The organism is Actinomycetospora rhizophila (assembly GCF_042657905.1).
In the GTDB taxonomy this organism is placed as follows: domain Bacteria; phylum Actinomycetota; class Actinomycetes; order Mycobacteriales; family Pseudonocardiaceae; genus Actinomycetospora; species Actinomycetospora rhizophila.
In genome coordinates this window covers 165,862-218,782 of record NZ_JBHSKG010000007.1, presented here as the reverse complement: position 1 = coordinate 218,782, position 52,921 = coordinate 165,862, and the positions used below count along the sequence as shown (strand labels likewise).

The following is a 52,921-nucleotide window of genomic DNA, read 5'->3' as shown; positions in this document are numbered from 1 at the left end:
CACCCACCACGACGCGGTGGCGCGGGCCAGGGCGGGGTCGTCGGCGACCGCGGCGGGGACGGCGGGACACACGACGGGGACGTCGCGCCCGGCGTGCGCCGCGCCCTCCCGCAGCCCCTCGCACAGGCGCCCGAGGCCGGAGACGGGCACGAAGAACGGGTCCCACCCGTCGGCGAGCTCGCCCGCGCGCCGGATCGAGCGGGGGCCGAGGGCGGCGAGGTGGAGGGCCACACCGGGGCTCGGTGGCACGCCCAGCCGCAGGCCTTTCGCGCCGGTCGTGGGCTCGAGGCGCTCGCCCCGCAGCAGCCGCCGGACCTGGACGGTGACGGCCGCGAGGTGCTCCACGGGCCGGTCGAACGGGACGTCGTGCAGGCCCTCGGCGAGTGCCGGGCTGCCCGCGCCCAGACCGAGCCGGAACCGCCCGCCCGACACCGCGTTCACGCTCGCCGCCAGCATCGCGATCGTCGCCGCGCTGCGCCCCCACGTGTTCATGACGCCGATGCCGAGGCCGATCCGCTCGGTCGCGCCGGCCACCTCCGCGAGCAGCACGCCCGCGTCCCACCCCCACGCCTCGGCGACGGAGAACCTGTCGTAGCCCAGCTCCTCGGCGCGCCGCGCCACGTGCAGGACGACGTCGCGGCGGGTCTCCATCGGCGTCAGGCCGACCCCGAGCCCGCTCACGACGCCGCCAGGAACGCCGCCGCCAGGAACGCCGCGACGACCGGGTTGACGAGGTCCGGGCGCACGAGCGGCGCCATGTGCCCGCCGCCGTCGAGGGTGTGCACCCGCCACCCGGGGCGGGCCGCGGCGAGCAGTTCGGCGAGCTCGCGGATCGGGCGGCGCGTGGCCGGGTCGTGGACGAGGAGCGTCGGGGCCCCGGTCGGCGCGACGTCGTCCAGGATCAGGTCGGGGTCGGTGACCGCGTCCCACTCGTGGCGGTTCGGCGGCAGCGCGGCCACGAACGCCGCCCGCCGCGTCTCCGGCATCGCGTCCCACGCGCCGTCGCCGAGCCAGTAGTCGGCGAAGCGCGGGGCGGCGTCGGCCCAGGTCCCGGACGCGCCGTGACCCTGGACGTGGTCGCGCAGCGCGCAGGCCTCGACGAAGGCGTCGTCGCGTCCGGCACGTCGCAGCAGCGCCACCGGGTTGGGCTCCAGCAGCACCAGTGCCCCGACCCGGTCGCCCAGCTCGACCGCCGCGCGCATCGCGACCGCGCCGCCGAAGGAGTGGCCGACGAGCGCGACCGGACCGTCGATCCCGTCGAGCACCGCGTGCACGAGCGCGGCCTGGTCGGTGAGGCGCTGCGGGCGGTCGCCGGGCCAGGGCGGCGTCGACCCGTAACCGAGAAGGTTGATCGCGAGCACGCGGTGGCGGTCCCGCAGCTCGGCGATCAGGGCCTTCCACTGCCGGTTGCCGCTGACCGAGCTGTGCAGGAGCACGACGGGCGGCCCCGCGCCCGCATCGAGGACATCCACCTCCGTGCCCATCCCGACGACGTTAACGTGACCCAGGTCACCACGGAACGACCAGCGAGTACTGCCCCGCTCACGCTCCGGAGGACCCCGGCCGCACGACCGACGACCGTGGCGCGACCTGGCGGTCCCCGTCCCGCAGGTGATCCGTTCCCACCCCGACGACGCTAGCGTGACCCGGGTCACCGAGGAGCATCCGGAGGAGCCGTGGCCGCACCCGACACACCGGAGCCCGACGCGCCGGCGATCTCGCTGCACGACTTCACCGACATCGACCACTCCGCCGAGTCGACCTACGAGGCGGCGCTGGTGGCGTTCGACGCCCTCCCGCTGCTCCAGGAGCTCAAGGTCCTCGCCCGCGACCGCACCCACACCGGCCCGGGCCGCCGGGTCCTCGACGTCGGCTGCGGCTTCGGCCTCGAGACCCTCCGCCTGGCCCGGCTCGTGGCCCCCGACGGCGCGGTGACGGGCATCGACCTGTCGACCGACTTCATCGCCGAGGCCCGCCGCCGCGCCGCCGAGGCCGGCCTCGACGTGGACTTCGTCCCCGGCGACGCGCAGCAACTGCCGTTCCCCGACGACACCTTCGACGTCACCCGCGCCGAGCGGGTGCTCATCTACCTCGACGCCCCGGCCCGCGCGCTCGCCGAGCTCGTCCGCGTGACCCGCCCCGGCGGACGGATCGCGATCATCGAGCCCGACTTCGACACCAACACCGTCAACGTCGGGGACGCCGCGCTGGTCCGCGCCGTGCTCGCCCACGAGGCCGACACCGCCGTGGTCAACCCGCGCCTGGTGCGCGACCTGCGCGGCGAGCTGCTCGATCGCGGGCTCACCGACGTCGAGGTCGACAGCCGGATGGTCGTCTTCTCCGCCGACCTCGCCGCCCAGTACTTCGGCGGCATCGGGGAGGCCGCCGCCACGGCGGGCGCGATCGACGCGGCCGACGGCCACCGCTGGACGGCGACCGTCGACGCGCTGCACCGCGACGACCGGCTCTTCGGCGCGATCGGCTACTACCTGTTCACCGCGACGGTCCCGCCAGCCACGTCTCCAGCGTCGTGATGTCGTAGGTCCCGTCGACCATGGCCGGCTCGTCGAGCAGGCGGCGGTGCAGGCCGATGGTGGTCGGGAGGCCGTCGACGCGGTACTCGGCGAGCGCCCGGCGCCCGCGGGCCAGGGCCTGCTCGCGCGTCGGCGCCCACACCGCGAGCTTGGCGACGAGCGAGTCGTAGAACGGCGGCACGGCGTCGCCGGCCATCAGCGCCGTGTCGACGCGCACGCCCGGCCCGCCCGGCAGCTCGAGGCCGGTGACCTCGCCCGGGGAGGGCAGGAAGTCCTGGTCGGGGTCCTCGGCGTTCACCCTGAACTCGATCGACGCGCCGCGGCACACGATCTCGTCCTGGGTCACCGACAGCGGTGCGCCGCCGGCGATGCGCAGCTGCTCGGCGACGAGGTCGAGGCCGGTGACCCACTCGGTGATCGGGTGCTCGACCTGGATGCGGGTGTTCATCTCGATGAAGAAGAACTCGGCCGCGTCCCCGGAGCCCTCGACGAGGAACTCCACCGTGCCGGCGCCGACGTAGCCGACCTCGCGGGAGAGCCGCACGGCGGCGTCGCAGACCGCCTCGCGCACCGCCGGCGCGAGGCCCGGCGCCGGCGCCTCCTCCAGGATCTTCTGGCGCCGCCGTTGCAGCGAGCACTCGCGCTCGTAGCAGTGCACGACGTTGCCGTGGGTGTCCGCGAGGACCTGCACCTCCACGTGCTTGGGCCCCTGCAGCGCGCGCTCGACGTAGACCGCGTCCGACCCGAACGCCGACGCGGCCTCGCGCTGCGCCTCCACCACCACGGTGCGCAGCTCGTCGGCGGTGGCGGCCGGGCGGATGCCCCGCCCGCCCCCGCCCGCCGACGCCTTGACCAGCACCGGGTAGCCGACCTCCTCGGCCGCGGCGACGGCGTCGTCGACCGACGCGACCTCGTCGCTGCCCGGCACCACCGGCACGTCCGCCGAGCGCGCGAGCGCCCGGGCGGCGGCCTTGTCCCCCATCGTCGCGATCACCGACGACGGGGGGCCCACGAAGGTCAGCCCCGCCTCCTCGACGGCCGCGGCGAACGCGGGGCGCTCGGAGAGGAAGCCGTAGCCGGGGTGCACCGCGTCGACACCCGCGGACTTCGCGGCCTCCAGCACCGCGTCGGCGTTGAGGTAGCTCTTCGACGCCGCCGACTTGCCGAGGTGCACCGCGTCGTCGGCCATCCGCACGTGGGCCGCCTGCGCGTCCGCGTCGGAGTAGACGGCGACCGCGCGGATCCCCAGCTCCCGGCACGCCCGCACCACGCGCAGGGCGATCTCGCCGCGGTTGGCGACGAGGACACTCCGCAGGCTGCTCCGACGCGGCAGCTCCGCTCCGCTCCGTGCCGTCACGTCTCCAGCTCGACCAGGTCCTGGCCGATCGTCACCTCGTCCTCGTTCTCGACCAGGAAGCGGCTGACGGTGCCCGCCGCGTCCGCCTTCACCTCGTGGAACGTCTTCATGACCTCGACGAGGCCGACGGTGTCGCCCTCGGACACCGAGGCCCCCTCGGTCACGTACGGATCGGCGTCCGGCGAGGGCCGGTGGTAGAAGACACCGGGCGTGCGGGACGTGATCGTGTGGCTGGCCACGAGACCCCCTCCTGATCGAACTAGGTGAGCGCGGAACGGATGCGGTCGAGCGCGGCGTGGCGGTCGCGGCGGACCTGCAGGGCGCCGTCGAGGTCGACGGGCACGAAGCGCGTCCTGTCGCCGGTCTTGGTCTGGGCGAGCCGGTCGCGGTCGACGGACACGACGGTGCCGAGCGTCGCGTAGCCCCCGCCGGTGACGGCGTCCTGGAGCAGCACGATCGGCTCGACGCCGCCGGGCACCTGCACCGACCCGACGGGGTAGCCGCAGTCGGTGACGTTGGCGGGATCGCTGCCGGCGCCGAAGGGCTGCTCCCGGGGCACGAACTCCAGCTCGGCGCCGCGGAAGCGGTAGCCGACCCGGTTGGCGTCCGGGGTCACCTTCCACTCGGTGTCGGTGAACCGCGCGAGGCTGTCCTCGGTGAGCCGGTAGCTGTGCAGGCCGACCAGCAGGTGCACCTCGGCGGTCGACGGGTGCACCGGCACGTCGTCGGCGCCGATCCGCCGGCCGGCGCGGGGGTCGCGGGCGTCCGAGCCGATCGCGAGCTCGTCGCCCGCCCGCAGCGCGCGGCCCTGGAACCCGCCGATGCCCACCAGCGTGTAGGTCGAGCGGCTGCCGTAGTACAGCGGCACGTCGATGCCGCCGGCGACGGCCACGTAGGGGCGCGCCCCCGCGCGCAGCTGCCCGAACGACAGCACCGAGCCCGACGACACGGCCACCGACTCCCAGAGCGGGATCTCCTCGCCGTCGACGAACGCCGGGATGTCGGCGCCGGTCACGGCGATCACCGTGTCCTGCGTGAACTCCAGCGTCGGCCCGAGGTAGACCGCCTCCAGCGCCGCGGCGCCCGGCTCGTTGCCGACCAGCGCGTTGCCGACGTGGTAGGCGAACGAGTCGAGCGCGCCCGAGGGCGGGAAGCCGATGCTGTAGTAGCCGAGCCGCCCGGTGTCCTGGACCGTCGTCTCGAGCCCGGGATCCCGCACGAGGATGCTCACCCGTACAGCACCTCCTTCATCGCCGCGTTGGTGCCGTCCGGGTCGGCGAGGAACCGGCTCGGCGAGAACTCGAGCTCCTTGTACGAGTAGCGCCACGTGCCGGCGTCGACCTGCGCGCGCACGTCGTCGTACTCGGCCTGGTCGACGCGCCGATAGTTGATCACGTCGCCGTGCTTGAAGAACACCACCGAGTCGTTCTCGGCGAAGTCCGGCAGCCGCTGCTCGCCGTCGAAGATCGGCGCGGGCGCGGAGCCGAAGAGCTGGTAGCCGCCGGCGCCCTTGACCGGGTAGATGACGGCGAACGCGCCGCCGAACCCGAAGGCGCGCTCCGGGGTCTCGGTGCGCGGGCGGATGTACTTGGGCACCTCGACCTGCCGCTCGCGGGGCACCAGCTGGAAGCACCACGGCAGGCCGGGCACGAAGCCCATCATCGTCACCAGGTACGGCGACGCGGCGAGCGCGTCGATGAAGTCCTCGGTGGACGAGTAGCCGTTGATCCGGGCGCCGTAGTCGAGGTCGGTGCCCGTCGGGTCCTGGTGGCGGTCGCGGAACTTCATGAGGACCTCGTGGGTCCACGGGTCGTTCAGCATGATCGGCACGTCGATGATGCGCGACGCGATGGTGAGGTCGTCGGAGAGCCCGCCGACCTCGGACTCGATGCGCTGCAGCTCGCGGACGAGGTCGCGCGGGTCGAGGCGGTCGGGGTCGACGCGGACCATGTACGACGCGTTCGACGGCGCGATCTCCTCGACGCCCGGGATGGCCTCCTCGGCCAGGCGCCGCGTGATCGCCAGCGACGTGAAGTGGACCGGCAGGCTCATCGCCGCCGAGAGCTCCACGTAGACGAACTCGTCGCCCCCGAAGTCGTACCGCGTCTCGGTGTCGGTGGTGGCGCCGGTCATGCGATCACCTTGGCCGCATCCACGACGGCACGCCAGACCCGCTGCGGCGTGAGCGGCATGTCGAGGTGGGTGACCCCGCGGGCGGCGAGCGCGTCGATCGCCGCGTTCACCACGGCGGGCGACGAGCCGATCGCGCCGGACTCCCCGATGCCCTTGGCCCCGAGCGGGTTGGTCGGCGAGAGCGTGACCGTCTGGTCGAGCTCGAAGCCCGGCAGGTCGCTCGCGGCGGGCACGGCGTAGTCGGCGAGCGTGGCGGCCGTCGGCTGGCCCGCCTCGTCGAACGTGGCGTGCTCGTAGAGCGCCTGGGAGATGCCCTGGGCGATGCCGCCGTGGAGCTGCCCGTCGACGATCTGCGGGTTGACGATGCGCCCGCAGTCGTCGACCGCGACGAAGCGCCGCACCGTGGTCATCCCGGTCTCGGTGTCGACCTCGACGACCGCGATGTGCGTGCCGAACGGCCAGGTGAAGTTCGGCGGGTCGAAGTGGTGGTCGGCGGTGAGGTTGGGCTCCATGCCCTCGGGCAGGTCGGCGGCCAGGGACGCCGCGCCCGCGACCTCCTGGATGGTGACCGACGGGCCCGAGGTGCCCGCCACCGAGAAGACGCCACCGGTGAACTGCAGGTCGTCCTCGGACGCCTCGAGGATGTGCGCGGCGATCTTGCGGGCCTTGTCGACGACCTTCTCCGCGGCCCCGTACACCGCCGACCCGCCGACCGCGAGGCTGCGCGAGCCGTAGGTGTCGCGGCCGAACGGGGCGATCATGGTGTCGGAGTGGAACACCTCCACGTCCGCGGGGTCGATGCCGAGCGAGTCGGCCACGATCTGCGCCCACGCCGTCTCGTGGCCCTGCCCGTGCGGGCTCGTGCCCGTGACGACCTCGGCGCGCCCGGCGGTCGTCATCCGGACCGTCGCGGCCTCCCAGCCCCCGCTCTGCAGCCGGACCCCGGCCGCGACCTTGGACGGGGAGAGCCCACCGGACTCGGTGAAGTTGCCGATGCCGATGCCGATCTCCACGGCCTCCCCCGCGGCCCGGCGGCGCCGCTGTTCCTCCCGCAGCCCGTCGTAGTCGACGAGCTCCATCGCCCGGCGCATGCAGGGCTCGTAGTCGCCGGAGTCGTACTGCACGCCCGAGGGCACCGTGCGCGGCTCGGAGAACGGCGGGTGCAGGTTGCGCAGCCGCAGCTCGGCGGGGTCCATCTCCAGCGCGCGGGCCAGGTCGTCGAGCACCCGCTCGTGGGCGTAGGCGGCCTCCGAGCGCCCGGCGCCGCGGTAGGCGTCGGTGGGCGTGAGGTTGGTGAACACGCCCTGGCAGGAGAAGTCGTAGGCGCCGAAGTCGTAGAGCCCGCAGTAGGTGAACGCCCCGAACACCGCGATGCCCGGTGTCAGCAGCTGCAGGTAGGCGCCCATGTCCGCGACGAGGCGGACCTTCATGCCGAGGATCTTGCCGTCGCGCGTCGCGCCGACCGTCATGTACTGGACCTGCCCGCGACCATGGGTGGTCGCGATGTGGTGCTCCGAGCGGGTCTCGGTCCACTTCACCGGCCGCCGCAGGCGCTTGGCGAGCACCAGCGCGAGCGCCTCCTCGGCGTACACGTTGAGCTTGGCCCCGAAGCCGCCGCCGACGTCGGGGGCGACGACGCGCAGCTTGGTGTCGGAGATACCGGTCATCAGCGCGAGGAGGTCGCGCACGAAGTGCGGCACCTGGGTGGACGTGTGGATGGTGAACCCGCCGCCCACGGCGTCCGGGGTGACCACGACGGCCCGCGGCTCCATCGGCGAGGCCATCACGCGCTGCTGGATGTAGCGGCCCTCGACGACGACGTCCGCCTCGGCCAGGGCCGCGTCGACGTCGCCGACCGCGAGCGGCCAGGTGTAGCAGTGGTTGGTGCCGAACTCCTCGTGCACCAGCGGCGCGTCCGGCGCCAGGGCGGCCTCGATGTCGACGACGGCGGGGAGCTCGTCGTAGTCGACGACCACGAGCTCCGCGGCGTCCCGCGCCGCCGCCGCGCCGGTGGCCACGACGACCGCGACGGCGTCGCCCACGTGGTTGACCTCGGTGAGGGCGAGCGGCTGGTGGTCCGGGACGAGGATGTCCTCGGTGACCGGCCAGCCGCACGGGATGCCGATGGCGAACTCGCCGGCGAGGTCGGCCCCGGTGAGGACGGCGACGACCCCCGCGTGCTCGCGCGCGGCCGCCGTGTCGATCGCCGTGATCCGGGCGTGCGCCACGGGGCTGCGCACCAGCGCGAGGTGCACGGTGCCGAGCGGGGCGATGTCGTCGGTCCAGGTGCCCCGGCCGGTGAGGAGGGCCTCGTCCTCCCGGCGCGGCAGGCTCCGTCCGACGTGGGTGATGGGCTTCTGGACGGTGTCGGTCACCGTGGGCGCTCCCGTCGACGGCGGTGGTGGTGTGGGTCACCGTGGACCGTTTGATCCGTTCTGGGAAGTCCCCGTGATCACGAGCCCGGGTGAGGACAGGGGAACCTTGGTCCGACAGGCCCGGATGGGTGCCAGCGACTGTGACGGTGGTCACACTAGGTCTTGTTTGGCGCGGGTGTCGCTGTCATCGTTCCTGGTCGCCGTCGGCCCCGGGGTGCATCCGGCCTGGTCAGGGCAGCCTTCACTGCGTGGCGGGAGGCCCGATCGACCGGCCACGATCTGGGCCATGACCTCGACCCAGAGCCTGCCCACGGTCCAGAACTGTTCGGCGACCTCGTGTGCCTACAACGAGGACTCCGCCTGCCACGCGGCCGCCATCACGATCGCCGGCGACAACGCCGCCTGCGGCACCTTCGTGGAGATCTCCTTCCGGGGCGGCGTGGACGCCAACGGCGTCGTCGGCGCCTGCCACCGGTCGGAGTGCAAGTTCAACGACAAGCTCGAGTGCACCGCGTCGTCGGTGCAGATCGGCTCGGGCAAGGACGTCGCCGACTGCCTGACCTACGAGGCGCGGTAGAGCTCCTCGAGCGGCGCGACCGACCTCTCTGCGGCTTCCACCACGAGCCCGCGGACGGGGTCGGCGCGCAGGGTCTCGTCGGCGACGGCGAGGGCGGCCACGCTGTCGTCGTCGTCGACCAGGACCGCCGCACCGCGGGCGGCCAGCCCGGCGAGCGCGCCCAGCACGGCACGTCGCCCGGTGGCGTCGAGCCCCTCGGTGACCCGGTCCACTAGCACGATCGCGGCGTCACCGGCCTCCTCGAGGCAGCGGCGCCGTTCGGTCACCCCCGTCGACGGGTCGACCGTGACCCGCCGGATGGTGGGCGACGAGTCGTCGAACATCGCCATCAGGCGCCGACGCACGATCGGCTCACCGAGCAGCACGGTCACCTCGGCCGTGGGCAGTCGCAGCGTCATTCTTCGCCGACCTCCTCGTTCAGTGAGGGGAGGCTAACCTCGCCTGCCCGCCGACGTCGAGGCCGAGTGAGCATCTCGTCCGGATGTCCGATCCCGGAGGATCCGTCCGGGGATCAGTCCCGGAACGCCCGCCAGACCGCCGTCGCGAACGGCACCCGCACCGGATCGGTGCCGACCCGCCGCGCGACCACCTCCCGCGCCCGCCGGTGCACCTCCGCCCGCTCCTCGGGTGTCAGCGTCAGCACGGTCGAGTAGGTCCCCAGCATCGCCGCGACGTCGTCGGCGGCCATCCAGGTGCGGCGCCGGAAGACCTCCGAGGCGCCGGGACCGAACGGGGCGCCCGCCGGCAGCTCGATCGTGAAGCCCGCGCGCACGCCCGACGTCGAGTCCTCGTCGTCGGCGTCGTCGGCGCGCTGGATGTGCCGCAGCTCCGCGACCCAGTCGGTCGTCGGGTCGGCGAAGCTCCACAGCAGGCCGAGCGCCCCGCCGGGGCGCAGCACGCGGGCGATCTCGGGGGTCGCACGGTCCGGGTCGAACCAGTGCCACGCCGACGACGCCAGCACGGCGTCGACGGACCCGTCGGGCAGCGGGATGTCCTCGGCCGTCCCGGCGAGCACCCGCGCGCCGGGACTGCGGGCGGCGAGCACCGCGCGCATCGCCTCGTCCGGCTCGACGGCCACCACGTCGGCGACGCCCCGCGCGGCCAGCGCGCGGGACACCAGGCCCGTGCCGGCGCCGAGGTCCAGCACCGTGACCTCGGCCGCGGGCAGCAGCCAGCGCAGCGCGGCGGGGACGGGAGCCGGACGCAGGCGGTCGTAGTCGTCGGCGGCGGCGCCGAACGAGCGCGCCCGCTCCGGGCGGGTCATGCGCGGGTCACAGCCAGCCGCGCTTGCGGAAGACGAGGTAGAGCGTCAGCGAGACCAGCACCATCAGCCCCAGGGCGAAGGGGTAGCCGAGCGTCCAGGCGAGCTCGGGCATGTGCTCGAAGTTCATGCCGTAGATCGCCCCGATGAGCGACGGGGTGAACAGGATCGCGGCCCAGGACGAGATCTTCTTGACCTCCTCGCCCTGGGCGAGGCTGGTCTCGGAGAGCCGGCGCATCTCCTCGTTCTGCCGCTGGCCGACCAGCGCCGCGTTGACCTGCAGGATGTTGCCGAGCAGCTGGCGGAAGTTGTCCGCGGACTCGCTGGTCTGCGCGACGTGGTCGGCGACGTCGCGCAGCCCGCGGTGCAGGGCGACCCCGTCCGGGTCGTCGGTGGTCTCGGCGAGCAGGCCCTCGAGGACGTCGTGCAGCGGGTCGACGGCGCGCTGGAGCTCGATGACCTCGCGGGAGAGCTGGTAGATGCGCCGCGAGACGCTCGGGTCGCCGCCGAAGACCTGGGTCTCGATCTGGTCGATGTCGTTGCGCAGCCCGCGGACGACGGGCCGGTAGTCGTCGACGACGCGGTCGAGCACGGCGTAGAGCACCGCGCGCGGCCCCTGGGCGAGCAGGGCGGGGTCGGCCTCCAGGCGCGAGCGCACCGACGACAGCTCGGGCGTCTCGGCGTGCCGGACGGTGACGACGAAGTCCCGGCCCAGGAAGAGGTGGATCTCGCCGACCTGGACGTCCTCGTCCTCGTCCACGTACCAGGCGGGGCGCAGCACGACGAACTCCACGTCGTCGTAGCGCTCGAGCTTGGGCCGCTGGTGGGCGTTCACCGCGTCCTCGACGGCGAGCGCGGGCAGCGACAGCTCGCGGGCCAGCCGGTCGAGCTCGTCGGCGTCGGGACGCAGCAGGCCGATCCAGGCGAAACCCTCGTCGTCGGAGGGGGCGCCCTCCCGGTTGCGGAGCAGCTCGAGCGTGCAGTCGAGGGAGTCGGGCTCGCTCTCCCGCTCGCCGTGCACGTACACCGCGTTGTCGACGACGGTCATCCGCGCATTGTCGCGTGTGTTCCGCGTCAGTGCGCGAGCGCAACCCCCGCCGCGACGAGACCGACCGCGTTCGTGCCCAGGTGCAACCCGATCGGGGCGAGCACCGAGCCCGTGCGGTGGCGCAGCCAGCCCAGGGCCAGTCCGCCGACGACCGTGACGGCGATGACGGCCAGGGCCGAGGTCCACTGCAGCGTCGGCGGCAGCGGCACCGCGGACGGCCCCATCGCGACGGTCAGGTGCCAGAGGCCGAACGCGACCGCGGTGACGCTGAGCGCGACGCGGGCGGAGAGCGAGCGCACCGTGTGCCCCTGCAGCACGCCGCGGAAGGCGAGCTCCTCGGCGAGCACCGTGCCCAGCGGGATGAGGACCAGGCCGCGCAGCAGCAGCGCGCCCGGCGAGGCGCCGGCCAGCTGCGGGTTCTCGAGCAGGTGGGGGGCGACGACGAGCACGGCGCCGTAGCCGAGCACCGCGACGGCGATCGCCGCGCCGCCCCAGCGCAGCCCGGCCCCCCAGGTGCCGCGGCCGATACCCAGGTCGTGCCAGGTCAGGCCGAGCAGGCGCGCCACGGTGACCATGGCCGCGACCCCGCCGACGTTGAAGACGGCCTTGAGCACCGGGTCGGCGGGCAGGGCCGGGAGCGCGAGGTTGCCCCAGGTGAGCAGGAGCAGCGCGAGGGCCGCCGGCGGGGCGAGCCGTCGCCAGTGGACGGGCTTCGCGGCGGGCTCGCTCTCGGCGTCCCCGGCCGGTGGGCAGGCGGGCGTGGCCGTGTGCTGGGGAGCGGTCACCAGCCCAGCATGCCTGCCACCCTCTGCGTGTCCGCATCGGTCCACCCCGGCGGCGTACCCACGGAGAGCCACCCGCCCACCATCACGTCGCGGTACTGGTGGCCGTGCCCGTCGGGCACCGACAGCGAGTTGGTCAGGTCGATCGTGACCTGCCAGAACGTCACCACGGGGTACCAGTCGACGGCCTCGGACACGTCCCGACCTCGGGGTTCGGCGAGCCAGTCGGGGCGGTGCCACAGCAGCGTCGGGGTCCACCAGACGATGGGGTCGGAGGCGTGCTGCAGGTAGACCACATGTGGTGGAGACCACACCCCCGGTGGGCGTGTCAGGTCCTCGGCGGTCGACCCGAACCGGACATCACGCCCTCCGTCGACCACCGGGAGGACGGCGGGTGACCCGGGGTCGCGGCGCGCGGTGAGCGCCGCGTGGAGCCGGTTGGAGTTCGGCGGCCCCACCCACAGCACCCCGTCGGCCTGCGCCCGGGCGTCGTCCACGCTCGAGAACGCGGCTTCCGAGCCCTGCGAGCCGAGGCTCTCGCCGAACACGAGCAGCCGCGGGCGCCGGTCGGGCGGCAGCGCCTCGACGCGGGCGTGGACGGCGTCGAAGAGCGCCCGCCCCTCGGCCTCGGCGCGCGAGCGGTCGACCACGAACGACAGCCAGCTCGGGAGGTAGGAGTACTGGGTGGCGACGATCGCGGTGTTCCCGCCCCAGATCATCTCCAGCGAGTCGGCGACCGGGTCGTCGATCCAGCCGGTGCCGGTGGTGGTCACCACGGCGAGCACGTCCCGACCGAAGGCGCCGGTGCGTTCCAGCTCGGCGACGGCGAGGGCGGCCCGCTCCTCGGGGCGGGGCGCGGACATCAGCCCGACGTAGGCGCGGATCGGCGGGACGGGCCGCCGCCCGGAGGCCTCGCCGAGCTCGGCGAGCGGGCGCCCGCCGGCGACGAAGTCCTGTCCCTCGCGGCCCAGGGTCTGCCACCGCACGGCCGAGGCCGGCGAGCCCGAGCGCAGCGGGGAGATCGGCGCGACCACCCCGGGGTAGGTCTGGGCGTTGGTGGCGCTGAACGCGGCGTCGGCGAGCCGCAGGCCGGTGCGCAGGACCAGGGCGTCGATGATCGTCGCGACGAGCACGACCACGAGCGCCGTCCCGACGACGGTCGCGACCTGGGCGGGCAGGTGGGCGCGGCGCCGGAGCAGGTCGGCGGCCCGGCCGGCGAGCCAGCGCACGCCGCGCCCGAACCCGACGATCAGCCCCGCGACCACGACCGCCACCGGCCCGGCGCGCAGCCACCCGTCGGTGGTCGGCTGCGCGATGCCCATGAGCGCGGCGACCTGGCGCTGCCACGCGGCCCCGGCGAGGAGCATCCAGAGCAGCGCCACCGCCGCGGTGACCACGAGGACGAGCCACGTGCCCGGCGTGAACCATTGCGGCGCCGCGCGCTGCAGCCGGTCGGTGAGGCGGGTCCAGCGCGCGGTGCGCCCGAGCAGCCAGGCGAACGCCACGCCCAGCCCGTAGCCCAGCCCGCCCGAGATCCCGGTGGCGAGCCCCTGGAACAGGTAGTCCCGGGGGATCAGCGACGGGGTGAGCGAGATGAGCGCGAACGCGGTGCCGAGCACGAAGCCCGCCGGGTGCGCGCGCGGTACGTAGCGCACCAGCGACGCGAGGCGCGGCGGGAGCAGCGGGGAGTCGCCGCCGAACTGGTGGCGCGCGCCGTCGCGGTGCCACAGGTGGTGGTGATCGAGCTCCTCCTCGAACTCCCGCTGGAACGCGGTGTCGAGGCCCTCGTCGGCGTCGGGGTGGCGCGAGGTCCCGGCCGTCGTCCGGCTCTCGTGGTCCGCCACGGCTCCCAGCCTCCCGCGCCGTGCAAGCCGGTCCGCGCGGCGGGGGTGATCTCCCGCCGGGACGCCGTCCCCGCCGGCGCTGGCCCCTCGCAGCGGGGCGTGGCACCGTCGGGGACGTGCCCGCGCTGAGCCTGCGACTGGTGGCCCGTCGCCACGTCGACCTCGCGCGCGTCGCCAGCGCGATCTGCCGCCGGGGTCGCTAGGCGCGCGCGTCGGCCCCGCCCGACGCCGCCCCGCGGCCCGCCCGGACGCCAGCCCGCGCGACGCACCCCCGGTGGTGCGCGCTCCTCCCCTCGCCCGAGGAGAACCCCGTGTCCGCACCCCCGACGCGCCCGCCGCAGGCCGGGCCGGAGCCGCCGGACGTCCGCTGGCTGCTGGCGGCCGAGCGCACCCTGCTCGCGTGGTTCCGCCTGTCGCTGGCGCTGTTCCTCGTGGGGCTCGTGCCCCTCGCGCTGGTGCCGCCGGGCACAGCGACCGTGCTGGTGACCGTGGTGTCGGGCGCGCTGATGATCGGATGCGCCGCGGCGGCCGTCGAAGGCGTCCGGCGGTGGCGGCGGGGCTCGCGATAGCCACGACGGACACGCTCCGTCCCGTCAGGTCGCAGCAGCGTGGCCGATGCCCCTGTCCGGCCCACGTCGCCCCCGGTCGGTTGGTCCCGCTGCGTGATGGACGTCGGGACCGGAGGGGCTCACCGTGGTGACCTCGTCGGGGTCGAGCGCTCCGGGCAGCACGGGCCCGCACTCGGACACGACAGCGCCGGTGGGCAGCGGCCGGACCTCGCGACGGGCGTCCAGGACCACGCCCGCCCTGCACGGCCCCGGGGAGCCAGGCGAGGGAAGGAACCGTGATGTACGCACGCCACACGTTCGCCACCGGGGATCCGGCCATGCTCGACGACGCGGTGACCGCCACCCGGGTCCAGGGCCACGACCTGCTGAGCGGGCAGCCCGGCTTCGCCGGGATGTCCGTCTTCGTCGACGCCGAGCTGGGCAAGTTGCTGATCGGCTCGTTCTGGGACTCCGAGGAGTCCTGCCGGGCCAGTGACGAGACGGTCCGTGAGCAGCGGGCCAAGCTGCTGCTCCCGTTCGCCGCCACGCTCGGCGCAGAGATCTTCGAGGTGGCGCTGGCGCACCAGGTCCGCGAGCCCGGCCCCGGATCGGCGATGCGCCGCCTGGTCGTCGAGTTCGATCCCTCCGAGAGCGACGTCCGGATCGAGGCCTTCCGCGCCGTCACGCCGTCGCTCGACGCCATCCCGGGGTTCTGTCGCAGCACCCTGTTCATCGACCGGGCCCGCGGCCGCGCGGTCGTCGGCTCGATCTACGCCGATCGCGCGGCGCTGGTGGCGGCCCGCAGCGCCACCGCCGGGGTGCGCGAGCGGGCCGGGCAGCACGCCGGAGCGCCCCTGGCCGTGCGCAGCCTCGAGGAGTTCGACACCGTGTTCTACGGGGCCCCGTCGGCCTGAAGCAGGCCCTCCAGCCACCGACCCGCGGCGAGCAGCGCGTCCTCGCGGTCGGGGTGGCCGATCATCGCGAGGCCCAGCGGCAGGCCGGCGTCGTCGCGCACGCCGGGCACGGCGAGCGCGGGCAGCCCGAGCAGGTGCCAGGGGCGGGAGAGCACCGGGTCGCCGGTGCCCTCGGTGGCGAGCGGCGCGACACCGAGCGCGCCGGGCACGAGCACGGCGTCGGCGTCCGCGAGATGCGCCAGGGCCGTGGCGCGCGTGGCGGCGGCGCGCTCGCGGGCGCCGGCGAGCACGTCGTCCGGCACGGTGCGCCCCTCCGCCAGCATCGCCGTCAGGCGCTCGCCCAGCCCTGGCACCGAGGGCACCACGCCCGCCGCCTCGGCGGCCATCACCGTGTGGTGGTCGGCGACCGCCGCGGCGAGGGCGAGGTCCCACGCGGTGACCTGCGCCCCGCGGTCGCGCGCCCGGTCGACGGCGTGGGCGTGCGCCGCCCGCATCGCCGGCGACACGTCGGCGACGTCGGTGCCGTCCCAGGCGAGCAGCCGGGGCGCGCGGGCGGGTGCGGCGGCGGGATCGCGGCCGGAGAGCACCGCGCGGGCCAGGGCGACGTCCTCGACGGTGGCCGCGAGCAGGCCGATGGTGTCGAGGCTCGGCGCGAGCGGGTGGACGCCGTCGACCGGGAGGGTCCCGCGCGTCACGGCGAGCCCGGCGACCCCGCAGAACGAGGCCGGGCGGACCACCGAGCCGGCGGTCTGCGACCCGAGCGCGAGCGGCACCATGCCGGCCGCGACGGCCGCCGCCGACCCGCTCGACGAGCCGCCGGGCGTGCGCGCGAGATCGTGCGGGTTGCGGGTCGGGCCCGGGTCGAAGCAGGCGAACTCGGTGGTCACGGTCTTGCCGACCACCACCGCGCCGGCGTCGCGCAGCATCCGGACGACGGCGGCGTCGGCCGCGGCCGGCGGGGCGTCGGCACGGGTCGGCGAACCGCACACGGTCGGTACCCCGGCGACGTCGATGATGTCCTTCACACCGACCGGCACGCCCGCCAGCGGGCCGGGGCCGCCGTCGGCGGGCGGGAGCAGCCCGACCCAGGCGCGCACCCGGTCGTCGATCCGCTCGATGCGCCGGCGGGCCGCCTCACCCGCGTCGTGCGCGTCGACCAGCCGCCAGGGGGTGACGAGTTCCGCGGTGTCCACGGCCCGCAGTCTGACCGCTACGAGCTCGGGATGGGCAGGACCGAGGTCTCACCGAGCTCCGGCGGCTCGTCCGCCGGGTCGGCCTGCGGGGTCCGCTGCACGGTGCTCGAGGAGCTCGCCTGCTGGGTGCTGCCCCCGGAGCCGTCGGAGTCCCCGGAGCCGTCGGCGCCGTCGGAGCTGTCGGAGTCGGACGAGCTGCTCGTCGAGGAGCTGCTCGAGTCCTGGCCGTCGCACGCGGTCCGGCTGCTGCCGCCCTCGAGACCGAGGTCGCCGAGCAGGCCGCCGACCAGTCCGTCGCCGGTGTCGCACTCGGTGGCGGACCGCTGCCCGTGCCCGTGTCCGGAGGAGTGGCCGGCCGCGTGCCCCGGGGCGTTCTCGGAGTTGCCGGGGGCGTCGTCGCCGTGGCCGTGGCCCGGCGTGGCGAGCGCGAGCCCGGCGCCCGAGCCGGCGAGCGCGAGCGCCGCGGACGTGGCGACGGCGCCGCGCCCGAGCAGCCGGGCGACGCCGGGCCGCCGGCCGACGGGGCGGGCAGCGTCGATCGTCATCGCGTGGTCGATGCGGTGGGCACCCATGCGAGTTCCTCCTCCGGCGGGACCACCATCCTCCGGACGGGGGAATGGCGTCTCGGTCTCGCACCCTGTAGGTCTCGTTCCGGTCACGACGTGGTCCGGAGTGCCCCGCTCCGGGCTCCCTCAACCCACTCGACCCGGCACCCGATGCCCGTCGTGGCCGGGAACGGGGAGTTCCGCGCCGCGTGCCGTGCTCCTACGCTGCGCCGATGGCGGCGACGACGACGGCGCGCTGGGTCGAGGTGCACCCGCGCAACCCCCAGCGCCGCGCGATCCGCGCGACGGTGGACCTCCTGCGCGAGGGTGGGCTGATCGCCTATCCCACCGACTCGTGCTTCGCCCTGGGCGCGATGCTGGGCAACCGGGAGGGCCTCGAGCGCATCCGGGCCATCCGGCGGCTCGACGCCCGCCACCACTTCACGCTGGTGTGCCGGGACTTCGCGCAGCTCGGGCAGTTCGTCCGCATCTCCACCCCGGTGTTCCGGGCGGTGAAGGCGGCGACGCCGGGCTGCTACACGTTCATCCTCCCGGCGACCAAGGAGGTGCCGCGCCGGCTGCTGCACCCGCGCAAGCGCACGGTCGGCGTGCGGATCCCGCAGCACCCGGTGGTCGACGCGCTCCTCGAGGAGCTCGGCGAGCCGCTGCTGTCGTCGACCCTGCTCCTGCCCGACACCGAGGAGCCCATGACGTCAGGCTGGGAGATCCACGAACGCCTGGGGCACCAGCTCGACGCGATCCTCGACTCCGGCGAGTGCGGGACCGAGCCGACGACGGTCATCGACCTCTCCGGCGACGAGCCCGAGCTCATCCGGCAGGGCGCGGGCGAGGGCTTCGAGTGGTGACGCGCGGTCAGGGCACGGCGCGGGGCAGCCGGTCGGCCGCCGCGCGCAGCGCCAGGTAGGCGTCCTCGAGCTCCCGCGCCGCGAGGTGCGCGCACGCGGTCCGCACCGCGACGGCCACCTCGTCCAGCGCGAGCCGCTGCCCGTCCGCGGCAGAAGCTCCTCGCGAGACGCGCCCGGTGTGGGCGACGACCGCGGCGCGCAGCATCTGGTCGAGCCGGCCGTCGAGGACCGCGGGCGACGGGTCGGTGAGGTCGGCGAGGTGGCCGAGCGCGGTCCGGATCGCCGGAGCGAGCTCCGGGGGCTGCCCCGAGGACGACTCGGCGCCCGGGCGGGTCGCGGCGGTCACCGCGTGCCCTGCCCGACGGGCAGCCGCCCCCCGAGGGCCGGATGGCTCGCCAGCACGGTCAGGCAGCGGTCGAGGGTCGTGACGTGCAGCGGGCGCACCACCGTGCGGTGGGAGGCGACCAGCACCAGGTCGACCCGGCACGCCACGGCGGTCTCGTGGGCCGCGGCGAACGTGTCGAGGCCGGAGGCCCCGAGGAACGTGACGCCCTCGAGGTCGCAGACCACCGACGGCGGCTCGCCGCCCAGGGTGACGTCGGGCCCGCCGTCGCGCTCGTCGGCGACCGCGCGCAGCGCGCCGTCGAGGACGTCGCGCAGGCGCGGGGCGGTGAGCATGTCGACCTCACCGAGGACGCGCACGAGCACGAGCCCGCGGCGCGGTTGGGTCGGGGCGACGGTCAGGCCCGGGGTGAGCACGCCGTCGGGGTCGGCGACGGGTCTCCCGTCGCCGTCGAGCACGGTGAACGAGGGCGCGGCCTGGTGGCCGTGGGTACGGGGCCCCTTCATGGCGAGAGCCACCTCTCCTCCAAGGGCGGGTGTCCGCGGGCCTCGAGGGGGTGAAGCTGCGGTGGCTCCCGTCACTGTGCCCGCGAGGCGCGACCCTGTCCACCGTGGGCGCTCGCTCGGTCACGCCCCGCGATGGCCCGTTCAGAGCAGCATCAGGCCCCGGACGACCGTCGCCGACGCTCCGACCAGCGCGAGCGCGACGACGGCCCGGCGCGCGGTCTCCGCCGACAATCGGCGGTGCACGGCGTCGCCGAGCACCACCCCGACCGCGATCCCGGCGAGCCCCGTGAGCCAGACCGCGCCCCCGAGATCCGGCGCGCCCTTGCTCACCAGGGCGACGAGGTTGATGACGAGCAGGACGACCTGGGCGGTCGGGACGAAGACCTCGATGCTCCACCGCCGGGCCAGCGCGAAGGCCGAGAGCGCCGGCCCGCCCACACCGGCCGTCACGTTGACGAACCCGGCGACGGCGCCTGCGGTCAGGGCCCCGGGCGTCCCGTGCAGCCAGGCACCCAGCCGCGGCACGAGCGAGAGCGCGACGGCCGCGAGCGCGAGCAGGCCCACCACGACCAGCAGCGGCCCCTCGGGCAGGGCGTCGACGACGAGCGCGCCGAGCGGCACGGCGACCACGGCCCCGGCCAGCAGCAGCCCGGTGGCGCGCACGTCGACGCCCCGGTAGGTGCGGACGAGGACGATCAGGCACAGCACGACCTGCAGCGCGTTGCCGAACGACACCCCGTCGCGCGGACCCAGGATCGCCACGAGGAACGGGCCGCCGACGAGCGCGAGCCCGAGCCCGGTCGTGCGCTGGGTGATCGCGCCGAGCAGCACCGGACCGACGACGAGCGCCGCCGTCCCCGCCGCGCTCACGGGCGCGAGGGGGACGGCGGCGTCATGCGGCCATGATGACCGCCGGTGCTACTGGGGCGTGATGCTGAAGTTCACGGTGTCGCCCTCGACGCCCGTGACCTGCACGAGCAGCGTCGTGGTCTGGCCCGCGTCGGTGCCGGTGCACGTGATCTGCGCGCCGACCTCGCCCTCGAGCGACGACGGGCAGCTCACCGCGGACGGGGCGACCCCGTACTGCTGGGCGATCTGCTGCTCGACCTGGTCGGCGGTCACGACCGGGTTGCCGAACACCATGACGAGGGCGAAGAGCGCCACGACGACGGCGACCAGGCTGCCCACGACGATCCCGATGATCTTGGGAGCTTTGCTCTTGCGCACGGGTGGTGGCGGAGGGTAACCACCGTATCCCGGAGCCGGGGGTGGGCCGCCGTAGGGCATCCCGGCCGGTCCCTGCGGCATCGGGGGGTACGGGAAGCCGGCGGGGGGCGGCGGGGCCTGCTGCGACATGGGGAACTCCTCGGGATCGGGACCCTTCGGAGCTCCGGTCGCTCCTCGGCGGGTACGAGGAGCATAGAACACGGAGAGCGACGAGCAAGCGGTCTTACTACTCCGTCAGAGTCATCTCAGAGTTTCGCGCACCCACCAGCGGTCCTCATCCCGCTCACAGCGGCAGGACAGGGTCCGGCCCGAGCCTGGGGTCCTCGACGCCGGAACCCGTCCGCCGTCCGCGCGAGGAGGACGCCGTGAACGCTGCCGCCACCGCCTCCCGGCCCGACGGCGCCCCGCCGTGGGCGTCGCGCCGGGGCCCGCGGCGCCACCAGGCCGACGGGGCCGCCGTCTACCGCGGCCCGACGGGTCGCCTCGCGGCGGCCGTCGCCGACGGTGTGGGCGACTCGGAGGGCGCCGGCTTCGCCGCGCGGCTCGTCGCCGACCACGCCGTCCGGGTCGCCGCACTGGAGGGCCGCCCCGACGTCGCCCTGCTCGCGGCGCACGACCTGCTGACCAGCACCCACGACCTCGTCCCCGGCGACGCGGCCGCCGTCGTCGCCCTCGGTCCCGGCGCGGGCGACCCGCGCTGGCGCCTGGCCTGGGTCGGCGACTGCCGGGCGCTGGCCTGGGACGGGCGCTCGCTGCGGACGCTGACCGCCGACCACACCGTCGCCGCGGAGCTGCGGGCGCGCGGCCTGCACGTGCACCCGCGCCTGGAGCACGTGCTGACGGTGAGCGTCCGCACGGTGCGTCCGCAGGAGGTCGGCATCGCGGTCGTCGACGAGCCGGGCACGGTGCTGCTGGTCAGCGACGGCGTGCACCGCAGCGTCGCCGCCCCGGCGCTGGCGGCGGCGCTCGCCGGGGGCGGGAGCGCCGCGGAGCGCGCCGAGCGGATCGTCGGGCTCGCCGCGGCGGCCGGGACCACCGACAACGCCACGGCCCTGGTGCTCACGGGGCCGGCGGGAGGGTGAGCCGCAGCCGGGCCCCGCGCTCGCTGTCGACGGCCCGCAGCTCCCCGCCGTGCGCGCGGGCCAGGGCGCGGGCGATCGGCAGGCCGAGCCCGGCCCCGCCGGCGTCGCGCGTGCGGGCGTCGTCGAGGCGGACGAGCCGGTCGAACACCCGCTCCCGCTCGGCAGGCGGGATGCCGGGTCCCTCGTCGACGACGTCGAGCACGGCCGTGTCGCCGGACGACACCTCGATCCGCACCGTCCCGTCCGCCGGGCCGTGACGGCGGGCGTTCTCGAGCAGGTTCGCCAGGATCTGCGCGATCCGTGACGGGTCACCGAGCGCGCGCGTCGGCGGGCCCACGACCTCCACGGTCAGCGACGGCGCGAGCAGCGCGGTGCGCTCGGCCTCCGCGGCGGCGAGCTCGGCGAGGTCGATCTCGCGGCGCTCCAGCGGGGCGCCGTCCTCGATGCGCGCGAGCTCGAGCATGTCGGCGACGAGCGCGCCGGCCCGGCGGGTCTCGCGGACCAGGGTGGTGGCGATCCGCTCGCGGCGGGCGAGGTCGGCGTCGGGGTGGCGGACGAGCGACTCGGCGAGGGTCTGCACGCCGGTCACCGGGGTGCGCAGCTCGTGGGCGGCGTCGGAGAGGAAGCGCCGGGTGCGGATCTCCGAGCGGCGCGCCTCGGCGGCCGCGTCCTCGGCACGGACCTGCGCGGTCTCCAGCGCGTCGAGCATCCCGTCGAAGGCGGCGGCCGTGCGGCCCAGCTCGGTGTCGGTGCGCTCGGGATGCAGGCGGCGCCCCCGGTCGCCCGCCGCGATGTCGTTGGCCAGCGCCGTCATGTCGTCGAGCGGGCGCAGCGCCACCCGCACCACGGCCAGCAGCGCCACCGCGACCGCGCCGAGCCCGAGCGCCCCGACACCGACCATGACGACGCGCAGCCGCGCGAGCACGGCGTCGCTCTCGCCGCGCTCCACGGTGAGCACGAGCCGGGTGCCGTCGGGCACCCCGACCGTGCGGGCGAGGTCCCGGGACGGGCGGTCGGGCCGGCCCCGGTCCGGGCCGGCGCCCGGCCCCGGCGGGCGCCCGGGCGGGCCGAGGTCGTCGGTCGGGCCCACGACCCGCCGGCCCGACGCGTCGAGCAGGACCGCCCGGATGCCCTGGCCGTCGACGGCGTCCACGAGCGGCACCCCGGTCGTCCCCGACGCGACGAGCAGCCCGGCGCGGGCGGCGCGGTCGTCGAGCCTGCTCTGCTGGTCGCGGCGCAGCTGGGCGTCCAGCGAGAGGTCGACGGCGACCCCGATCACCACCAGCGCCAGCGCCACCACCAGCAGCACGAGCGCGGTGACCCGGAAGCGCAGCGAGCGTGCCGAGGTCCAGCGCCGGCGCAGGCCGGCGGTCACGCCCCCTCCCCCGGCCGCAGCGCGTACCCGAGACCGCGGACGGTGTGCACGATCCGCGGCCCGTGCGCCTCGAGCTTGCGGCGCAGCGCGGACACGTGGACCTCGACGAGGTTGGGGTCGTAGGCGTCGTAGCCCCAGACCTGGGTGAGGATCTGGTTCTTCGTCACCGTGCGGCCGCGCTGCTCGACGAGGTAGCGCAGCAGGCGCAGCTCGGTGGCCGTGAGGTCGAGGACGGCGCCGGCCCGGGTGGCGGTGCCCGCCTCGTCGTCGACGACGAGGTCGCCGACCGTCATCGCCGTCGGCACCCGCCCCCGCCGGCGCAGCACCGCGCGCACCCGCGACACCAGCTCGGCGAGCAGGAACGGCTTGACCACGTAGTCGTCGGCGCCGCCGTCGAGGCCGTGCAGGCGGTCGGCGAGCGCGTCGCGGGCGGTGAGCAGGACGAGGCCGGCGTCGGTGCGGGCGCGCACCACGTCGAGCAGCGCGAAGCCGTCGCGGCCGGGCAGCATCACGTCGAGGACCACGAGGTCGGGCCGGAAGCCGTCGAGCAGCTCCTCGAGCCCCGTGCCGTCGGCGCGCCCGACCGCGCGGAAGCCCGCGTCGGAGAGCGCGTCGACCACCGACTCGCGGATCGCCGCCTCGTCCTCGACGACGACCACGCGTGCCGCCGTTCCCCAGGTCCCGCCCACGACGGGATCCTGGCCCTCCGGTCCTGAACCGTCGCTGAAGACCCCCGGTGTTTCAGGTCCGGTTCAGGCCCGGCGCCGATCGTCGGTGGTCCCCGAGCAGGAGTGGAGACACCACGATGAGCGAGCAGGACCCGCCGACCCGGCCGACCGATCCCGAGAACGCCCAGCCCGCCGGACCGCCCACCCGCTGGCAGCGCACGACGCGCCCGTCGGGCTGGACCCGGCGCACCGCCGTCGTCGTGTCCGGCGTCGTCGGGCTGCTGATCGGCGTGCTGCTCTCCGGTGCCGTGCTGGCGGCGACGGTCGGCGGCCCGGGTGGCGACGGACCGCGCGGCGACGGCCCCCGCGGGGGGCCCGGGACGAGCGCCGAGGGACGGGGGCCGCACGGGGCGCCCGGGGGGCCCGGGCGTGATCAGGCGAGGGGTGGCGCGTCCGGCCCCGTCGTCGTGCAGGTCCAGCCCGGCGCGACGGTGCAGGTGGCGCCGGGGGCGACGGTGCAGACGGTCCCCGGGGCGGCCCAGCCCGCCCAGCCGACCCAGCCCGCCCAGCCGGCCCAGCCCAGCCAGCCCGTCCAGCCGGCGCCCCCGGTCCAGCCCGGCGTGCCGGGCTGACCCCCCGTCGTCCACGCCGGCGTGGCGGCCGTCACGGCGGTGAGCACGATCGCTGTCGGATGTCACGCCGGCGTGTGACGATGGTGCCCATGTCCGACGCGGGTGTCCTCCTCGTGCGCCGCGCGCACGTGGATCTGCTCCGCGTCTCCTCGGCCGGGTGTTGCTCGCCCCGCCGCTGACCGTCCCCTGCAGTCCGGTCGCGGGTCCCCAGCCCCGACCGGGCGTCGTGATGCCCCGGTGTGCGGGCGCGCGGGCTCGCCCTGCCCCACCCGAGGAATCACGTGCGTACGTTCCTGCTGTTCGCCCTCGCGGGCCTCATCGCCCAACTCGTCGACGGATCGCTGGGCATGGCCTACGGCGTCACGTCGACGTCGGTCCTCCTGGCGGTGGGGACGGCGCCCGCCGTGGCCTCCGCCTCCGTCCACCTGGCCGAGGTCGGGACCACCCTGGCCTCCGGGGCGTCCCACTGGCGCTTCGGCAACGTCGACTGGCGCGTCGTCGGCATCCTCGCCCTGCCCGGCGCCGTCGGCGCCGTGCTCGGCGCCTACGTCCTGGTCAACCTCACCGAGAGCGCCGAGCCCTACATGGCGCTCGTCCTGCTGGCCCTCGGCGTCTACGTGCTGCTGCGCTTCAGCTCCCGCGCGGTCGCGAAGCGGGTGGTGTCCGGGCCGAAGCCCAGCGGCAAGTTCCTCGGCCCGCTCGGCCTGATCGCGGGCTTCCTCGACGCCTCCGGCGGCGGGGGTTGGGGCCCGGTGGCCACCTCCAGCCTGCTCGCCTCGGGTCGCCTCGAGCCGCGCAAGGTCGTCGGGTCGGTCGACACCTCGGAGTTCGTCGTCGCCCTCGCCGCGAGCATCGGCTTCCTGTTCGCGCTCGCCTCGGAGGAGATCGACTTCACGGTCGTGCTCGCCCTCATGATCGGCGGCGTCATCGCGGCCCCGTTCGCGGCCTACATCGTGCGCCTGCTGCCCGCCCGCGTCCTGGGCACCGGGGCCGGCGGCCTGATCATCATCACCAATACCCGCACGTTCCTGAACGGCATCGACGTCGACTCGACCATCGTCACCGTCGTGCTCCTGGTGCTGGCGGTGCTGTGGATCGGGGCGATCGTCCTCGCGGTCCGCACCGCCCGCCGCGAGCGCGAGCTCAACGAGGCCGCGGTCGTCGAGGACGACGGCACCCCGGCCGCGCAGGCCTGATCGTCGGCGCCGCGGTGTGTTCTGAGCGAAGGGCACCTTCGGTCGGATAGACGGGCGAGGGGCGCCCTTCGCCAAGACGGCGCCTCGGCTCGGGGGGCGCCCGGAACTGAGCGAAGGGCCCCTTCGGTCGAACTACTCGATCGAAGGGGCCCTTGGCGCGGAACGGGGCGGCGCCGCTCGGAGATCACGAGCACCCCATCGGCGTAGACCTCGCGGCCGGGGTGCACAGCACGCTCCTGACCTCCTCGCCAGCGGGCCCCCGTCCCCCGAGCCCCGGGTGCACCACGCACCCCTGATCTCCCCGAAGCGCGCGGCCAGAGATCACGAGCACCCCATCGACGCGCTCCCCGTCGCTCGGGTGCACTACGCGCCCCTGATCTCCCCCCGAGGCGCGTGGCCGGAGATCACGAGCACCACATCGACGCGCCCACCGCAGCCCGGGTGCACCACGCGCTCCTGATCTCGTGGCCCCGGCGCCCCGTCCCCCAACCGGAGATCAACAGGCGAGAAAGCACTCCGGACCACGCCTCGACGGTGCCTCTCCGCCTGCTGATCTCCCGCACCACCGGGCCGCGCGCGCCACCCCCACCCGCGCGATCATCGCGAGGTGCGCGCGCTCTTCGACCTCCCCGCCGCCTACCGCCCGTCCGCCGAGGACCGGGCCGCACCGGTGCCGCCCCTCGAGGCGGTGCTCTGCGACTTCAGCAACACGCTCTTCCGCATGATCCCCACCGACGAGTGGCTGCGCCGGATCGCCGGCGACACCGGGCGGGCGCTCGACGACCCCGAAGCCGTGCTCGCCGCCCTCGACGCGGCGGCGGCCGAGCCCGAGGTGATCGCCGCGCAGGAGGGCCGCGACCTCGACGCCGACGCCCACCACCGCGCGATGCGGACGTGGTTCTCCCGCGTCGAGTACCTGCGGGGCATCGAGGACGCCGCCCAGGCCCGCGTCGTCGCCGAGGACTCCTGGGTGCCCTACCCCGACACCGGCCCCTTCCTGCGCACGCTCGCCGAGCGCAGGGTCCCCGTCGGCGTGGTGAGCGACATCGGCTGGGACATCCGCGGCCACGCCCGCGCCGCCGGCCTCGACGAGCTCGTCGGTACCTGGGTGCTCTCGTGCGAGGAGGGCCGCGAGAAACCGGCCCCGGAGCTGTTCAGCACCGCCTGCGCGCGGCTCGGCGTCGACCCGCGGCGCACCCTGATGGTCGGCGACAACCCGCGCCGCGACGGTGGCGCGGCGGCCGCCGGGCTGCGCGTGTTCGTGCTGGCCGGCGAGCAGCGCGAGCGCGAGCGAGGTCTCGCCGACGTGCTCGCGCTGCTCAGCCCACGCGGGTGACGCCGGGCGCGACCAGCTCGCGCACGACCCCCGCGGGCCGCCGGCCGGCGCGCCGCACCCAGCCGCCGACGACCTGCGCCACCGACCAGCCGTCGGCGGCGAGCAGGCCGGCGATCTCGCGGTCGGCGGCACCGAGCTCCACCTCGGCCTCGCCGAGCACGCCGACCAGCCAGCGCTCGCTGCGGCGCACGACCTCGTCGCCGGAGCTCCCGGCGCAGAGCTCCCGCCCGAGGTCGAACGGCTCGATCTCGAACGGCCCGCACGGCACCGCGTCGCGCTCGGTCATGGCGTCTTCCCCTCGTCCGCAGAACGGGGCCGACGCTACGGGGGAGGACCGACATCGCCGGGCGACCGACGGCGCTACTCCTCGTCGTCGTCGATACCGATCTGGCGGCGCAGCTTGGGCACGTTCCACCGGTACTGACCCGACGGCAGCGTGATCTCGGGCGTGACGAGACCCTGCGTCACGTAGCGCTGCAGCGTGCGCGGGCTGACCCCGAGCGCCTTCGCGGCCTCGGGCGTCGACACCAGTTCCGACGGCGGCATGCCGGTCACCCTATGTCGCCGCTGTCGTCCGAACGACGGATTTGTCGCCGATGGCGTGACTTTCTCGACTGACTCTCTTGTCGCCGATGCCGTCCACGTCGCTATAGTCGGCGACATGAGCGACATCCACGACAGACACTTACCCGGGCCGGGCGGCCCCCGGCGCTACCGGCTCGACGCCCGGCGGTTCCGCGGGCCGCTGCACACCCCCGCCCGCAACGACCACGAACAGCACGACTCGGACGATCTCGCGGGGCTGGTGGAGCTCGCCCGCGCCCTCGTCGCCGAGGGGTTCACGGCCTGGGTCTACGAGCGGGTCCGCCGACCGACGCCCTGGCCCGAGGCGTGGGACCTGCGCCTGGTCACCCAGCTCGATCCGGACCGATCGCGAGGCTGACGCGCAAGCCGCCGGTCGGCGCGTCCCCGAGACGCACCTCCCCGCCGTGCCGCGCCGCCTGCTGCGCGACCAGCGCCAGCCCCAGCCCCGAGCCCGGCGCCCCCGCGGTGCTCCCCCGCACGAAACGCCCGAGCACGGCCTCACGCTCGTCGGCCGGCAGCCCGCGTCCGTCGTCGTCGACGGTGAGCACCACCCCGCCGTCGGCGCCCCCGTGGGCACCGAGCTGCACGCTCCCCGCGCCGCCGTGGCGCACCGCGTTGACGACCGCGTTCGCCAGCGCCATCCGCAGTCCTTCCAGCGAGGCGCGGACCGCGCCCTCGGGCGGCTCGTCCACGACGACCTCCAGCCCCGGGTGCGCCCGCCGCGCGTCCTCGGCGGCCAGGCGCAGCAGGTCGGCCACGCCGATCGCCTCCCGGTCGCTCGCCTCGGGCAGGTCCCCGGCGGCGAGCTGGCCCAGCGCGGTGAGCGTCGCCTCCACCCGCCCCTGCGCGCGCAGGACGTCGGCGAGCACCGCGTCACGTTCGGGCAGGTCGGGATGGTCCCGGAGCACCTCGAGGTCGGTGCGCATGGCGGTCAGGGGGGTCCGCAGCTCGTGACGGGCGGCCGCCGCGAAGTCCCGGGCGGCGTGCAGCGAGGCCGTGCTGCGCTCCTGCTCGGCGTGCAGGCGCGCGAGCATCGCCGACAGCGCGTCGGCGAGCTCCTCGGACTCGCGGGACCCGTCGGCGCGCACGGTCGGGGGCGGCTCGGCGGGATCGGCGGCGGCCCGGTCGAGCGTCGCCGCCTGCGTGGTGAGCCGGCGCATCGGGCGCACGGCACGGCCCGCGAGGAGCCATCCCAGCCCGGCGGCCAGCGCGACGGCCACCACGCCGAGCCCGGTGACCAGTCGCTGCCGGTCGGCCACCCGCGCGCGGGTGTCGTCCTCGGTCGCCCCGACCGTCACGAGCACGCCCGGCGCCGGACCGGGAGCGGTGCGGATCCGGTAGGCGACGCCGCCGACGTCGACCGAGGTCGGGATACCGAGCGGCGAGAGCGGCAGCTCGGGGCCGCTGACCCGGCGCGCGCCCGCCGGTCCGCGCAGGGTCACCGCCAGGTCGGCGCGGGTCGACGCGAACGTCCCGAGCACCGCGGGCGATCCCGGCACGAGGCTGCGGTCGAGGCGCTCGGTCTGCTCGCGGGTCAGCAGCACCGAGGCCAGCACACCGACCAGTACGACGACCACGGTCGTGGCCACCGCGGAGGCCAGGGCGACGCGGGCCCGGAGCGACCAGGAGCGCCTCACCCGCCCTCCCGCAGCACGAAGCCGACGCCGCGCACCGTGTGCACGAGCCGCGGCGTGCCGTCGGCCTCCAGCTTGCGGCGCAGGTAGCCGACGAAGACGTCGACGACGTTGGTGTCGGTGGCGAAGTCGTAGCCCCAGACCAGCTCGAGCAGCCGCTCGCGGGTCAGCACGACCTCGGCGTTGCGGGCGAGCACGACGAGCAGCTCGTACTCCCGCTTGGTCAGGTCCACCGAGCGCTCGCCGACGTGCACCGTGCGCCGCGCGAGGTCGATCCGCAGCGGGCCGGCCCCGACCACGTCGCCGGACGCCGCCTCCGGGGCCGGGCGGACCCCGCGCCGCAGGAGCGCCCGCAACCGCGCGACCAGCTCGGTGAGCGCGAACGGCTTGACCATGTAGTCGTCGGCGCCGGCCTCGAGCCCGACGACGCGGTCGTCGACGGTGTCGCGGGCGGAGAGCACGCACACCGGGACGTCGTGGTCCATCGCCCGCAGCGCGGTGACCACCGCGACGCCGTCCATGCCGGGCAGCCCGAGGTCGAGGACCACGGCGTCCGGGACCCGCTCGTGCACCGCGCGCAGCGCGCCCGGCCCGTCCTGCGCGGAGCGCACGGCGAAGCCGGACAGCCGCAGGCCGCGCTCGAGCGAGGCGCGCACGTCGGCGTCGTCGTCGACGACCAGCAGGTCGGGCGCGGCCGGGTCACTCATGGCGCGATTGTGCTCGCCGGGATCAGCGGTCCGTGCAGGGCTGGGCGGCACGCTCGACGCGGGAGCTGACGTCGGCGAGGCGGGAGGCGAGCGCGGGGTCGGGCGGCGTCGCCCGGGCATCGGGGCCCGGCGTCCGGCGCAGCCGCTCGATCTGCTCCTGGACCTCGGGCGTGAGCGTCAGCCCGCCGCCGGTGGCCCCGCTGGGGCGCAGCCGCGTCGTGCACGGCGCCTGCCCGCCGACGCCGGTGGGGGCGGACACGGTGGCGGGGGCGGGCGCGGCGGCAGCGGGGCCGGTCTCGGGAGCGCCGGCGCACCCGCCGAGCACGAGCAGTCCGGCCAGGACCGGTCCGGCGAGGACCGGCAGGCGGCGACAGTTCATCGATCGATCTCCTCGACGTCCGGGCGGCCGTTCGGGGCGGCCGCCTCACGGTGATCACCGTGCTCGCCGGGGGTGACGCAGGTCTGTGGCGTCTCTGAGGGAACAGTGAGGTCATGACCGTGGACCGCTATGCGTGGGCCGCGACGGGTTGGGCGACCGGCGCCGCGCGGGTGTACGGGCCGCTGGCGACGCAGCTCGTGGCGGCCGCCCCGCACCCGCTCGTCGGCCGCCGGGTGCTCGACGCCGGCGCCGGCACGGGCCTCGCGTCGGCGGCGCTGCAGCTCGCCGGGGCGCGCCCGGTGGCCGTCGACCGCTCGCCCGCGATGCTCGCCCGGGACGCCGCCACCCGCCCGCCGGCGGCCGTCGGTGCGCTGGAGGCGCTGCCGCTGCGCGACCGCGCCGTCGACGACGCGGTCGCGGCCTTCGCGCTCAACCACGTCGACGACCCGACCGCCGCGCTGCGCGAGCTCGCCCGCGTCACCCGCGCCGGCGGCGCGATCCTGGCGACGGCGCCGGGCGCCACGACCGCCCACCGCCGGGTGCGCGACCGGATCGACGCGGTCGCCGCGGACGCCGGCTTCACCCCGCCCGACTGGTACGCCCACCTCACGACCGTGCAGGCGCCGCTGCTCGGCGACGTGTCCGCGATGCGCGAGGCCGCCCACGCCGCCGGGCTGGCGGACGTCGTCGTCACCGAGCACGTCGCCGACGTCGGGGTGGACCGGGCGGAGGACCTGGTCGACTACCGCCTCGGCCAGGCCCACGTCGCGGGGTGGCTGGCCCGGCTCTCCGAATCCGAGCGCGCCGCGGTGCGGCGCGCGGCGGTCGCGGCCGTCGCCCCCGTGATGGAGCCCTACCGGCCGCCGGTGATCACGCTCGTCGCCCGGGTGGCCTGATCCGGGCGGGCGGACCAGGCCAGCACCGCGGTCACGGCGCAGAACGGCGTCCACACCAGCCGCTCCCCCGGCGAGCGCGAGATGCCGTTGAGCACCGTCCCGACCGCCATGAACGCGGCCAGGCCGGTCAGCGCCGCGCGCCGCAGCGCCGGCGACCCGGCCCCGGTGGCGACGCCGACCGCCGACGCCGCGTAGACCGGGGCGGCCACCCCGCTGACCCGGCGGAGCTTCTCCGGGAGCCGGCCCGGGTGGGCCCCGCCGTACGCGAAGCGTCCCCACGGCGCCCCCGACGCGAGACCCGCCTGGAAGACGCTCTGCACGGCCAGGAGCGCACCGGTGGCCCGGGCGGCGTGCGAGCGGGGAGCCGGCGCACCCCCGTCATGCCGGCAACAGGGCGCGCGCCGCGCGCCACAGCTCCTCGGTGATCACGCGCGCGGACTCCGGGCGCGCGAGGCGGGCGGCCTGGCCCGCCCACTGGTTGACGGGATCGACGCCGGCGGCCTCCCCGCGGCGCCACTGCCCCACCAGCGCGCGCTGCACCGGGTAGCCCGCCGGAGCCACGCCGGCCTCCGTCCACGCCCGCACGAACGGGGTGGGCAGCGCCCGCCCCGGGCGCCCCGAGTACGCTCGGGTGAGCACCGAGGTCTCCGGCGCGGCGGCCCCCAGCGCCTCCGACCACGCGGGCGCGATCCCGATCTCCGGCGAGCGCAGGTACGCCGTGCCCACCTGCACCGCGCTCGCCCCGAGGGTCAGCGCCGCCGCGACCGCGCGCCCGTCGGTGATCCCGCCGGTGGCGACGACCGGCACGCGCAGCGCGTCCGCGAGCTGCGGCACGAGCGCGAGCAGCCCGACGCCCGTCGACGCGGCGGCCACCGGGTCGAACGTCCCGCGGTGCCCGCCGGCCTCGATGCCCTGGGCGACCACCGCGTCGGCGCCGGCGTCCTGCGCGGCGAGCGCCTCGTCGAGAGTGGTCGCGCAGGCGAACCAGGCGATGCCCGCGGCGTGGATCCGTTCGACGGTCGGCGGGTCGAACAGGCCCATGATCGACGAGATCACCGTCGGCCCCGCGGCGAGCAGCGCGTCGACCTGCTCGGTGAACACCGGCGACGCCCCCGCGGGCTCGCCGGGCGTGCCGAAGCGATCGAGGAAGGCGCGCGCCGCGGCCGCGCCGCCGTCCCCGTCCGGCGGCGCGTCGGGGATCCACAGGTTCATCTGGAACGGCCCGGAGGAGCCCTCGCGGAACCGCCGGGCCCAGTCCTCGATCTTCGCCGGGCTGTCGAGGACCGCCCCGGTGGCCCCCATGCCGCCGGCCTGCGCCACGGCGACGGCCAGCTCCGGCGGGCAGGCACCCGCCATCGGGGCCTGGATGATCGGGACGTCGAGCCCGTAGCGCTCGCAGAACGCGGCGACCCGCGTCAGTGCCGTCGTCATGGCTCCACCCTGCCCCTGTCCCCACCCCCGGCGGGAGGGCAGCATGATCCCCGCGCCGGACCGCCCGGCCCGTGAGAGGAGTGCGTTCGATGACGAACGACGCCGTCGTGGTGACCCGAGACGACCAGGCGGCCGTGGCGGTCGTGCGGATGAACCGCCCGGACCGTCGCAACGCGCTGACCACCGAGCTCAAGGTGGCGCTGCGCGACGCCCTCGAGGACGTCGGCCAGGACGACAGCGTGCGCGCCGTCGTCCTCGCCGCCGCGGGGCCGGCGTTCTGCGTCGGGCAGGACCTCGGCGAACACGCCGAGACCCTGCGCTCGGGCGACCCGGACGCCATGCGCACCGTGCCCGAGCACTACAACCGCATCACCTCGGCGCTCGCGACGATGCCCAAGCCCGCGATCGCCGCGATCGGCGGCACCTGCGTCGGCGCCGGCCTCGGGTTCGCGCTGGCCTGCGACCTGCGCGTCGCCGCGGCCGGGGTGCGCTTCGCGACGGCGTTCTCCGGCATCGGGTTCGGCGGCGACTCCGGGCTCTCCGCGACGCTGGCCCACGCCGTCGGCGCCTCGCGGGCCACCGACCTGCTCATGCTCGGCGACACCTTCACCGCCGAGTCGGCGCGCGACTGGGGGCTCGTGCGCGAGGTGGTCGCCGCCGAGGAGCTCGACGACAAGGCGCTCGCCCTGGCCCGCAAGCTCGCCGCCGGGCCGACCGCGGCCTACGCCGAGATCAAGGTCGCGATCGCGCTGGGCACCGTCTCGTCGCTGCCGTCCGTGCTCGAGCACGAGGGCGCGGCCCAGTCGCGCCTCGCGAAGACCGAGGACCACCGCAACGCCGTCGAGGCGTTCCTCGCGAAGGAGAAGCCGACCTTCACCGGGCACTGACCGGGACCTTCCGGCCGGCGGTCCCGGGTGCCATGATCCGCCGCGCAGATCCGTTCGTCCGGGGAGGCGGCTACATGGCATCGGCGCGCGATCTCGTGATGGAGGCCCGGGCCCACGTGGACGGCCTCACCCCGTCGCAGGTCGCGGCCGAGCTGGCGCAGGGCGACCGGCTGCTCGTCGACGTCCGGGAGGCGGACGAGACCGCGGCGGGCACCATCCCGGGAGCGACGCCCGTGCCCCGCGGCCTGCTCGAGTTCGCCGCCGACCCCGGCACGCCGATGCACGTCCCCGGCTTCGACCCCGCGCGACGGGTCATCTGCTTCTGCTCGGGCGGCGGCCGCTCCGCGCTCGCCGCGCGGAGCCTCCAGTCGCTGGGCTACACCGACGTGGCCCACCTCGACGGCGGCTTCGGCGCCTGGACCGCCGACGGGCGGCCCGTCGCGCCGCCGCCCTGAGCCCCCGACGCGGACCCCGCGCCCTCAGCGGCCGGCGGCCTCCGCGGCGGCGAGGACCGCGTCGATGGTGACCTTCGGGTTCGACACCATCGAGACGTGGGAGCCGGCCACGTCGGTGATCGTCGAGCCGGCGCGCTCGGCCATCCGCCGCTGGGTGTCCGGGGGGATGACCCGGTCCTCGGTGCCCACCACGGCCCAGCTCGGCAACGATCTCCACGCGGCGTCGGCCCCCGGCGTCAGATTCGCACTCAGGGTGATCGGGCGCTGACTCTCGACGATCCGCCAGCGGTCGTCCTCCGGCAGATCCTGCGCGAATGCCCCGTGCACCGTGTCGGGCTTCAGGAAAGCCTCGACATCTCCTTCGGGCGCCCCGGGATATCCGGCGAGATCGAGCACGGTGGTCGGATCGGGGACGTCGAGCGCCGATCCCGATCCCCCGAGGATCTGGAAGACCGTCTCGCCGGCGTCGGGGATGAACGCGTCGACGTAGACCAGCGCCCGCACGTCACCGGCGCCGGCCGCGGCGTTCGTGATGACGAAGCCGCCGTAGGAATGGCCGACCAGCACCACGGGGCCCGTCGCGCGCTGGGCGACGAACGAGGTGACGTAGGGAGCATCCGTGGTCACGCCGCGCAACGGATTGGGTGGCGTGAGCACCGTGTATCCGCGATTCCTCAGCTCACGCGCGACGGGATTCCAGCTCGAACCGTCCGCCCAGGCGCCGTGGACCAGGACAATCGTCGCTTCCGGCACTTTTCCGCCCCCAGCAGTGTGTGGTCACTGTTCCGAGGTCGAACCTAGGGGGACGGTCGGTCACCGTTCAACGACCTCGTTCTCCGGGCCTACGTCAGCTGGGACTCCCGCTCCGCCCAGAACACCGCGCGCAGTTCCCGCTTGAGGATCTTCCCGGCGCCCGACTTCGGCAGCGGCTCGACGCGGGTCTCGATGCTGCGCGGGACCTTGTAGCCGGCGATCGTGCGGCGGCAGTGCGCCACGAGCTCCTCGGCGAACCCATCGGCGTCCTCGGGCTGGGAGCGCAGGACGACGACGGCGTGCACCGACTCGCCGAACCGCTCGTGCGGCACACCGAACACCGCGACCTCGACGACCGAGGGGTGCGCGAACAGGGCGTTCTCGACCTCGGCGCTGTACACGTTCTCGCCGCCCGAGACGATCATGTCCTTGGCGCGGTCGACGAGGAACAGGTGCCCGCCGTCGTCGAGCAGCCCCAGGTCGCCGGACGCGAACCAGCCGTCGCGCAGCGCCGCGGCGGTCTCCTCGGGCTTGTTCCAGTAGCCCGCGGTGACGTTGGCGCCGCGGATCAGCACCTCGCCGACCGTGCCCGGCGGCAGCGGCGCGCGGTCGGCCGGGTCGACGACGATCACCTCGACGCCGACCGCGGCCCGCCCGCACGAGCGCGCCTGCGGGGTGTCGAGCAGGTGCTGCTCGCCGGGCAGGAGGGTGACGATCGGCGAGGTCTCGGTCAGCCCGTAGATGTGCAGCATCTCGGCGTCCGGGAACGCGCCGTGGGTGCGGCGCAGCAGCTCGACCGCGGCGGGCGACGACCCGTGCGAGAGCCAGCGCAGGCTCGACACCCTGCGCGGGCGGGCGGTCTGCTCGGCAGCGAGCGCGTCCATCATCGTCGGCACCACGAGCGTCGCGGTGACGCCGTGGCGCTCGACGAGGTCGAGGACGCCGTCCGGGGTGAACGCCGGGCACATCACCTGTGTCCCGCCGGCCCACACGGTGGCGAGCGCGCCGATCGTGCCGGCCGCGTGGAACATCGGCGCGACCACGAGCCAGCGGGTGTCCGCGGTGAACGGCCAGCAGGCCATGAAGTGGAACGCGTTGGCGACCAGGTTGCCGTGCGTGAGCATCACGCCCTTGGCCGCCCCGGTGGTGCCTCCGGTGTAGAAGATGCCGGCGAGGTCGTGCTCGGCGGGCTCGCGCAGCGGGGCGGTGGGTGCGGCGTCGGCGAGCAGCGCCTCGTACTCGGTGCTCGTGTCGACGACGCGCAGGTCGGGGTCGAGGCCGTCGAGCGCGCGGTCGGCGAACAGCACGCGGGCCCCGGCGTCGCGCAGGGCGTAGGTCCGCTCGGCGGCGGTGTGGCGCACGTTCAGCGGGACGATGACGAGCCCGTGACTCGGCAGGCCGAGGTAGAGCTCGAGGTAGCGATGACAGTTCGCGCCCAGGACGCCGACGCGGTCGCCGGGGCGCAGCCCCAGGGCCGTGAGCAGCCCGCCGAGGCGCGCGATGCGGTCGGCCAGCTCGGCGTAGTCGACGGTCTGCTCGCCGCACACCACGGCCGTGCGCCCGCGGGCGGTGGCCAGCGCGCGGCGCAGGGCGGCACCCATGGTGCGCGTCGCGTTGCCCGCGTCGCCCGCCGGCGCGAGGTCGTGGAGGGTCTCGGGCGTCGTCATCGAGCAGCTCCGGGGAACACGCTGCGTGGTGGGCGCAGTCGAACGATCGTTCGGTCGGCTCGACGGTAGCAGTGACCCGCCCCACGCGGCCAGGCACGAGGATGCTGGGTACCGGCCTCCGGCGCCAGGGACGGCGTTCCGGCGAAGGGGCCCCCTCGCCCCTCTATCCGAGCGAAGGTGCCCTTCGCTCGGAACCGGGCGGCGCACACGATCACCCGGCCCGCCTCTGGCCTCATGACCCGGTCGGGGCCGTAGATTCCCCGGCGTGACCGGCACGCGACCCCCCGCCCCCGAGGGCGAGCGACCGGCGGGGCCCGCGCGGGAGCGGCGGTCCCGGCCGACGTACGACCCGTCGAGCCTCGTCGAGGTCGCCGCGCGGGTGTTCAACGAGCGCGGCTACGACGCCACGAGCATGGAGGACCTCTCCGCGGCCGCCGGCATCACCAAGTCGTCCTTCTACCACCACGTGCGCGGCAAGGAGGCGCTGCTGCGCGCGGCGCTCGAGCGGGCGCTCGACGGGTTGTTCGGCATCCTCGACGAGCCGGGCGCGTCGTCGGGCAGCCCGCTGACCCGGCTGCGCCACATCGTGCGCCGGCAGGTCGAGGTGCTCGTCGCCGAGCTGCCGCACGTGACCCTGCTGCTGCGCCTGCGCGGCAACACCGAGACCGAGCGCTGGGCGCTGGCCCGGCGCCGCGAGTTCGACGCGGCCATCGCCGCCCTGGTCCGCGAGGCCTCGGCCGCCGGGGAGCTGCGCGCCGGCATCGACCCGACCGTCGGCGCCCGCCTGCTCTCGGGGCTCGTGAACTCGCTCGTCGACTGGTACCGCCCGGGACGCGTCGCCGTGGACGACCTCGTCGCCGAGGTCGACCGGATGGCGTTCGAGGGCCTGCTCGCCCAGAAGGCACCTGCGCCGGACGTCCGGTCGACCTAGGCTCGGGCCCGTGCCGCTGGAGTTCTCCGAGCAGCCCGAGACCGGCCTCGTCGCGGTCACCCTGACCGACGGCGACGGCGAGGTGCTGCAGACGCGGGTGGTCGCGGCCGACGAGATCGGGCGCATCGCGGCCCGGGCGCGCGCCGCGGTCGAGCGCAGCGAGCGCACCGGCGACCCGGGGCTCTACGTCACGCTCGACGAGCTCATCGACGGGTCGTCAGGTCCTGCTTGAACCCCGCGTGGCTGGCGGTGAACCCCAGCCGCTCGTAGAAGCGGTGCGCGGCGGCCCGTGACGCGTCGCTCGTCAGCTGCACGAGCCCGCAGCCACGCCGCCGGGCCTCGTCCACCGCCCAGCCGACCAGCAGCGCGCCGTACCCCCGGCCCCGGCACCGCTCGTCGACGTGCACCGACTCGAGCTGGGCACGCCGCGTGCCGCGCCGGCCGAGGCTCGGCAGCACCGTGAGCTGCAGGGTGCCGACCGTCCCGCCGTCGGCCTCGTCGAGGCAGACGAGCAGGTGGGCGGGGTCGGCGTCGATCTCGGCGAACGCCGCCGCGTAGGGCGCGAGGTCACCGAGCGCGTCGCCCCGCCCGGCGCTCACCGGGTCGGCGGCGATCAGCCCGACCAGCGCGGGCACGTCCGCGGCCCGGGCCCGGCGCACCGTCAGCGCCCCGTCCGCCAGCGTCGCGAGCACGTCCATGCCGGCGATCCTGCCCGCGTGGGGAGCAGCGAGGGCGTCCTTCACTGCTTCCCACGCACCCAGGGACGCCCTCGCTCCACCCGCGCGAGCCACCCCGCACGAGCCACCCCGCACGAGACGGTTGCGGAGTCGGGGTCCGGTGCGTCACCATCAACCGAACGAACATTCGGTACGGAGGTGGCCACCGATGACCGTGACCGAGCACGAGCTCGAGGCCCAGTTCGAGCGCACCGTGGCGTCCGAGGGCCGCGTCGAGCCCCGCGACTGGATGCCCGAGGGCTACCGCAAGACCCTCATCCGCCAGATCGCCCAGCACGCGCACTCCGAGATCATCGGGATGCAGCCCGAGGGCAACTGGATCCTGCGCGCCCCCAGCCTGCGGCGGAAGGCCATCCTGCTGGCCAAGGTCCAGGACGAGGCCGGCCACGGGCTCTACCTCTACTCGGCCACCGAGACGCTCGGGGTCGACCGCGGCGAGCTCACCGAGAAGCTGATCGACTCGAAGCAGAAGTACTCGTCGATCTTCAACTACCCCACGCTGACGTTCGCCGACATCGGCGTCATCGGCTGGCTCGTCGACGGCGCCGCGATCGTCAATCAGGTCCCGCTGTGCCGCTCCAGCTACGGGCCCTACGCGCGGGCCATGGTGCGCATCTGCAAGGAGGAGTCGTTCCACCAGCGCCAGGGCTACGAGCTGCTGATGACGCTGATGGCCGGCACCGACGCGCAGCGCGCGATGGTCCAGGACGCGGTCGACCGCTGGTGGTGGCCGTCGCTGATGATGTTCGGCCCCGCCGACGGCGACTCGCCCAACACCCAGCAGTCGATGGCCTGGCGGATCAAGCGCCACACCAACGACGAGCTGCGCCAGCGCTACGTCGACATGACCGTCCCGCAGGCCGAGGCGCTCGGCGTCACGCTGCCCGACCCCGCGCTGCGCTGGAACGACGACCGGCAGGCGCACGACTTCGGCGACATCGACTGGGACGAGTTCATGCAGGTCGTCAAGGGTGCCGGGCCGTGCAACGCCCAGCGCCTGGCCAACCGCCGCGCCGCCCACGAGGGCGGGCAGTGGGTCCGCGACGCGGCCGCCGCGTACGCCGTCAAGCACGCTGCGCGGGAGGTGCCGGCGGCATGAGCATGTCCGACGACACCACCGCCCACGTCGAGGGCGACCCCGCCCGCGACCTGGCGAGCGGTGGCGGACCGAAGGCGACCTGGCCGCTCTACGAGGTGTTCGTGCGCGGCAAGCGCGGGCTCAACCACGTGCACGTCGGCTCGCTGCACGCGCCCGACGACACCATGGCCCTGCACAACGCCCGCAACCTCTACACGCGGCGCAACGAGGGCGTGAGCATCTGGGTCGTGCGCGGCGACGCGATCACCGCGTCCAGCCCGGACGAGAAGGACCCGTTCTTCGCGCCCGCCGGCGACAAGGTCTACCGGCACCCGACCTTCTACGACATCCCCGACGACGTCCCCCACCTCTGATGCACAGCGACGACACCGACCCCGCGCACCACGACGAGAACGTCTACGACGCGCTGGCGACCGCGGACGACGACGGCCGCTGGGCCTTCGGCACCGGGTTCGACGCGGGCACCGCGGAGATCGACGCCCCGGTGCCCGAGGGCGTCGACCGCGCCGACCTCGCGGCCTACTGCCTCATGCTCGCCGACGACGCCCTGATCGCCGCGCAGCGCCTCGCCGGCTGGACGGCCAAGGCGCCCGAGCTCGAGGAGGACGTGGCGCTCGCGAACATCGCGCTCGACCTGCTCGGGCAGGCGCGCGTGCTGCTCTCGCGCGCCGGGCACCTCGGCGCCGCCGAGCCGTTCCGCGCGGGCCCGCAGGACGACGAGGACGTGCTGACCTACTTCCGCGACGACCGGGGGTTCCGCAACGTCACCCTCGTCGAGACCGACCTCGGCGACTTCGGGCGCACCATCGCCTGGATCCTCGTGCTCTCGTCGTGGCGGCTCGCGCTGATGCAGCGCCTCACCGGCAGCCGCGACCCGGTGCTCGCCGCCGTCGCCGGCAAGGCGGTCAAGGAGCTCGCCTACCACCGCGACTACGCCGCCCAGTGGACGCTGCGCCTCGGCGACGGCACCGAGCTCTCCCACGCGCGGATGCAGGCGGGCCTCGACGACGTGTGGCCGTTCGTCGAGGAGCTCTTCCTCCCCCACGACGTCGAGCGCCGCCTCGCCGAGGCGGGCGTCGCCGTCGACCCCGCGGAGCTGCGCGGCGAGGTCGACGGCGTGCTCGAGCAGGTCCTGCCGCTCGCCACCCTGACCCGTCCCGAGCGCGCCGCGGTGGGGCTCGTCGGCGGGCGCGGTGGCCGCGACGGCGTGCACACCGAGTCGCTGGGCACCGTCCTCGCCGTCATGCAGTCGCTGGCCCGCGCGCACCCGGAGGCGACGTGGTGACCGCCGATCTGCTCGACGCTCGCACGGTCGTGGAGGGCGTCGTCGACCCCGAGATGCCGATGCTGACCCTCGCCGACCTCGGCGTGGTGCGCGGCGTCGAGACCGCCGGCGACGGCACGGTGGTCGTGACCATCACCCCGACCTACTCCGGCTGCCCCGCCCTCGAGGAGATGCGCGCCGACCTGCGCCGCAAGCTCCACGCCGCCGGCCACGACCGGGTCGACGTGCGCACCACGTTCAGCCCGCCGTGGTCCACCGACTGGATCTCCGACGCGGGCCGCCGCAAGCTCGCCGAGGCCGGCGTCGCCCCGCCGGCGCACCTCGGCCCCCGGGCGGTGGGTCCGGTGCCGCTCACGCTGGTCGCGCCGTCCCGCGCCGTGGCCTGCCCGCTCTGCGGGGCACCGGACACCGAGGAGACCTCGCGCTTCGGGCCGACCGCCTGCACGGCGCTGCGCCGCTGCCGGTCGTGCGCCGAACCGTTCGAGCACGTCAAGGAGATCTGATGAGCGCCCCCGCCACGGAGGTCCCGACGCCCCGCGCGTCCGGCTTCCACACCCTGCGGGTCGCCGACGTCGAGCGGCTCTGCGACGACGCCGTCGCCGTCCGGTTCGACGTGCCCGACGCGCTGCGCGACGACTACGTGTTCCGGGCCGGCCAGTACCTGACCCTGCGCCTGGAGACCGCCGACGGCGAGGAGCGCCGGTCGTACTCGATCTGCGCGCCCGAGGGCGCCGCCCCGCGGATCGGGGTGCGCCGCGTCGACGACGGGCTGTTCTCGACGTGGCTGGTCGACCGGCTCGGCGCCGGCGACGAGATCGAGGTCGGGCCGCCGCAGGGCCGCTTCAGCCCGGAGGTCGCGCCCGGCGAGCACCACGTGCTCGTCGCCGCCGGCTCCGGGATCACACCGGTGCTCTCGATCGCCGCGACCGTCCTGGCCGCCTACCGCGACACCCGGGTGACGCTGCTCTACGGCAACCGCCGCAGCGACACGGTGATGTTCGGCGAGGACCTCGCCGACCTCAAGGACCGCTACGGCTCGCGCCTGCAGCTCGTCCACGTGCTCTCCCGCGAACCCACCGCCGCCGACCTGTTCAACGGCCGCCTCGACGCCGAGCGCCTGCGCACGCTGGTCGGCGCGCTGGTGCCGGTCGGCGAGGTCGCGCACTGGTGGCTCTGCGGCCCGCTCGGCATGGTCGAGGCGGCGACGGAGGTCATCACCGGCTTCGACGTCGAGCGCCGCCGCGTGCACCGCGAGCTGTTCTACGTCGACGAGCCGCCGCCCGAGGTGCACCGCGCCGAGGACGACGCCGTCGAGGACGACGGGACGGGCGCCACGGTCACCGTGATCGTCAACGGGCGCGCGTCGGTGCTCACCCTGCCGCGCACCGAGCCGGTGCTCGACGCCGCCCAGCGCACCCGCTCCGACCTGCCGTTCGCCTGCAAGGGCGGGGTCTGCGGCACCTGCCGCGCGCAGGTCACCGCCGGCGAGGTCACGATGCGCCGCAACTTCGCGCTCGAGCCCGAGGAGGTCGACGCCGGGTTCGTGCTGACCTGCCAGGCCCTGCCCGTCTCCGACGAAGTCACCGTCGACTACGACGTCTAGAGGATCATCGATGAGCGTCCTGTCCAGCCACGTCCTCGGCGAGTGGGTCACCCCCGACGCCGAGGGCCGCCCCGTGAGCGACGCGGTCACCGGCGAGGAGATCGGCCGGCTCGCCACCGACGGCATCGACATGGCCGCGGTCGCCGGCTACGGCCGCCGCGTCGGCGGGCCCGCGCTGCGCGAGCTGTCGTTCCACCAGCGCGCGTCGCTGCTCAAGGCCCTCGCCGGGTACCTGCGCGAGCACCGCGAGGAGCTCTACGCCGTCTCGGCGCGCACCGGCGCCACGAAGGGCGACGCGAAGTTCGACGTCGACGGCGGCATCGGTGTGCTGCAGGTGTACGCGTCGCTGGGCAAGCGCGAGCTGCCCGCGTCCGGGCCGTGGCTCGACGGCGACGTCGTGCCGCTGAGCAAGGGCGGCACCTTCGTCGCCCAGCACGTGATGACCCCGCTGCAGGGCGTCGCGGTGCAGGTCAACGCCTACAACTTCCCCGTCTGGGGCCCGCTGGAGAAGCTCGCCCCCGCGTTCCTCGCCGGCGTCCCGTCGATCATCAAGCCGGCGACGCCCACCGCGTTCCTCACCGCCGAGCTGGCGCGGCTGATCGTCGCGTCGGGGCTGCTGCCCGACGGCGCGGTCCAGTTCCTCGCCGGCTCGGTCGGCGACCTGTTCGACCACCTCACCGAGCAGGACCTCGTCTCGTTCACCGGCTCGGCCTCCACCGCGCGGCAGCTGCGCACCCACCCGGTGCTCTCGGCGCGCGCGGTGCGCTTCACCGCGGAGGCCGACTCGCTGAACTGCTCGATCCTCGGACCGGACGCGACGCCGGGGACGCCGGAGTTCGACCTCTACGTCGGCCAGCTCGTCACCGAGATGACGGTGAAGGCCGGGCAGAAGTGCACGGCGATCCGGCGCGCGTTCGTGCCCGCCGCGCAGGCCGACGCGGTGGTCGAGGCGGTGCGGGACAAGCTCGCGCAGGTCGTCGTCGGCGACCCGTCGGCCGAGGGCGTGACCATGGGCGCGCTGGCCGGGCTCGAGCAGCGCGAGGAGGTCCGCCGCTCGCTGAAGTCGCTGATGGACGGCGCCGAGGTGGTGTTCGGCGACCCCGAGCAGGTCGAGGTCCGCGGCGCCGACGCGCAGCGGGGCGCGTTCCTGTCGCCGGTGCTGCTGCGCGGGTCGGCCGACAGCGCCGCGGTGCACGAGGTCGAGGCGTTCGGGCCGGTCTCCACGGTCGTGCCGTACTCCTCGGCGGGCGAGGTCGTCGAGCTCGCCGCGCGCGGCCAGGGCTCGCTCGCCGGGTCGGTGGTCACCGCCGACGCGGAGTTCGCCCGCGAGGTCGTGCTCGGCGTGGCGCCGTGGCACGGCCGCCTGCTGGTGCTCGACCGCGCCGACGCGAAGGAGTCGACGGGCCACGGCTCGCCGATGCCCCAGCTCGTGCACGGCGGCCCGGGCCGGGCCGGCGGCGGCGAGGAGCTGGGCGGGCTGCGCGGCGTCGCCCACCACATGCAGCGCAGCGCCGTCCAGGGGTCCCCGGACATGCTCTCGGCGATCACCGGGCGGTGGGTGCCGGGCAGCGCGCGCACCGTCACCGACGAGCACCCGTTCCGCAAGCACCTCGAGGACCTGCGCCCCGGCGACACCGTCGTCGGCGGCCCGCGGCGGGTCACCGAGGCCGACGTCGCGCACTTCGCCGAGTTCACCGGCGACACCTTCTACGCCCACCTCGACGCCGAGGCCGCCGCCGCGAACCCGTTCTTCGGGGAGCGCGTGGCCCACGGCTACCTCGTGGTGTCGTTCGCGGCGGGGCTGTTCGTCGATCCGGCGCCGGGACCGGTGCTCGCCAACTTCGGCGTGGACGACCTGCGCTTCCTGACGCCGGTGAAGTTCGACGACGAACTGACGATCACGCTCACGGCCAAGCAGATCTCGCCGCGCGCGTCGGCCGCGTACGGCGAGGTGCGCTGGGACGCGGAGGTCGTCAACGGCAACGGTGACCCGGTGGCCAAGTACGACGTGCTGACGCTGGTGGCCAAGCGCTCCGAGGCCGCCGATGCCTGAGATCGTCTCGTCCGTCCGCCGCATGTGGGACGACGACGCCGCCTCGCGGAAGCTCGGGATGGAGCTGCACGAGGCGGCGGACGGGCGGGCGCGCATCTCGATGCCGGTGACCGAGGAGATGGTCAACGGCCACGGCATGTGCCACGGCGGCTACCTGTTCCTGCTCGCCGACTCGACGTTCGCGTGCGCCTGCAACTCGGCGGGGCCCGTCGCGGTGGCGGCCGCCGCGGACGTCGTGTTCGTCGCGTCGGCGCACCTCGGCGACGTGCTGGCGGCCGAGGCGACCGAGCGGGTGGCCTACGGGCGCAGCGGCGTCTACGACGTCACTGTGACCCGCCCGCGCGACGGGCAGGTCATCGCCGAGTTCCGTGGGCACAGCCGGACGTTGCGGAGCAGCTAGCAGCCGGTCGATCACACTCCGTGTGTGGACAATCGGCCCGTTGTCGCTCTCCTGACGCAACGGCTGTCGTCGATCGCCACGGTGCGTCATGCTCGGGGTCCCTACCGGGAAGGGAGTACCGGGTGATCGCGGAGTGGCTGCAGTCGATCCCGCCGCTGGCGGTGTACCTCACCGTCCTGGGGGTGGTCGGGATCGAGAGCTTCGGTATCCCGCTGCCCGGCGAGATCGTGCTGGTCAGCGCGACGCTGATGGCCACCCGCCCGGAGCTCGCGATCTCGGCGATCTGGGTCGCGACGGCGGCGCTGATCGGCGCGGTGGTGGGTGACTCCATCGGCTTCGCCGTCGGGCGCCGCTACGGCATCGGGCTGCTCGAGGCGGCCGGCCGGCGGTTCCCCAAGCACTTCGGCCCCGGGCACGTCGCCATCGCCGAGCGGGCGTTCGAGCGGTGGGGCGTCATGACCGTGATCGTGGGCCGCTTCATCGCGATCCTGCGGATCCTCGCGGGCCCGCTCGCGGGCGCGCTGAAGATGCCCTACCGCAAGTTCATGCCGGCCAACGTCGTCGGCGGCGTCCTCTGGACGTTCGGCACGACGGCGGCGGTGTACGCGCTGGGGATCGCGGCCGAGACCTGGCTCAAGCGGTTCTCGTGGGCGGGGCTGATCGTCGCGGTCCTCGTCGGGCTGACCGTCGGGTTCCTCGTCAAGAAGCGCGTCATCGGGCTGCTCACCCGGCCGGAGGAGGGTGCGCCCGCGTCCTGAGCGGGTAGACCCCCGGGCCCGAACGCACCCGTCGCGAGGAGGCCCCCGGTGGCCGACGCCCCGTTCCCGGACTTCGACCACGCCACGGTCGACACGATCAAGCACCGCATCCGCTCGCTCGAGCGCGGCGAGGTGGAGCACCTGCTCGAGCACGAGCGCGCCCACTCCTCGCGGATGCCGGTGATCGAGGTGCTGCGTACCCGGATCGCCGAGCTCGACGCGGGCGCGGAGCCGTCCGGCGGCGACCAGAGCGAGGCGCGCGAGGGCGGCACCGCCCACGGCTCGCCGGTCTCCCCCGACGGCGCCGCCCAGCCCGGCCCGCCCGACCGCCACGGCCTGCGCCAGGTGACCTGGGGTGGCTAGCGCCACGTGAGCGCACTACCTCGCGAAGTGGCGGCTGATGACCAGGCGCTGGATCTGGTTGGTGCCCTCGAAGATCTGCATGATCTTGGCCTCGCGCATGTAGCGCTCCACCGGGAAGTCGCGGGTGTAGCCGTAGCCGCCGAACACCTGCACGGCGTCGGTGGCGACCTTCATGGCCGCGTCGGTGGCCACGAGCTTGGCCACGCTGGCCTGGCGCCCGTAGGGCCGGCCGAGGTCGCGGCGGCGCGCCGCGTCCAGGTAGGTCGCGCGCGCCGAGTCGACCGCGGCGGCCATGTCGGCCAGCACGAACCCGAGCCCCTGGTGGTCGACGATCTTGCGGCCGAACGTCTCGCGCTCGTTCGCGTAGTCCACCGCCGCGTCCAGCGCCGCCTGCGCGAGCCCCACCGCGCACGCCGCGATGCCCAGGCGCCCGGAGTCCAGCGCCGAGAACGCGATCTCCAGGCCCTGGCCCTCGCGGCCGATCAGCCGGTCGCCGGAGAGGACGGCGCCGTCCCAGTTGGCGGTGGTGGTCGGCACCCCGTGCAGACCCATCTTCTCCTCGGGCTTCCCCCAGGTCAGCCCCTCGGTCTGCCCGGGCGCGAGGAAGCACGAGATGCCGCGCGAGCCCTCGCCGGTCCGGGCGAACAGGGCGTAGAAGTCGGCCCGGCCGCCGTGGGTGATCCACGCCTTGGTGCCCGTGATCTCGTACCCGCCATCGGTAGTCGACGCCTTGCACCGCAGCGCCGCCGCGTCCGACCCGGCCTGCGGCTCGGAGAGCGAGTAGCCGCCGATCAGCCCGCCGCCGAGCATGTCGGGCAGCCATCGCTGCTGCTGCTCGGCCGTGCCGAACGTGGCCAGCGGGAAGCACGACAGCGAGTGCACGCTCGTCGCGACGGCGACCGCCGCCCAGCGCGCCGCGAGCTCCTCGAGCACCTGCAGGTAGACCTCGTAGGGCTGCGCGCCGCCACCCATGTCCTCGGGGTAGGGCAGGCCCAGCAGCCCCGCCTCGCCGAGCGTCGCGAACAGGCCCTCGGGGTAGGTCTCGGCCCGCTCGTGCTCCTCGACCCGCGTCGCGAGCTCCTTGTCCGCGAGGTCGCGGGTCAGGTCCAGCAGGTCCTCGGCCTCCTGGGTGGGCAGCAGCCGGTCGACGGGCATCGCAGCACTCCTATCGGTACTCAGAACGGTCCTAGAGTATCGATAGAAGGAGCGTTAGGGTAGGGCCCGTGTCCGCTCCGACCCCGGTGCGCCGCGGTGCCGCCCGCCACTCGGAGCTCTTCGACGCCCTCATCGACCTGCTGCTCGCCGAGGGGTTCGCCCACCTGACACTCGACGACGTCGCCGCCCGCCTGCGCTGCTCGAAGCGCACCCTCTACGCGCTGGCCGGGTCGAAGGAACAGCTCGTGCGGGCGGCGGTCGTGCGCTTCTTCGAGCGCGCCACCGGGCGCGTCGAGGCCGCCGTCGACGCCTGCGCGGCGCCCGCCGACCGCGTCGCCGCCTACCTGCGCGCCGTCGCGGCCGAGCTCGCACCCGCCTCGGCCCGGTTCTTCGACGACATGGCCGCGTTCCCGCCCGCCGCCGAGGTCTACGCGCGCAACACCGGGGCCGCCGCCCGGCGCGTCGGCGAGCTGATCGCCGAGGGCGTCGCGGCCGGGGACTTCCGCGACGTCCCGGTGTCCTTCGCCGCCGAGACGGTGGCGACGACGATGGTGGCGATCCAGCAACGCCGCATCGCCGGCGCCACGGGCCTCGCCGACGCCGAGGCCTACGAGGCGCTCGCGGCGCTACTCCTGCACGGCCTCACGCGGTCCTGAGCGCGCCCCCACGCGCACAGGGCCCGGAGGGGCGGGATGAGCAGCCGGTAGACCGGGCGCACCCACGGGCCCGGGAGCGTGCCGTGGCGCTCCTCCTCCCAGACCCGCGCGCGTGGGTGCTCCTCGAGCAGGCGCAGCGCGAGGGACCCGTGGGGACCCGCCGGCGACGCGGTGCGCAGCTCGATCCGGCTGAGGTGCTTGGTGCTGACGAAGCCGTACTGGCTCGGGCTGACGAGCCGGACCGGGGCGCCGTGGTCGCTGTCGAGCGGGCGGCCGTCGAGGTTCTCGGCGAGCAGGACGTCGCTGGCCAGGGCGTCCTCGAGCGTCACGACCGACCGGTGGTGGTCGAGCCCGGCGAAGACGACGTGGGTGACGGTGGCAGCCGGGTCGAGAGCGGGTCCGAGGACCTCGCGGTAGAAGTCGTCGAACCCGACGCCCTCCCAGCGCAGGTCGAGCGCCGACCAGCCGGCGACGCAGTGGAAGTCGGCGGTGAGCTCCCGGCGCGGCAGGCGCGCGAGGTCGGCGAGCGGCACCGAGAAGGAGGCGCGCACGGCCCCGCGGATCTCGATCGCGTGGTCGGCGGGGACCTCGGGGGCGGGATGGTGGAGGTGGGTGCCGAAGCGCGGGAACCCCTCGACCGGGCGCTGGCCGGGCGGCAGCCGCAGGCCGTGGGCGAGGTCGTGTGTCGCGGTCATCGCGTTCCCCCTTCTATACGGGGTCGTATACGCCACCGACGCTAGCAGCGTCTGTACGGTGCCGTACAGACCCGCAGACCGAGGAGGGACGCCGCCCGTGGCGCTCGCCCGCACGCCCCGCCACCGCTGGATCGACGCGGGGCTCCAGGTGCTGGCCACCGGCGGGCCGGACGCCGTGCAGATCGAGTCCCTGGCGCGCTCGCTGGGCGTGAGCAAGGGCGGGTTCTACGGCTACTTCGCCGACCGGCCCGCCCTCCTCACCGAGGTGCTCGACGCGTGGGAGGCGCGCAGCACCGACCAGGTCCTCGCCCAGGTCGAGCAGGAGGGCGGCGACGCCCGGACGAGGGCGCGGCGGGCCGCCGAGCTCACGTTCAGCCCCGAGCTGCGCCCGATCGACCTCGCCGTCCGCGACTGGGCCCGGCGCGACGCCGCGGTCGCCGAGCGCCTGCGGCGCGTGGACGACCTGCGCATCGCCTACCTGCGCGAGCAGCTGGCGCCGGTGTGCACCGACGAGGACGACCTCGAGGCCCGCTGCCTGATCGCCTTCTGCGTGGCGGTCGCCGACCCCCTCGTCGCCGCCGGCCACGGCAGCCGCACCCGCGCCGAGGTGCTCCGGACCGTGCAGCGCCGGCTCTTCGCGCCACCGCCCGAGGGACCGTAGCCTCGGGCCGGTGAGCGAGGCGGGGACACGCGGCGGCACGGTCATCACCGATCTCGAGCAGCTGCGGGAGGTCGTCGGCGAGCCGATGGCGCGGGCCGTGACCAAGGTGCGCCCGGTCCTCGACGACGTCGACCGGGCGTTCATCGACAGCTCGACGCTGCACCTGATCGCCACCTCCGGCGCCGACGGCTCGCTGGACGTCTCCCCCAAGGGCGACCCGGCCGGGCGGTGCTCGTCGCCGACGACCGGACCCTGCTGCTGCCCGACCGGCCCGGCAACCGCCGCGTCGACGGAATGATCAACATCCTGGGCGACCCCCACGTCGCCCTGCTGTTCCTCGTGCCGCTGCGCCGCGACACGCTGCGGGTGAACGGGCGCGCGCGGCTGCTCCTCGACGCCGACGACGCGGCCGCCTTCGAGGTCCGCGGCCACCGTCCGCGCATCGTCATCGAGGTCACCGTCGACGAGGTCTTCTTCCACTGCCCCAAGGCGCTCATGCGCTCCGGGCTCTGGGACCCGGAGTCCTGGTCGCCCACCGACCTCCCGAGCGTCGCCGAGATCGCGCACCGGACGAGCCCCGACTCCTCGCTCGACGAGCTGGAGCAGCGCTACGCCCCGGACAACTACCGCACGCTCCTGTACTGAGCGGACGAGCTCCGGGAGGCGAGACGCACCGTCACGAGCGCCGCGACCCCGACCAGCACGAGCACCGCTGTCACGACGAGGGCGACGGTCGACCCGTCGAGGGGTGTGGCGGTGGGCTCGCCGTGGCGGTCGATCCAGATCCGCCGCGTCGCGCCCACCTCCGGTCGGCCCGGCAGGTACAGGTCCTCGACGTGCTCCCGGCCACGGCCGTCGATCCAGCGCGCCCGCACGAGCCCGTCGTCGGGGACCAGCGCGTTCTCGTCGGGGTAGACCGGCGGCCCGATCGCCAGCACCGTGGCGACGGTCCGGTGCGCGAGGGGATCGTCACCGTCGGCGGCCCGGGCACCGAGCTCGGTCCCGACCGGCAGCGCGAGGACGATCAGCAGCACGGCCGCGGCCGACACGAGCCCCCGCGCGCTCACCGGCCGTTCCCCCGCGTCGCGAGGAACCGGGCGAGCCCCGCATCGACGTCGTCCGAGCCGACCGTGCCGGCGAACCAGGCGGCCTCGACGGCGAGCCCGTCGTCGATCGGCAGGTCGATGCCCTGGGTCACCGCGCGCAGGCACGCCGCCACCGCGCCCGGGGCGTGCCGGGTGATGCGGTGGGCGAGCGTGTGGGCCCGGTCCAGCAGCTCGTCGCCCGGGACGACCGCGTTCACCAGCCCGATCTCGGCGGCGCGGTGGGCGTCGACCGGATCGCCGGTCAGGATCATCTCCAGGCCGCGCTTGCGCCCGACGTGCCGCGGCAGGCGCTGCGAGCCCCCGAACGGCGGCGGGAAGCCCAGGGTGATCTCCGGCTTGGCGAAGGTCGCGTGCGCGGCCGCGATCGCCAGCGGCGCCGCCTCGGTGATCTCGCACCCGCCGCCGTGGGCGAGACCGTTGACCGCCACGATCACCGGCTTCGCGTACCGCTCGATGCGGCGCGTCAGGCCCTGTCCCCGGCGCACGATCTCGCGCAGCGCCTGCTCCCGCCCGCCGGCGATGCTCCCGGCCAGCGACGGGATGTCGGCCCCCGCGCTGAACGCCCGCTCGCCCGCGCCGGTCAGCACCACGGCGCGCACCGTGTCGTCGCCCTCGATGTCGTCCAGCACGGCGAGGAGGCGGTCGATCGTCGGGTAGTCGAGCGCGTTCAGCTTCTCCTCGCGCCGGATGGTGACGGTCGCGACGTCCCAGTGGTGTTCCACGTCGACGGTCATGGGAGCTCCTCGATCTCGGTGGGGTGCCGCAGCAGGGGACGGGACGCGACCGCGGCCCGGAGCTCGACGGTGCCGTCGTGGCGGCGGCCGACCACGGTCGCCGCGACCTCGCCGAGGACGCCGCGGGCGACGCGGAGCGCGCGCTCGTCGTCGAGCCGGACGTGCGCGACGACCTCCCGGCCGCGCCACCCGGGGTCGGTCAGCGCGTGGCGCAGCAGCCGCCGGCCCAGCCCGCGGCCCTGCCACGGGTCGGCCACGAGGACGGCGACCTCGACGCGGTCCGGCCCCGCCGCCACGTGCCCGCCGCACCCGGCGAGGACGCCGTCGACGACGACGCCGAACTGGGTGCGCGAGGCGAGGTGGAGCGCCAGCGATGCCACCACGCGGTCGGCCTGCGGCGCCGCCGCCGTGTGGAACCGCGCCGCGAGCGTGCCGGGTGAGCACCGCCCGACGAGGTCGGCCAGCCGCTGCCCGCCGTCGCCGGCCACCTGGGCCAGCGGTGCCACGACGACCGTGTCCGGTGCGCCGCGGTGCTCGTCGACGTCGGGTCGCACGGTCACCGCCTCGTCCGGGGCCTCGGCCGCTCCCGTCGGCGGCCCACCGCGATGACACGCGGCGCCGCGACGTCCCGGCAACGGCGCGGACGTGCCGCGTCAGCGGTGCGTCAGAGCACCCGCCTGACGGCCCGCTGACGCCGGCGCGGCCGCCGGGTTGTGGAGCACCGGGTCGCGGCTCTAGAGACATCGTCATGGAGAACGCGGGCGACGACGCCGCGCCGGCGACGACGCCGCGGCCCCGTTTCCTGGTCCTCGGCCCCGTGGCGCTGCGCCGGGACGACGGGACCGCGGCCGTGCTCACCGGCCGCCGGGACCGCCTGCTGCTGGCGATGCTGCTCGCCGCCGACGGCAGCGTCCCCGTGGACGCGATCGTCGAGGCCGTGTGGGGGCGGGCGCCCGGGCACAACGCGCTGCAGGCCCGGGTGTCGCACCTGCGCCGCCTCGTCGGGCCGTCACGCCTCCGGCACGACCAGGGCTCCTACCGCCTCGTCGCGCCCGCGTCGGACCGGGACGACGGCCTCCTCGCCCGGGCCGTCGACGAGGCGCAGCGCCTGCTCCTGCGGGGCGAGGCCGAGTCGGCCCTCGCGACCCTGCGCCCGGCGCTCGCCCTGGTCCGGGGCCGGCCCTACGGCTCCGGGACGGGCATCCCGACCGTGGACGCCGCCGCGGCCCGGGCGCGCGACCTCGTCGCCCGCGCCCGGGAGGTCGAGATCCGCGCCCTCCTGGAGAGCGGCGACGGCGCCGCGGCCGTCTCCGCGAGCCGGGCCCGCACCATCGAGCACCCCGGTCAGCAGGCGGGGTGGGTCCTGCTCGTCGCCGCGCTCGAGCGGTGCGGACGGCGCGCGGAGGCACTGGCGGAGTACGACCGCGCCGAGCGGGTCCTCGCGGAGCGCGGCGCGGGCCCGCCCGGCGACGAGCTGCGGTCGCTGCGCCTGCGCCTGCTGGCCGCCGAGCGGGGGGAGCGACGACCGGCCACCGCGGGCCCGGGGGTCCTCCAGCCGACGGACATGATCCGGTGGCTGGACACCCACGGGCACCGGGCCGCCGCGCTCGACCTCGCCGTGCGGTGCGCCTGGGGCTGGTGGCTCGCCGGGGACCGGTCCCGGGGCCGGCTGGTCCTGCTCGACCTGTACGGCGAGGCACCGCGGTCGCTCGCGGGCCGGTTGTGGGCCTGCGCGCTCGCCGCCCACGACCGGGAGGAGCCGGTGGCCCTGTCCGAGGCGCAGCGGCTCGTCGAGGGCCGGGTCCGCGCCGATCACCCGGTGACGGGATCGCAGGAGGGGCTCGCCCTGCTCCTGCTGGCCGACCGGCGCGCCGAGCGCGGCGAGCCCGAGAAGGCGCGTGCGTTCCTCGCCGCGGCGGCCCCGGCGGTCGACGCCACCGGGCACCGGTGGGGCCACGCCCTCGCCGACCTCGTGCACGGCCGGCTGCTCCTCGCCACCGGCGACCCCGACCGGGCGCGGGTCCGGGCGGCGCGGGCCGAGCAGGTGTTCCGGGAGCAGGCCGACTCCGCCGGGCGGATGCGTGCGCTCGAGCTGCTCGCCGCGCTCGACGAGGCCGCCGCGGACCTGGCCCGCGCGGTGTCCCGCTACACGGAGGCCTGGCGGATCGCCACCGAGTGCGGCTGGGTGTACGCGCGCTGCCAGCTCTCGGTCCACCTCGGCAGCGCGACCCACGTCGGCGGCGACCACGCGGCCGGCACCGCGCGGCTCGCCGAGGCGGTCGCCCTCGCCGAGCACCTGGGGTCGCCGTCGATGTTCGCCTGGTCGCGCAACAACCTGGCGCTGGCGCAGGCCCGCTCCGGCGACGCCGCCGGTGCCGAGCGCGGCCACCGGCTCGCCCTCGAGTGGTACCGCTACGCCGGCTCGACCGCCGGGATCGCGCTCACCGCCGCGGCGCTGGCGCGGGTGACCTCCGCGACGGACGCGGCGGCCCTGCTGGACCTGGCCGGCCGGAGCGCCGCCGCGACCGGCGATCCCCGGGCCCTCGCCTACGTCGCCGAGAGCCGGGCCGTCCTCGCCGACGACGCCGAGGCGGCCGGCGAGCACCTCCGGGAGGCCCGGCGCCTGCGCTCCACGCGCGGCGGCGCGCGGCCCGTCGGCGAACAGCCCGACGTGGACGCCCTCGAGACGCGGCTCGCCCGGCCGACGGCGTGACCGCGCGACCGCGCCCGCTCTCCCTGCTCGCCGGGCTCTGCGTCCTCGAGTTCAGCAGCTGGGGAGTCTCGGGCTGGTGGGGGCGGGCCAGGTGGTCGGACGGCTGCTGTTCGTGCCGCTGCGCCGTCGGGGCACCCCCGGCACCCGCACCACGACCCAGGTGTCGCTGAGCGCGGCGTCGATCGAGCTCCTCGCCGCCGTCCCCCGGCCGCCCGTGCTCGTGACGTGCGGCGCCG

Annotated in this window: 66 protein-coding genes (2 of these 66 running past the window's edge); 31 read left to right on the top strand and 35 right to left on the bottom strand. The window is 75.5% G+C overall.

Annotated features, from left to right (window positions below; all coding sequences use genetic code 11):
* Positions 1-681, bottom strand: the 5' portion of a protein-coding gene (locus ACFPK1_RS15760) for an LLM class flavin-dependent oxidoreductase (protein ID WP_378021873.1). The gene continues 294 nt to the left of window position 1, outside the view; 681 of the gene's 975 nt are visible here — the first part of the coding sequence; it begins with the start codon at positions 679-681; its stop codon lies beyond the left edge, outside the window.
* Complete coding sequence (locus tag ACFPK1_RS15755) at positions 678-1,484, bottom strand: alpha/beta fold hydrolase (RefSeq protein WP_378021872.1); 807 nt, start codon at positions 1,482-1,484, stop codon at positions 678-680. The genes ACFPK1_RS15760 and ACFPK1_RS15755 overlap by 4 nt, the downstream gene beginning before the upstream one ends.
* Before the next feature lie 192 nt (positions 1,485-1,676).
* Here ACFPK1_RS15755 and ACFPK1_RS15750 point away from each other — a divergent pair, with 192 nt between their 5' ends.
* The gene (locus tag ACFPK1_RS15750) at positions 1,677-2,534 is read left to right on the top strand and encodes a methyltransferase domain-containing protein (RefSeq protein ID WP_378021871.1); all 858 of its coding nucleotides are present in this window, start codon (positions 1,677-1,679) and stop codon (positions 2,532-2,534) included.
* Here the strand turns inward: ACFPK1_RS15750 and ACFPK1_RS15745 are convergent.
* The 5 genes from ACFPK1_RS15745 to ACFPK1_RS15725 are packed head-to-tail and all read right to left on the bottom strand — an operon-like array spanning position 2,494 to position 8,399.
* The gene (locus tag ACFPK1_RS15745; RefSeq protein WP_378021870.1) at positions 2,494-3,891 is read right to left on the bottom strand and encodes an acetyl-CoA carboxylase biotin carboxylase subunit; all 1,398 of its coding nucleotides are present in this window, start codon (positions 3,889-3,891) and stop codon (positions 2,494-2,496) included. The two genes, ACFPK1_RS15750 and ACFPK1_RS15745, sit on opposite strands and share 41 nt — an antisense overlap.
* Positions 3,888-4,130 (bottom strand): acetyl-CoA carboxylase, encoded by a 243-nt coding sequence (locus tag ACFPK1_RS15740; protein WP_274282304.1) that lies wholly within the window; start codon positions 4,128-4,130, stop codon positions 3,888-3,890. The genes ACFPK1_RS15745 and ACFPK1_RS15740 overlap by 4 nt, the downstream gene beginning before the upstream one ends.
* Positions 4,131-4,150: 20 nt before the next feature.
* Positions 4,151-5,122, bottom strand: a complete 972-nt coding sequence (locus tag ACFPK1_RS15735) for a 5-oxoprolinase subunit C family protein (protein ID WP_378021869.1) — start codon at positions 5,120-5,122, stop codon at positions 4,151-4,153.
* A complete protein-coding gene (locus ACFPK1_RS15730) occupies positions 5,119-6,024 on the bottom strand; it encodes a 5-oxoprolinase subunit B family protein (protein WP_378021868.1) in 906 nt (301 codons plus the stop codon). The genes ACFPK1_RS15735 and ACFPK1_RS15730 overlap by 4 nt, the downstream gene beginning before the upstream one ends.
* Positions 6,021-8,399, bottom strand: coding sequence for a xanthine dehydrogenase family protein molybdopterin-binding subunit (locus ACFPK1_RS15725; RefSeq protein ID WP_378021867.1), 2,379 nt, complete (start codon positions 8,397-8,399; stop codon positions 6,021-6,023). Before ACFPK1_RS15725 ends, ACFPK1_RS15730 begins: the two co-directional genes overlap by 4 nt.
* A 286-nt stretch (positions 8,400-8,685) precedes the next feature.
* Between ACFPK1_RS15725 and ACFPK1_RS15720 the strand changes: the two genes are divergently transcribed.
* Positions 8,686-8,976, top strand: a complete 291-nt coding sequence (locus ACFPK1_RS15720) for a DUF1540 domain-containing protein (RefSeq protein WP_378021866.1) — start codon at positions 8,686-8,688, stop codon at positions 8,974-8,976.
* On the opposite strand, the gene ACFPK1_RS15715 is transcribed toward ACFPK1_RS15720, so the two are convergent.
* The 5 genes from ACFPK1_RS15715 to ACFPK1_RS15695 all read right to left on the bottom strand — a co-directional run bounded on the left by ACFPK1_RS15715 (position 8,961) and on the right by ACFPK1_RS15695 (position 13,911).
* Positions 8,961-9,374: a hypothetical protein gene (locus tag ACFPK1_RS15715; RefSeq protein WP_378021865.1), complete on the bottom strand. Its 414-nt coding sequence runs from the start codon at positions 9,372-9,374 to the stop codon at positions 8,961-8,963. The two genes, ACFPK1_RS15720 and ACFPK1_RS15715, sit on opposite strands and share 16 nt — an antisense overlap.
* A 113-nt stretch (positions 9,375-9,487) precedes the next feature.
* On the bottom strand, positions 9,488-10,240 hold the full coding sequence (locus tag ACFPK1_RS15710) for a class I SAM-dependent methyltransferase (RefSeq protein ID WP_378021864.1): 753 nt from the start codon (positions 10,238-10,240) through the stop codon (positions 9,488-9,490).
* A 7-nt stretch (positions 10,241-10,247) separates the two neighbouring features.
* Positions 10,248-11,285, bottom strand: coding sequence for a magnesium and cobalt transport protein CorA (locus ACFPK1_RS15705; RefSeq protein WP_378021863.1), 1,038 nt, complete (start codon positions 11,283-11,285; stop codon positions 10,248-10,250).
* Positions 11,286-11,311: 26 nt separating this feature from the next.
* Positions 11,312-12,070: a CPBP family intramembrane glutamic endopeptidase gene (locus ACFPK1_RS15700; RefSeq protein ID WP_378021862.1), complete on the bottom strand. Its 759-nt coding sequence runs from the start codon at positions 12,068-12,070 to the stop codon at positions 11,312-11,314.
* Complete coding sequence (locus ACFPK1_RS15695) at positions 12,067-13,911, bottom strand: alpha/beta hydrolase (protein ID WP_378021861.1); 1,845 nt, start codon at positions 13,909-13,911, stop codon at positions 12,067-12,069. Before ACFPK1_RS15695 ends, ACFPK1_RS15700 begins: the two co-directional genes overlap by 4 nt.
* 20 nt (positions 13,912-13,931) lie before the next feature.
* On the opposite strand from ACFPK1_RS15695, the gene ACFPK1_RS15690 reads away from it, so the two are divergent.
* The 3 genes from ACFPK1_RS15690 to ACFPK1_RS15680 all read left to right on the top strand — a co-directional run bounded on the left by ACFPK1_RS15690 (position 13,932) and on the right by ACFPK1_RS15680 (position 15,373).
* Complete coding sequence (locus tag ACFPK1_RS15690; protein ID WP_378021860.1) at positions 13,932-14,114, top strand: putative leader peptide; 183 nt, start codon at positions 13,932-13,934, stop codon at positions 14,112-14,114.
* A 108-nt stretch (positions 14,115-14,222) separates the two neighbouring features.
* Positions 14,223-14,480, top strand: a complete 258-nt coding sequence (locus tag ACFPK1_RS15685) for a DUF202 domain-containing protein (protein ID WP_378021859.1) — start codon at positions 14,223-14,225, stop codon at positions 14,478-14,480.
* 278 nt (positions 14,481-14,758) lie between these two features.
* A complete protein-coding gene (locus tag ACFPK1_RS15680; protein WP_378021858.1) occupies positions 14,759-15,373 on the top strand; it encodes a hypothetical protein in 615 nt (204 codons plus the stop codon).
* On the opposite strand, the gene ACFPK1_RS15675 is transcribed toward ACFPK1_RS15680, so the two are convergent.
* Both ACFPK1_RS15675 and ACFPK1_RS15670 read right to left on the bottom strand, forming a co-directional pair.
* Positions 15,352-16,566: an amidase family protein gene (locus ACFPK1_RS15675; protein ID WP_378021857.1), complete on the bottom strand. Its 1,215-nt coding sequence runs from the start codon at positions 16,564-16,566 to the stop codon at positions 15,352-15,354. The two genes, ACFPK1_RS15680 and ACFPK1_RS15675, sit on opposite strands and share 22 nt — an antisense overlap.
* 17 nt (positions 16,567-16,583) lie before the next feature.
* Positions 16,584-17,138: a hypothetical protein gene (locus ACFPK1_RS15670; protein ID WP_378021856.1), complete on the bottom strand. Its 555-nt coding sequence runs from the start codon at positions 17,136-17,138 to the stop codon at positions 16,584-16,586.
* A 206-nt stretch (positions 17,139-17,344) separates the two neighbouring features.
* Here ACFPK1_RS15670 and ACFPK1_RS15665 point away from each other — a divergent pair, with 206 nt between their 5' ends.
* Entirely contained in the window at positions 17,345-17,977 is a 633-nt protein-coding gene (locus ACFPK1_RS15665; RefSeq protein WP_378021855.1) for an L-threonylcarbamoyladenylate synthase, read from the top strand.
* Between the two features lie 7 nt (positions 17,978-17,984).
* On the opposite strand, the gene ACFPK1_RS15660 is transcribed toward ACFPK1_RS15665, so the two are convergent.
* The 4 genes from ACFPK1_RS15660 to ACFPK1_RS15645 all read right to left on the bottom strand — a co-directional run bounded on the left by ACFPK1_RS15660 (position 17,985) and on the right by ACFPK1_RS15645 (position 20,053).
* Positions 17,985-18,323: a hypothetical protein gene (locus ACFPK1_RS15660; protein ID WP_378021854.1), complete on the bottom strand. Its 339-nt coding sequence runs from the start codon at positions 18,321-18,323 to the stop codon at positions 17,985-17,987.
* Positions 18,320-18,826 (bottom strand): STAS domain-containing protein, encoded by a 507-nt coding sequence (locus tag ACFPK1_RS15655; RefSeq protein WP_378021853.1) that lies wholly within the window; start codon positions 18,824-18,826, stop codon positions 18,320-18,322. The genes ACFPK1_RS15660 and ACFPK1_RS15655 overlap by 4 nt, the downstream gene beginning before the upstream one ends.
* 141 nt (positions 18,827-18,967) lie before the next feature.
* Positions 18,968-19,696, bottom strand: coding sequence for a sulfite exporter TauE/SafE family protein (locus ACFPK1_RS15650; RefSeq protein WP_378021852.1), 729 nt, complete (start codon positions 19,694-19,696; stop codon positions 18,968-18,970).
* Between the two features lie 48 nt (positions 19,697-19,744).
* A complete protein-coding gene (locus ACFPK1_RS15645) occupies positions 19,745-20,053 on the bottom strand; it encodes a DUF4333 domain-containing protein (RefSeq protein ID WP_378021851.1) in 309 nt (102 codons plus the stop codon).
* 365 nt (positions 20,054-20,418) lie between these two features.
* On the opposite strand from ACFPK1_RS15645, the gene ACFPK1_RS15640 reads away from it, so the two are divergent.
* On the top strand, positions 20,419-21,135 hold the full coding sequence (locus ACFPK1_RS15640) for a PP2C family protein-serine/threonine phosphatase (RefSeq protein WP_378021850.1): 717 nt from the start codon (positions 20,419-20,421) through the stop codon (positions 21,133-21,135).
* Here the strand turns inward: ACFPK1_RS15640 and ACFPK1_RS15635 are convergent.
* Together ACFPK1_RS15635 and ACFPK1_RS15630 are read right to left on the bottom strand one after the other, a co-directional pair.
* Positions 21,113-22,510 carry an ATP-binding protein gene (locus ACFPK1_RS15635; RefSeq protein WP_378021849.1) on the bottom strand — a complete coding sequence of 466 codons (1,398 nt, stop codon included), beginning with the start codon at positions 22,508-22,510 and terminating at the stop codon, positions 21,113-21,115. The genes ACFPK1_RS15640 and ACFPK1_RS15635 overlap by 23 nt on opposite strands.
* Entirely contained in the window at positions 22,507-23,199 is a 693-nt protein-coding gene (locus ACFPK1_RS15630) for a response regulator transcription factor (RefSeq protein ID WP_378021848.1), read from the bottom strand. The genes ACFPK1_RS15635 and ACFPK1_RS15630 overlap by 4 nt, the downstream gene beginning before the upstream one ends.
* Positions 23,200-23,315: 116 nt before the next feature.
* Between ACFPK1_RS15630 and ACFPK1_RS15625 the strand changes: the two genes are divergently transcribed.
* The 3 genes from ACFPK1_RS15625 to ACFPK1_RS15615 all read left to right on the top strand — a co-directional run bounded on the left by ACFPK1_RS15625 (position 23,316) and on the right by ACFPK1_RS15615 (position 26,342).
* Positions 23,316-23,810, top strand: coding sequence for a hypothetical protein (locus ACFPK1_RS15625; RefSeq protein ID WP_378021847.1), 495 nt, complete (start codon positions 23,316-23,318; stop codon positions 23,808-23,810).
* 281 nt (positions 23,811-24,091) lie between these two features.
* On the top strand, positions 24,092-25,006 hold the full coding sequence (locus tag ACFPK1_RS15620) for a sulfite exporter TauE/SafE family protein (RefSeq protein ID WP_378021846.1): 915 nt from the start codon (positions 24,092-24,094) through the stop codon (positions 25,004-25,006).
* A 607-nt stretch (positions 25,007-25,613) separates the two neighbouring features.
* The gene (locus tag ACFPK1_RS15615) at positions 25,614-26,342 is read left to right on the top strand and encodes an HAD family hydrolase (protein WP_378021845.1); all 729 of its coding nucleotides are present in this window, start codon (positions 25,614-25,616) and stop codon (positions 26,340-26,342) included.
* On the opposite strand, the gene ACFPK1_RS15610 is transcribed toward ACFPK1_RS15615, so the two are convergent.
* Together ACFPK1_RS15610 and ACFPK1_RS15605 are read right to left on the bottom strand one after the other, a co-directional pair.
* Positions 26,326-26,628: a hypothetical protein gene (locus ACFPK1_RS15610; protein ID WP_378021844.1), complete on the bottom strand. Its 303-nt coding sequence runs from the start codon at positions 26,626-26,628 to the stop codon at positions 26,326-26,328. The genes ACFPK1_RS15615 and ACFPK1_RS15610 overlap by 17 nt on opposite strands.
* A 74-nt stretch (positions 26,629-26,702) precedes the next feature.
* Positions 26,703-26,888, bottom strand: coding sequence for a MerR family DNA-binding transcriptional regulator (locus ACFPK1_RS15605; RefSeq protein ID WP_378021843.1), 186 nt, complete (start codon positions 26,886-26,888; stop codon positions 26,703-26,705).
* Between the two features lie 115 nt (positions 26,889-27,003).
* Between ACFPK1_RS15605 and ACFPK1_RS15600 the strand changes: the two genes are divergently transcribed.
* Positions 27,004-27,285 carry a hypothetical protein gene (locus ACFPK1_RS15600; RefSeq protein ID WP_378021842.1) on the top strand — a complete coding sequence of 94 codons (282 nt, stop codon included), beginning with the start codon at positions 27,004-27,006 and terminating at the stop codon, positions 27,283-27,285.
* On the opposite strand, the gene ACFPK1_RS15595 is transcribed toward ACFPK1_RS15600, so the two are convergent.
* The 3 genes from ACFPK1_RS15595 to ACFPK1_RS15585 are packed head-to-tail and all read right to left on the bottom strand — an operon-like array spanning position 27,251 to position 29,647.
* Positions 27,251-28,564 (bottom strand): sensor histidine kinase, encoded by a 1,314-nt coding sequence (locus ACFPK1_RS15595; protein ID WP_378021841.1) that lies wholly within the window; start codon positions 28,562-28,564, stop codon positions 27,251-27,253. The two genes, ACFPK1_RS15600 and ACFPK1_RS15595, sit on opposite strands and share 35 nt — an antisense overlap.
* On the bottom strand, positions 28,561-29,268 hold the full coding sequence (locus ACFPK1_RS15590; protein WP_378021840.1) for a response regulator transcription factor: 708 nt from the start codon (positions 29,266-29,268) through the stop codon (positions 28,561-28,563). Before ACFPK1_RS15590 ends, ACFPK1_RS15595 begins: the two co-directional genes overlap by 4 nt.
* Positions 29,269-29,290: 22 nt before the next feature.
* A complete protein-coding gene (locus tag ACFPK1_RS15585) occupies positions 29,291-29,647 on the bottom strand; it encodes a hypothetical protein (protein WP_378021839.1) in 357 nt (118 codons plus the stop codon).
* 113 nt (positions 29,648-29,760) lie between these two features.
* On the opposite strand from ACFPK1_RS15585, the gene ACFPK1_RS15580 reads away from it, so the two are divergent.
* Positions 29,761-30,543, top strand: coding sequence for a class I SAM-dependent methyltransferase (locus ACFPK1_RS15580; RefSeq protein ID WP_378021838.1), 783 nt, complete (start codon positions 29,761-29,763; stop codon positions 30,541-30,543).
* On the opposite strand, the gene ACFPK1_RS15575 is transcribed toward ACFPK1_RS15580, so the two are convergent.
* Positions 30,501-30,863: a hypothetical protein gene (locus ACFPK1_RS15575; protein ID WP_378021837.1), complete on the bottom strand. Its 363-nt coding sequence runs from the start codon at positions 30,861-30,863 to the stop codon at positions 30,501-30,503. The two genes, ACFPK1_RS15580 and ACFPK1_RS15575, sit on opposite strands and share 43 nt — an antisense overlap.
* A 58-nt stretch (positions 30,864-30,921) precedes the next feature.
* Positions 30,922-31,974 carry an NAD(P)H-dependent flavin oxidoreductase gene (locus tag ACFPK1_RS15570; protein ID WP_378021836.1) on the bottom strand — a complete coding sequence of 351 codons (1,053 nt, stop codon included), beginning with the start codon at positions 31,972-31,974 and terminating at the stop codon, positions 30,922-30,924.
* 89 nt (positions 31,975-32,063) lie between these two features.
* Here ACFPK1_RS15570 and ACFPK1_RS15565 point away from each other — a divergent pair, with 89 nt between their 5' ends.
* Positions 32,064-32,861 (top strand): enoyl-CoA hydratase/isomerase family protein, encoded by a 798-nt coding sequence (locus ACFPK1_RS15565; protein ID WP_378021835.1) that lies wholly within the window; start codon positions 32,064-32,066, stop codon positions 32,859-32,861.
* 74 nt (positions 32,862-32,935) lie between these two features.
* A complete protein-coding gene (locus tag ACFPK1_RS15560; protein WP_378021834.1) occupies positions 32,936-33,316 on the top strand; it encodes a rhodanese-like domain-containing protein in 381 nt (126 codons plus the stop codon).
* A 24-nt stretch (positions 33,317-33,340) separates the two neighbouring features.
* Here ACFPK1_RS15560 and ACFPK1_RS15555 read toward each other — a convergent pair whose 3' ends face one another.
* Positions 33,341-34,069: an alpha/beta fold hydrolase gene (locus ACFPK1_RS15555; RefSeq protein ID WP_378021833.1), complete on the bottom strand. Its 729-nt coding sequence runs from the start codon at positions 34,067-34,069 to the stop codon at positions 33,341-33,343.
* Between the two features lie 89 nt (positions 34,070-34,158).
* Positions 34,159-35,736: a class I adenylate-forming enzyme family protein gene (locus ACFPK1_RS15550; protein WP_378021832.1), complete on the bottom strand. Its 1,578-nt coding sequence runs from the start codon at positions 35,734-35,736 to the stop codon at positions 34,159-34,161.
* Between the two features lie 265 nt (positions 35,737-36,001).
* Between ACFPK1_RS15550 and ACFPK1_RS15545 the strand changes: the two genes are divergently transcribed.
* Positions 36,002-36,667, top strand: coding sequence for a TetR/AcrR family transcriptional regulator (locus ACFPK1_RS15545; protein ID WP_378021831.1), 666 nt, complete (start codon positions 36,002-36,004; stop codon positions 36,665-36,667).
* A 10-nt stretch (positions 36,668-36,677) separates the two neighbouring features.
* Positions 36,678-36,899: a hypothetical protein gene (locus tag ACFPK1_RS15540; protein ID WP_378021830.1), complete on the top strand. Its 222-nt coding sequence runs from the start codon at positions 36,678-36,680 to the stop codon at positions 36,897-36,899.
* On the opposite strand, the gene ACFPK1_RS15535 is transcribed toward ACFPK1_RS15540, so the two are convergent.
* A complete protein-coding gene (locus ACFPK1_RS15535; protein ID WP_378021829.1) occupies positions 36,871-37,365 on the bottom strand; it encodes a GNAT family N-acetyltransferase in 495 nt (164 codons plus the stop codon). The two genes, ACFPK1_RS15540 and ACFPK1_RS15535, sit on opposite strands and share 29 nt — an antisense overlap.
* Before the next feature lie 187 nt (positions 37,366-37,552).
* Here ACFPK1_RS15535 and paaA point away from each other — a divergent pair, with 187 nt between their 5' ends.
* The 9 genes from paaA to ACFPK1_RS15490 all read left to right on the top strand — a co-directional run bounded on the left by paaA (position 37,553) and on the right by ACFPK1_RS15490 (position 44,965).
* Positions 37,553-38,503, top strand: a complete 951-nt coding sequence (paaA, locus tag ACFPK1_RS15530) for a 1,2-phenylacetyl-CoA epoxidase subunit PaaA (protein WP_378021828.1) — start codon at positions 37,553-37,555, stop codon at positions 38,501-38,503.
* A gap of 2 nt (positions 38,504-38,505) precedes the next feature.
* Complete coding sequence (gene paaB, locus ACFPK1_RS15525) at positions 38,506-38,856, top strand: 1,2-phenylacetyl-CoA epoxidase subunit PaaB (protein ID WP_378021931.1); 351 nt, start codon at positions 38,506-38,508, stop codon at positions 38,854-38,856.
* On the top strand, positions 38,856-39,788 hold the full coding sequence (gene paaC / locus ACFPK1_RS15520) for a 1,2-phenylacetyl-CoA epoxidase subunit PaaC (protein WP_378021827.1): 933 nt from the start codon (positions 38,856-38,858) through the stop codon (positions 39,786-39,788). The genes paaB and paaC overlap by 1 nt, the downstream gene beginning before the upstream one ends.
* Positions 39,782-40,291, top strand: a complete 510-nt coding sequence (gene paaD, locus ACFPK1_RS15515) for a 1,2-phenylacetyl-CoA epoxidase subunit PaaD (protein WP_378021826.1) — start codon at positions 39,782-39,784, stop codon at positions 40,289-40,291. The genes paaC and paaD overlap by 7 nt, the downstream gene beginning before the upstream one ends.
* On the top strand, positions 40,291-41,391 hold the full coding sequence (gene paaE, locus ACFPK1_RS15510) for a 1,2-phenylacetyl-CoA epoxidase subunit PaaE (RefSeq protein ID WP_378021825.1): 1,101 nt from the start codon (positions 40,291-40,293) through the stop codon (positions 41,389-41,391). Before paaD ends, paaE begins: the two co-directional genes overlap by 1 nt.
* A gap of 10 nt (positions 41,392-41,401) precedes the next feature.
* Positions 41,402-43,444 carry a phenylacetic acid degradation bifunctional protein PaaZ gene (paaZ, locus tag ACFPK1_RS15505; RefSeq protein ID WP_378021824.1) on the top strand — a complete coding sequence of 681 codons (2,043 nt, stop codon included), beginning with the start codon at positions 41,402-41,404 and terminating at the stop codon, positions 43,442-43,444.
* 22 nt (positions 43,445-43,466) lie between these two features.
* A complete protein-coding gene (paaI, locus tag ACFPK1_RS15500) occupies positions 43,467-43,844 on the top strand; it encodes a hydroxyphenylacetyl-CoA thioesterase PaaI (protein ID WP_378021930.1) in 378 nt (125 codons plus the stop codon).
* Positions 43,845-43,966: 122 nt separating this feature from the next.
* A complete protein-coding gene (locus ACFPK1_RS15495; protein ID WP_378021823.1) occupies positions 43,967-44,602 on the top strand; it encodes a DedA family protein in 636 nt (211 codons plus the stop codon).
* A gap of 48 nt (positions 44,603-44,650) precedes the next feature.
* On the top strand, positions 44,651-44,965 hold the full coding sequence (locus ACFPK1_RS15490; protein ID WP_378021822.1) for a DUF8129 domain-containing protein: 315 nt from the start codon (positions 44,651-44,653) through the stop codon (positions 44,963-44,965).
* 15 nt (positions 44,966-44,980) lie between these two features.
* Here ACFPK1_RS15490 and ACFPK1_RS15485 read toward each other — a convergent pair whose 3' ends face one another.
* A complete protein-coding gene (locus ACFPK1_RS15485) occupies positions 44,981-46,120 on the bottom strand; it encodes an acyl-CoA dehydrogenase family protein (protein WP_378021821.1) in 1,140 nt (379 codons plus the stop codon).
* Between the two features lie 68 nt (positions 46,121-46,188).
* On the opposite strand from ACFPK1_RS15485, the gene ACFPK1_RS15480 reads away from it, so the two are divergent.
* Positions 46,189-46,776 carry a TetR/AcrR family transcriptional regulator gene (locus ACFPK1_RS15480; RefSeq protein WP_378021820.1) on the top strand — a complete coding sequence of 196 codons (588 nt, stop codon included), beginning with the start codon at positions 46,189-46,191 and terminating at the stop codon, positions 46,774-46,776.
* Here the strand turns inward: ACFPK1_RS15480 and ACFPK1_RS15475 are convergent.
* Positions 46,728-47,471 (bottom strand): molybdopterin-dependent oxidoreductase, encoded by a 744-nt coding sequence (locus ACFPK1_RS15475; RefSeq protein ID WP_378021819.1) that lies wholly within the window; start codon positions 47,469-47,471, stop codon positions 46,728-46,730. The two genes, ACFPK1_RS15480 and ACFPK1_RS15475, sit on opposite strands and share 49 nt — an antisense overlap.
* Positions 47,472-47,568: 97 nt before the next feature.
* Between ACFPK1_RS15475 and ACFPK1_RS15470 the strand changes: the two genes are divergently transcribed.
* From ACFPK1_RS15470 to ACFPK1_RS15460, 3 genes are read left to right on the top strand one after another with little or no spacing between them, the layout of a single operon-like run.
* The gene (locus ACFPK1_RS15470; protein WP_378021818.1) at positions 47,569-48,132 is read left to right on the top strand and encodes a TetR/AcrR family transcriptional regulator; all 564 of its coding nucleotides are present in this window, start codon (positions 47,569-47,571) and stop codon (positions 48,130-48,132) included.
* A 10-nt stretch (positions 48,133-48,142) separates the two neighbouring features.
* Positions 48,143-48,430, top strand: coding sequence for a PNPOx family protein (locus ACFPK1_RS15465; RefSeq protein WP_378021817.1), 288 nt, complete (start codon positions 48,143-48,145; stop codon positions 48,428-48,430).
* Entirely contained in the window at positions 48,361-48,777 is a 417-nt protein-coding gene (locus ACFPK1_RS15460) for a pyridoxamine 5'-phosphate oxidase family protein (RefSeq protein WP_378021816.1), read from the top strand. The genes ACFPK1_RS15465 and ACFPK1_RS15460 overlap by 70 nt, the downstream gene beginning before the upstream one ends.
* Here the strand turns inward: ACFPK1_RS15460 and ACFPK1_RS15455 are convergent.
* From ACFPK1_RS15455 to ACFPK1_RS15445, 3 genes are read right to left on the bottom strand one after another with little or no spacing between them, the layout of a single operon-like run.
* Positions 48,756-49,199, bottom strand: a complete 444-nt coding sequence (locus ACFPK1_RS15455) for a hypothetical protein (protein ID WP_378021815.1) — start codon at positions 49,197-49,199, stop codon at positions 48,756-48,758. The genes ACFPK1_RS15460 and ACFPK1_RS15455 overlap by 22 nt on opposite strands.
* The gene (locus ACFPK1_RS15450; RefSeq protein WP_378021814.1) at positions 49,196-49,972 is read right to left on the bottom strand and encodes an enoyl-CoA hydratase-related protein; all 777 of its coding nucleotides are present in this window, start codon (positions 49,970-49,972) and stop codon (positions 49,196-49,198) included. The genes ACFPK1_RS15455 and ACFPK1_RS15450 overlap by 4 nt, the downstream gene beginning before the upstream one ends.
* Entirely contained in the window at positions 49,969-50,532 is a 564-nt protein-coding gene (locus ACFPK1_RS15445) for a GNAT family N-acetyltransferase (protein WP_378021813.1), read from the bottom strand. Before ACFPK1_RS15445 ends, ACFPK1_RS15450 begins: the two co-directional genes overlap by 4 nt.
* A gap of 188 nt (positions 50,533-50,720) precedes the next feature.
* On the opposite strand from ACFPK1_RS15445, the gene ACFPK1_RS15440 reads away from it, so the two are divergent.
* Positions 50,721-52,685: an AfsR/SARP family transcriptional regulator gene (locus ACFPK1_RS15440; RefSeq protein ID WP_378021812.1), complete on the top strand. Its 1,965-nt coding sequence runs from the start codon at positions 50,721-50,723 to the stop codon at positions 52,683-52,685.
* A gap of 76 nt (positions 52,686-52,761) precedes the next feature.
* Positions 52,762-52,921, top strand: partial view of an MFS transporter gene (locus ACFPK1_RS15435; RefSeq protein ID WP_378021811.1) — the beginning only. It continues 242 nt past the right edge of the window; 160 of the gene's 402 nt are visible here — the first part of the coding sequence; the start codon lies at positions 52,762-52,764; its stop codon lies off the right edge, out of view.

Bases quoted from the DNA above. Each gene is read 5' to 3' on its own strand.
- ACFPK1_RS15655 (WP_378021853.1), bottom strand. From the start codon at position 18,826: ATGAAGGGGCCCCGTACCCACGGCCACCAGGCCGCGCCCTCGTTCACC.
- ACFPK1_RS15570 (WP_378021836.1), bottom strand. From the start codon at position 31,974: ATGACGACGGCACTGACGCGGGTCGCCGCGTTCTGCGAGCGCTACGGG.
- ACFPK1_RS15600 (WP_378021842.1), top strand. From the start codon at position 27,004: ATGAGCGACATCCACGACAGACACTTACCCGGGCCGGGCGGCCCCCGG.
- ACFPK1_RS15670 (WP_378021856.1), bottom strand. From the start codon at position 17,138: ATGGGTGCCCACCGCATCGACCACGCGATGACGATCGACGCTGCCCGC.
- ACFPK1_RS15450 (WP_378021814.1), bottom strand. From the start codon at position 49,972: ATGACCGTCGACGTGGAACACCACTGGGACGTCGCGACCGTCACCATC.
- ACFPK1_RS15585 (WP_378021839.1), bottom strand. From the start codon at position 29,647: ATGAACTGTCGCCGCCTGCCGGTCCTCGCCGGACCGGTCCTGGCCGGA.
- ACFPK1_RS15755 (WP_378021872.1), bottom strand. From the start codon at position 1,484: ATGGGCACGGAGGTGGATGTCCTCGATGCGGGCGCGGGGCCGCCCGTC.
- ACFPK1_RS15625 (WP_378021847.1), top strand. From the start codon at position 23,316: ATGAGCGAGCAGGACCCGCCGACCCGGCCGACCGATCCCGAGAACGCC.
- ACFPK1_RS15565 (WP_378021835.1), top strand. From the start codon at position 32,064: ATGACGAACGACGCCGTCGTGGTGACCCGAGACGACCAGGCGGCCGTG.
- ACFPK1_RS15605 (WP_378021843.1), bottom strand. From the start codon at position 26,888: ATGCCGCCGTCGGAACTGGTGTCGACGCCCGAGGCCGCGAAGGCGCTC.
- ACFPK1_RS15715 (WP_378021865.1), bottom strand. From the start codon at position 9,374: ATGACGCTGCGACTGCCCACGGCCGAGGTGACCGTGCTGCTCGGTGAG.
- paaI (WP_378021930.1), top strand. From the start codon at position 43,467: ATGTGGGACGACGACGCCGCCTCGCGGAAGCTCGGGATGGAGCTGCAC.
- ACFPK1_RS15610 (WP_378021844.1), bottom strand. From the start codon at position 26,628: ATGACCGAGCGCGACGCGGTGCCGTGCGGGCCGTTCGAGATCGAGCCG.
- ACFPK1_RS15475 (WP_378021819.1), bottom strand. From the start codon at position 47,471: ATGACCGCGACACACGACCTCGCCCACGGCCTGCGGCTGCCGCCCGGC.
- ACFPK1_RS15705 (WP_378021863.1), bottom strand. From the start codon at position 11,285: ATGACCGTCGTCGACAACGCGGTGTACGTGCACGGCGAGCGGGAGAGC.
- ACFPK1_RS15580 (WP_378021838.1), top strand. From the start codon at position 29,761: ATGACCGTGGACCGCTATGCGTGGGCCGCGACGGGTTGGGCGACCGGC.
- ACFPK1_RS15550 (WP_378021832.1), bottom strand. From the start codon at position 35,736: ATGACGACGCCCGAGACCCTCCACGACCTCGCGCCGGCGGGCGACGCG.
- paaC (WP_378021827.1), top strand. From the start codon at position 38,856: ATGCACAGCGACGACACCGACCCCGCGCACCACGACGAGAACGTCTAC.
- ACFPK1_RS15665 (WP_378021855.1), top strand. From the start codon at position 17,345: ATGGCGGCGACGACGACGGCGCGCTGGGTCGAGGTGCACCCGCGCAAC.
- ACFPK1_RS15535 (WP_378021829.1), bottom strand. From the start codon at position 37,365: ATGGACGTGCTCGCGACGCTGGCGGACGGGGCGCTGACGGTGCGCCGG.
- paaA (WP_378021828.1), top strand. From the start codon at position 37,553: ATGACCGTGACCGAGCACGAGCTCGAGGCCCAGTTCGAGCGCACCGTG.
- ACFPK1_RS15680 (WP_378021858.1), top strand. From the start codon at position 14,759: ATGTACGCACGCCACACGTTCGCCACCGGGGATCCGGCCATGCTCGAC.
- paaE (WP_378021825.1), top strand. From the start codon at position 40,291: ATGAGCGCCCCCGCCACGGAGGTCCCGACGCCCCGCGCGTCCGGCTTC.
- ACFPK1_RS15440 (WP_378021812.1), top strand. From the start codon at position 50,721: ATGGAGAACGCGGGCGACGACGCCGCGCCGGCGACGACGCCGCGGCCC.
- paaB (WP_378021931.1), top strand. From the start codon at position 38,506: ATGTCCGACGACACCACCGCCCACGTCGAGGGCGACCCCGCCCGCGAC.
- ACFPK1_RS15720 (WP_378021866.1), top strand. From the start codon at position 8,686: ATGACCTCGACCCAGAGCCTGCCCACGGTCCAGAACTGTTCGGCGACC.
- ACFPK1_RS15730 (WP_378021868.1), bottom strand. From the start codon at position 6,024: ATGACCGGCGCCACCACCGACACCGAGACGCGGTACGACTTCGGGGGC.
- ACFPK1_RS15485 (WP_378021821.1), bottom strand. From the start codon at position 46,120: ATGCCCGTCGACCGGCTGCTGCCCACCCAGGAGGCCGAGGACCTGCTG.
- ACFPK1_RS15590 (WP_378021840.1), bottom strand. From the start codon at position 29,268: ATGAGTGACCCGGCCGCGCCCGACCTGCTGGTCGTCGACGACGACGCC.
- ACFPK1_RS15560 (WP_378021834.1), top strand. From the start codon at position 32,936: ATGGCATCGGCGCGCGATCTCGTGATGGAGGCCCGGGCCCACGTGGAC.
- ACFPK1_RS15710 (WP_378021864.1), bottom strand. From the start codon at position 10,240: ATGACCCGCCCGGAGCGGGCGCGCTCGTTCGGCGCCGCCGCCGACGAC.
- paaZ (WP_378021824.1), top strand. From the start codon at position 41,402: ATGAGCGTCCTGTCCAGCCACGTCCTCGGCGAGTGGGTCACCCCCGAC.